Origin of the sequence: Micromonospora sp. WMMD1082 (genome assembly GCF_029626175.1) — a bacterium.
In the GTDB taxonomy this organism is placed as follows: domain Bacteria; phylum Actinomycetota; class Actinomycetes; order Mycobacteriales; family Micromonosporaceae; genus Micromonospora.
This window is the reverse complement of record NZ_JARUBM010000002.1, coordinates 5076460-5134130: the sequence shown is the minus strand read 5'-3', so window position 1 is coordinate 5134130 and position 57671 is coordinate 5076460. Positions and strand designations below refer to the sequence as shown.

Here is a 57671-nt window from a genome sequence, read left to right as displayed (position 1 = left end):
GCCGGTCCGGGTGCCGGTGACGTCACCGTCACCGCCGGACGGGACGGCACCGGCGGTGAACCGGCGCTGGCGGCGTACCGCGCGGTCGACGAGGTGGCCCGGCTGGTGAACCAGGTCGGATTCGCCCCCGGCGGTGTCACCGACGCCCAGGCCGACACCGCCGCCGACGCGGCCACCGTCTACACCGGCGCGCTGCGCGCCGCCCGGTCACGGTGGCGGCGGATCCTGTGGTCGGTGCACCCCGGCCCGCTGCGCTGGCCACGTTGAGGGTGGCCGATGCCGCCGGCCGCCCCGGCTGTCCGTGCTCGGCCACCGGTACGACCTCCCTCGATTGGGTGCGTTTCTTGTCGCCCGGGCGACAAGAAACGCACCCAAACACGTCCCGCACCGCCGAAGGGCACTGGATCCGCTACGCCCACGTCGACCTGCAGCCGGTCGGCGCTGCCGTACCAGACTTCGACGCCGGGCGCGGTCACCGCCAGGCGCGCGAGATGCCGCGCTTGCCTGACCGCACCGCGATAGCCCAGACGGTTCAGCTCGACAGGGCACTCGCCACACGTCATCCATCGGGGCGTCCCGGCAGCGGCACGCACCGGCCGGTCGGTCACCGGCCGAAGGAGAGCAGCCGGATGCCGGCGGCGTCCAGGGCGACCTGCTCGGCGGGGCTGCGGGCAGCGCGGCCGGTGGCCTTGGCGATCAGGGTCAACCGGTCCCAGCCCAGTTCCGGGGGCAGCGCCCGGCCGCCGGTGAGCAGCGCGGCGATCACCCGGCCGGCGGCGGTGGTCAGCCACGGCGGCCGGTCCAGCGCCGCGGCCAGGTCCAGGCCGTGCACGCCCACCTCGACCACGCGGGTACGCAGGAACTCCGTCGCCGTCATCGCGTCGCCGTGTCGGGTGCGTACCACCCGGTCGGGCGGGTGCGCGTCAACCGCGGCGAGGGTGGCTCGCCAGACCCGGTCGAAGTCCACCGCCAGCACCGAGCCGGGCCGGCTCAGCGACGCTCCAGCGCGGCCGGTCCCGACCTGCACCGCCCGACTGCGGCCGGGCTCGACCTGCGCTGCCTCGATCCGGGCGGCGTCGACCTCCGGGGTGAACTTCGCCGCACCGAAGTAGCCGGTGGCATCGACGCGTGCCGGGGTGAGTGCCGGGGCGGCCAGCATGTCCGCCAGCCGTGCGGCGCCGGTGTGCACGTGGGCCAGCAGCTCGGCCACCGTCCACGGCGCGCAGCGGGTCGGGCGGTCGAGGTCCGCCCGGTCGAGGGTGCGAAGCACGTCGCCGAGCCGGCCGCACTCGGCCCGGAACGCCGCTCGCACCGTGTGCACCGCTCAGCCCTGATAGCGGGGCACGAGCCGGTGCACGGCGGTGAGCACGAGCGCCATCACCACCCCCATGGAGCCGGCGATGCCGGCGGCGCTGCCCGCGTAGCCGACGAACAGCGGCCGGCGGGTCAGCTCCGCCGGTGGGGTGGCTCGCAGCTCCACCAGCCAGGACAGCGCCAGCACGCAGCCGGCGATCGCCAGCAGGCCGCCCACGCCCAGCAGCAGCACCGTGCGGCGGTGCGCGTCCCCCGGTGCGACCTTCGCCCGTTCGCGCTGGGCGACCAGCAGCAGCAGGCCGGCCAGCGCCGCCCAGATCCCCACCACGAGGAAGGCGGCCACCGCGTCGCTGGGCCGGTGCCAGCCCGCGGACAGGGTGGCCACGCCAGCGGTCGCGGCGTAGCCGGCACCGATCACGGCGGCCACGGGCCGCGCCTTCGGCGGCAGCACGAGCACCAGGGCCACGGCCACCGACGCGGCGACGGTGGTGTGCCCGCTGGGCAGGCTGTTGCCGACGTACGCCCGCTCCAGGTCGATGCCGAGGTCGGGACGGGTCAGGCCGTACTTGAGCAGTTGGGTGGTGACGTTGGCGCCGGCGATCAGCAGCGTGGCGGCGATGGCCAGGGCGATCCGGCCCCGGATCAGCGCGATGAACCCGATCAGCCCGGTGACCGCCAGCAGCGACACCACGGACATGGCGTTGAGGATCCGGTCGACCGGATCCTCGATGTGGTCGCGGCCGATCCGGTTGCCGGTGAGCGCCACCGTGTCGATCCACTGCCCGGTCTCGACGTGTAGGGCAAATCGCCAGACGACGATGAAGGCCGCCGTCTGGACCAGGGCCAGCACGACCAACCAGACCGCAGTCCCACCCCTGGGCGTCACGCGCACCCGCACAACTTAGCGGCACGCGCCCGTCGGCCGGCCGGTGGCCCGCCGGTCGCGTGGGGATAGGTTGGGCCGCAGGCAAAGGAGGTGCCGTGACCGGTACGTCGGAACGGGACGCCGCGACGGTCGGGCGGCCCGAGTCACTGGCCGATCTGCTCGGCGGGCGCCGGGGAGCCGTCGACGCCACCCTGCCGCCCGTCGCGTTCACGGCGGGCTGGCTGCTGGCCGGCCAGTCGGTCGCCGTCGGGGTGGTCGCGGCCCTGGCCACCGGGGCGGTGGTGGCCGGGTGGCGGTTGCGCCGGGGTGACCGGCCCCGGTCGGTGCTGCTCGGGTTGCTCGCGGTCTGCGTGGCCGCGCTCGTCGTGGCGCGTACGGGACGCGCCGCGGACTTCTTCCTCGTGCAGTTGCTGGCCAACACCGCCAGCGCCCTGGCGTGGGCGGTCAGCATCGTGGTGCGTTGGCCGCTGCTCGGGGTGGTCGTCGGCACGGCGCTCGGGCAACGCGGGCGCTGGCGACGCGATCCGGCGCTGCTGCGGGCGTACGGGCGGGGCAGCTGGGTGTGGACGGCGACCTACGTGCTGCGGGTGGCGGTGTTCCTGCCGTTGTATCTCGGCGGGCAGGTGCTCGCGTTGACCGCGGCCCGGGTGGGGCTGACCTGGCCGCTGGTGGCGGCGGCGTTGGCGGTCAGCTGGGCGGTGGTGCGCCGGTCGTTGCCGGCCGATCATCCGGGGCTGCGGCACCCGGTCACGCCGGGCGGCGATCCGGCGGCGACGGCGGTGGACGACGCCGCGCCGGCGCGGGAGCCGGAGCGCCAGGAACGGGAAAAATAAGGGAGAGGCCGCCACGGGGGGAGCGGCCTCTCCGGTGATGTACGTTACTCCGTCCCGGGCCGGGTTGTGATCCCAGGGCGGCCACTTTTTTTCGCGATGTGCGCGCCGTGCCCTAAGGGGGCGGTGGGGTGGGCCGACCGCTCCGCTGCGTCGGCCAGAGGGCCGACCCACCCCGGCCTGACCGTGGGTGTCAGGCCGTCCGGCCGGTCCTGCCTCTACCCCCGAGGCCCGGCCGGAGCCTCCGGGTGGGTCACCGCCCACCCGGAGGAGTTCGTTCAGCCGTCGGGGAACAACGTCCCGTAGTCGGCGTAGGCCATGGCGACGTCCGCCTGGGCCCAGAAGCGGTGGTAACGGAACTCGGGCGCCGGCCCACCGTCGAGGTACGCCTGGACCTTCGGCCACGCCGGGTCGGACTTGTAGAACGACCGGATGTCGACGAAGCTCTTGCCGGGGGCGATCTGGTCGCCGTTGGGCATCCGGCCGCTCCAACCCGGCGGGATGTACAGGCCCTGCCCGGTGGTGGCGTTGTAGACGTCGTCGAAGCGCTCGTAGTCGCCCCGCGTCTCCACCGTCGACACGCCCTGGGCGTCACTGGCCGCGTGCAGCGCGTCCAGCAGCCCCTTGGCGGTGTTCTTCGCCGCGGTGTCGCCCGAGCGCGCCGCGTACGCGATGAGGGTGCGGGCGTAGGCGGCGGCGACGCCGACGTCCTGGCCGGTACCCGTCACCTCGACGTGCAGGTTGGTGTTCGGCTGCGGGTTGTTCGCGTTCCAGTTGTTGGGCTGCCCGCTCCAGCTCAGCTCGGACGGGATGGCCCAGTCCGCGCCCAGCGTGGTGTGGGCGATCGCCCACGGCACCCACCGGTCCAGCAGCGCCTTGGCCTGGGCGTTGCCGGAGACCAGGTACAGCTCGGCGATGCGCTGCATCGACCAGGCCTGCATGCCGAACCACTGGTTCGACGGCGGGTCGTTGTAGACCGGGTCCTCGTCGTAGAACATGCCGTAGAAGGTGGCCGTACCGGCCGGCGGCTGGCCGTAGTGCCCGCCCCAGCTGTTGGTCGCGCCACCGGCGATGCCGCCCTCGGCCGACTGGAGCCAGGTGTAGAACTCCAGCTGCCGGTTGAAGCTGTTGGTCCAGTCCGCCGCCGCGCTCGACGACCGCGGCCGCAGTTCGGCGACGTTGGTCAACGCCCAGGCCGCGAACGGGTTCTGGTAGCCGAAATGGCTGTGGCTGGAACCGATCCGCCACGACCAGTTCTGGCTGGTCTCGTACGCGCCACCCCAGGCGTAGTACCAGGAGAGCAGGTAGTGCGCCGACTCCCGGCCGCTGCCCGCCGGGCAGGCGCTGGCCCCGACGCAGTTGCCGATCCGCTTGAAGTACTTGTCGAACAGGGCGTAGCGCAGGTAGTCGCCCATCCTGGCGGCCTTGGTCACGGTGGCCGCCACGTCGGCCGCCTTGTTCTGCTCCTTGGCCCAGGTCAGGGCCCAGTACGCGGCCTGCACGGCCCGGGCGTCGGCGTCCGGGGCGTTGGTGTACTTCCACTGCCGTGCCGGCGCGTCCGACTCGCGGATGAACAGGTCCAGGTAGCCGTTCGGGCCGCCGTGGCGGAAGGTGTCGCAGGAGGGCTGCGGCACGGTCTCCCACACCGACTCCTGGGTGCCCCGCTGGAAGGTGTTGATGTATGCCGGGCGGGTGGTGCCGTCGCCGCAGCGGCCGTAGCCGTAGACGTTGTCCACGTCCAGCAGCCAGTGCATGCCGTAGATGGAACCGGTGCCGTAGGTGGACTGCAGCTCGTTGCGCAGCGGGTCCTGCCCGACCGGGACCGACGGTTCCAGCTGTGACGGGTACTGGCTGGGCAGGTCGTGCTCGGCGGCGTACTGCGCGTCGCCCGAGGCACCGGCGGTGGGCTGGTCGGCCGTGGAGGGGATGATGTACCTCTCCATCACCGTCCAGGCGTTGTTGAACGGCGTCCAGTTCTGGGTCACCCGGCCGTAGTAGGCCTCCAGCCACAGCCAGAAGCTGAACGCCTCGGAGGTGGTCTCGTGGCCGTGGTCGGGCGCCTCGACGATGAGCGTCTCGATGGAGTGGTACGGCACGCCCTCGGGGCTGAAGTAGCCCGAGTTCTTGATCTTTCCGTACTGGGTGAGGAACCGCTCCACGTACTCGCCGTCGCCACCACCGGGCACGTCGTTGTCGATCTCGGTGACGGTGACGGTCGCCGGCGTGTGGCCGGTCGCCGAGGCGGTGATGGTGGCGGTGCCGCCCACCGTGTCGGCGTCCTCGGCCGCCCGGACGGTCACGGTGGCCCCGGTGTTCCAGGTGGACGGGGTCAACGTCAGCGAGGTCGGCGTGACGCTGATGTCGGTGTCACCGGTGCGGGCGACGGTCACCGCGACGTTCGAGGTGGGTGCCCGGTTCAGCGTGAGGGTGAAGGTGGAGCTGCCGCCCTCGGGCACGCTCAGCGCGGTGGGGGTGGCCACCAGGGCCGGCGAGGTGGCGGCGGTGACGGTGAACGACTTCTCGTCGACCGCGCTGAGTTCGGCGTCGTCGTACGCCCGGGCCTGCACGGTGTAGTCACCGGCCGGCAGGTTCTCCAGGGTGTACGCGTACGGTGCCGTGGTGTCGGTGTTGACCAGCAGGCCGTTGCGGTAGAACTCGACCCGGGAGATGGTGCCGTCCGCGTCGCTGGCGGTGGCGGTCAGCGGCACGGTGGCCGGTGCCACGAACGGGCCGGCGGGCACCGACAGGCTCACCGTCGGCGGCTGCTGTGCCGCACCGCCACAGGTGACCCCGTTGACCGAGAACGACGTCGGCTGCGGGTTGCTGCCGGTGTAGGAGCCGTTGAAGCCGATGGAGGTGCTGGCTCCGGTGGCGAGGTTGCCGTTGTACGACTCGTTGACGGCGGTCACCTCGTTGCCGCTCTGGCTCCACCGGGCGGACCAGCCCTGGCTTACCCGCTGATTGCCGGGGAAGGCGAACCGTAACGTCCAGCCGTTGATCGGGTCGCCGAGGTTTCTGATGGTGATGTTGGCGGTGAAGCCGGTGCTCCAGTCGTTGGTCTGATAGACCACGTCGCAGGCCGGAGCGGCCTGCGCGGCGGCAGCGGGTACGGTCACCCCGCCGATCGCCAGCGCCGCGGCGGCGAGCCACGCCAGGCGCCGACGTCTAGCCAGATTTCTCATCTGCGCGTGTCTCCTCGGAGCAGGCCGGTGGCGGTGCCGCCCCGGCGATGCCGCCTCGAACGACAGGTCCGCCGAGGCGCCAGTGGATGGTGGTCTCTGCGGCCCGCACAGCGGGCCGGCGCGGCGGGGCACGGTGTGGACGACTGCTGCTCCGCTGCTGGCAGGACGCCGTACCGGACGCGCCGGAAGCCCTCGGCGACCCGCGGCTCACGCAAACCTTGGCTCCGCGCGGTCGATCGACAGTGTGCCATGGAAGCGCTCCCAGCACCAGAGACGGGACTTCCGGAAACACTGGGTTGTTTCGATCTCGTTTTGGGGCTTTCACAAAGCCGTGACGGGCGTTACAGTCGCAGCAACGTTGATGGGAGCGCTTCCATCGACAGAGTTCCACCCAGAAGATCACCCGGAGTCGTGCCCACGGCACCGGGGTTCACAGACCGCAGGCCGACGGCGGGCCAGCCCGGACACCGCCGTCAGCCGTCGCCCCACCTAAGTGGAGGGAGGTGGATCCTCAAGCCACTCGCGTGGCCCGGCTCCCGCGCGACACGCACTACTGGGACGCCAATCCGCATGTGCGTGTACCGCAACATGGTGGGGACGGGGGTTGCCCTCCCCCGTCCCCACACTAAACCCCCGTTCACGATGGGAAAAGAGGCCGACGGGTCAGACGCGCATCACCCGCGCGCCCCGCACGGCAGTCGACCCGCCCGCCGACCGCCATCCGCGACGCCCCGCCGACCGCCCGGGCGCGCACCGCCGGTCCGCCCGCGGAACTCGGCGCACCCGGTCCCGCCGCACCCCCGACGCCCGACCGGTCAGCGCACGTCCCCCCTTCACGTCACCGCCGCCGCGGCCGTCCGCCCACCCCCGCGACAACCCGGGCCCGGCGGGGACCGCCGACCCTCTACTCTATGTTGGGAGCGCTCCCGGGCTCAGGCGGTCATACCCATCCACGAGGAGAACCCATGTCGATACTCACCAGGCGGCACCTGCTGCGCCACGCCGCCCTCTCGGCCACCGCCGCCACCCCGGCCGGCGCCGTCCTCGGCACCGCCGCCACCGGCCTCGGCGGCTGCGAGCCCGGCGACGCCGAGGATCACACCGCCACGGCACCGAGCGCGGCCACGCGGCTGCACTTCCCGCCCGACTTCGGCTGGGGCGCGGCGACCTCCGCGTACCAGATCGAAGGTGCCGCCAAGGAGGACGGCCGCGGCGAGTCGATCTGGGACACCTTCAGCCACACGCCGGGGCGCATTCGCAACGGCGACACCGGCGACGTCGCCGCGGACCACTACCATCGCTACGCCGACGACCTCGATCTGATGCGCGACCTGGGGCTGCGCAGCTACCGGTTCTCCATCTCCTGGCCGCGCATCCAGCCCGACGGCACCGGCGCCGCCAACCAGCGCGGCCTCGACTTCTACCGCCGCCTCGTCGACGGCCTGCACGAGCGGGGCATCGCACCGATGGCGACGCTGTTCCACTGGGATCTTCCGCAGGCCCTCCAGGACGCCGGCGGCTGGGAGTCCCGCGACGTCGCCTACCGTTTCGCCGACTACGCCGACATCGTCTTCGCCGCCCTGGGCGAACGGGTACCGGTCTGGCTGACCATCAACGAACCCAAGACCGTGGTGCAGAACGGCTACCTCTTCGGCCACCACGCCCCCGGCCATCGGGATCCGGACGCCGCCTACCTGGTCGCCCACCACCTGCAGCTCGCGCACGGCCTCGCCGTACGCGCCCTGCGCGCCACCGGCGGCACCGGTCGTATCGGCCCGGCCTTCAACCTGCACCCCTGCTACCCCGCCGACGACTCCCCCGTCGACGGCTCCTCCCCCGCCGCCGAGGCCGCCCGCCTCTACGACGGCTACGAGAACCGCCTCTACCTCGACTCCGCGCTCAAGGGCAGCTACCCGGCCGACGTGCTGGCCGACCTCGGGCCGGACAGCCGGATGGTGCGCGGCATCCGCGACGGCGACCTGGAGATCATTTCTTCCCCCGTCGACCTGCTCGCGGTGCAGTACTACACTCCGATCTACGTCACCAGTGCCGGCGGCACCGAACGCCGCTGGCCCACCTCCGAGGCGGAGTGGCAGCAGATCTACCCGGACGGGATGTACGACATCCTGACCCGGGTCACCCGCGACTACGGGCCCATCCCGCTCACCGTCACCGAGAACGGCCTGCCCACCCCCGACGTCCTCGCCGCCGACGGCACCGTCGACGACGCCGGCCGGGTCAGCTTCCTGCGCGACCACCTCGCCGCCGCCCACCGCGCCGTCACCGACGGGGTGCCGCTGGAGAGCTTCCACGTCTGGTCCCTGCTCGACAACTTCGAGTGGGCCGAGGGCTACGACCAGCGCTGGGGCCTGATCTACGTCGACTACCCCACCCAACGCCGGGTGTTCAAGCGCAGCGCCCACTGGTACCGCCAGGTCATCGCCGACAACGCCCTCTGAGGTGTGCGGAAGGGCCCCCTGCTGCAAGCCAAGACGCCAGGCGTCAGCAGGGGGTTCTCCCACGGACGCGGCCAGCCGGTGGGCGGACACCGACACCCACCATGGCATCTAGAGTCTCCGGCATGAGTCGTCGCGATGCATCATTGGGCCGGCCGTTCTGGACCTTCTGGAGCGCCGCCGCACTGGCCAACCTGGGTGACGGGATCCGGGTGGCCGCGTTCCCGCTGCTCGCCGCCACGCTCACCGACGACCCGCTGGCGGTCGCCGCCGTCGCCGCCGCCCAGTTCCTGCCCTGGCTCGTCTCCGGTCTGCTCGCCGGCGCCCTCGCCGACCGCCAGGGCGCGCGTACGCTGCTGACCGCCGCCGACACCGGCCGGGTCGTCGTGCTGGGCATCCTCGCCACCGCCGTCGTCCTGGGCTGGGCGAGCATCGCCCTGGTCGTCGCCGCCGCGTTCCTGCTCGGCGTCGGCGAGACCATCCGTGACACGGCCGCGCAGACCGCCGTACCCCGGCTCGTCCCCGACGCCCAGTTGGAGAAGGCCAACGGCCGGCTCGTCGCCGGTGAGATCGTCGGCAACGAGTTCGCCGGCCCGCCGGTGGGCGCCCTGCTGTTCGTGCTCGGCGCCGCCATCCCGTTCGCCGTCAACGGCGCCGCCCTGGCGCTGGCCGTGATGCTCGTGCTCTCCCTGCCGCTGACCCTGGCCCACCGGGCCACCGCCGCCACCGGCGGCGGCGACCCGTCGACCGCCGGACGCGACGGCATCCTGGCCGGCCTGCGCTGGCTGCTGCGCCAGCCGATGCTGCGCACGCTGGTGCTGGTCACCGCCGCCGTGGCCGCCGCCGACACCGCCTGGTTCGCGATCTTCGTGCTCTACGCCCGCGACGCCCTCGGCCTCGGCGCGGTCGGCTTCGGTCTGCTCCTGGCCACCGGCGCGGCCGGCGGCCTGGTCGGCTCGTTCACCGCCGACCGGCTGATCGCCCGGTTCCGGCACCGCACCGTGCTCACCTGGTCGATGGCGGTCACCGCCGGCGTGCCCCTGCTGTTGGCCGTCGCCGCCGACCGCGCCGCCGCGGTGGTCGTGGTGGTCACCACCAGCGCGGCGTTCGCCGTGCTCAACGTCGCCGCGCTCTCCGTACGGCAGCGGCTCGTGCCGGGTGGACTGCTCGGCCGGGTCGTCGCCGCCTCCCGCCTGGTCACCTACGGCTGCACCGCGCTGGGCGCGCTGGCCGGCGGTGCGCTGGCCGCCCGGGCCGGCATCGAGGCACCGTTCGTGTTCAGCGGGGTCGTCGCCGTCGCCGCCACCATCGCCTGGTGGCTCGCCTCCCGGCCCGCCGCACCCGGCGCCCTCGGCCTGCGCTGACCGGTTACGCCGCCGGTTGGCGGGCGGCGGCGCACCGGGCCGCCCGCCGCCGGACAGGCGGCCGGCGGCACGGCGGAGCCGGGTCAGCGGGGCAGGGCCTGCTGCAACTCGGCACGCAGCGCCGGGGTCAGCATCTCGCCCGCCTGCTTGGCGAGCCGGGCCATCTCGTAGCCGACCACGCCGATGTCGGCATCCGCCGCGGCGAGGGTGGCCAGGATCGAACCGTCGCGCACCTGCATCACCAGGAAGTAGCCGCGGCCCATCTCGACCACGGTCTGCTTGACCACGTCCCCGTCGAACATCTGGGCGGCACCGGCGGTGATGCTCATCAGTCCGGACGTCACCGCGGCGAGCTTGTCGGCATGGTCACGTGGCAGGTTGTCGGATATCGCGACCAGCAGCCCGTCGGAGGAGACCACCACCGCGTGCGCCACACCCGGCACCCGATCCGCGAACGCGCTGACCAGCCAGCTCAGATCCCGAGCCTCCTGCGACAACGTGGTCACCTTCGTCCTCCTTCGCTCCATACCCCGGGCGGTGGCATGGGTATCTCGGTGGTCTCCTCAGCCTCGGCCTGCCGTACACCGCTGTACAACCTGGACAACATGCCGCCGACCGCCTCCGGATCCGGGTCGGGCCGGGGCACCGGCTGCTGTTCCGGGCGAGCCGGCTGGGTGACGGCGCTCAGCTGCGCCATGGGCACCCGGACCGGCAGGCCACGCTCGTTCGTTCCGGCGGTCACCGGCACCGCCGGCGGCGCCGGCGTCCCGGCACCGACCGCCGGCACCACCGGCGACGGTCCCTCCCGGGACCACCAACCGCCACCGCCGGCCGCCGGCGCCACGGCCGGCGCGAGCACGTCCTCCGCGCGTACCGGCACCGGGCGTGCCTGGCGGGGCACCGTGGTCGGTCGCCGGCCGGCCACCGGCAGATCCGCCGGTCCGGGGTTCCTCGGCGCGCCCGGTCGCGGCGTCGCGCCGGGCAGCCCTCGCGGTGACGGCGCCGGGTCGAGGCTCGGCGGTGGCGCCGCGGCGAGCAGCACACCCGGTAGCCGCACCCGGACGACCAGCCCGCCGGCCCCACCGTGCAGCCGCACCTCGATCCCGTGCCGGGCGGCGAGGTGGCTGACCACGAAGAGACCCATCCGCTCGACGGTCGCCACGTCCGCGGTCGGTGGTGCGGCCAGGACGGCGTTCGCCTCGGCCAGCGCCGTCGGACTCATGCCCAGGCCCTGGTCGGCGATCTCGATCACCGCTCCGGGCCCCTCCGCCCGGGCCATCACCTGCACGATGGTGTCCGGCCGGGAGAACGCGGTCGCGTTCTCCAGCAGCTCGGCGAGCAGGTGCACCAGCTCACCCACGGCGTGCCCGACGACGTGCAGGTCCGCCACCGCCTCGTGCCGCACCCGCTGGTACTGCTCGATCTCGGCGCTGGCCGCCAGCAGCACCGCGCTCAGCCCGACCGGCCGGTTCCACCGGCGGGTCGACTCGGTGCCGGCCAGCACGAGCAGGCTCTCGTCGTTACGGCGCATGCGCGCGGCGAGGTGGTCCAGCTTGAACAGGTTCTCCAGCTGCTCCGGGTCGCCCTCCTCGCGCTCCAGGTCGTCGAGCAGCTCCAGCTGCCGCTCCACCAGCACCTGGCTGCGTCGGGCGAGGTTGACGAACATCGCGTTGACGTTGCGCCGCATGGTCGCCTGCTCGACGGCCACCCCGACCGCGCTGCGGTGCACCGCGACGAACGCCTCGGCCAGCTCACCGATCTCGTCGAGCGAGCGCACGACCGCCGGCGAGACCTCGATCGGCGGCACGCCACCGGAGACCGACCGCAGCCGGGACAGCGCCTCGGGCAGCTCGATCTGCGCGATCCGCAGCGCCTGCGACCGCAGCAGCCGGATCGACCGGGCCAGCGACCGGCCGATCAGCACCGAGATCACCAACGCCACCATCAGTACCGTGATGATCACGCCGACCACCAGCAGCGTCTCGCGCAGCTGGGTCTCGCTCGCGTCGTCGGCCTGGCGCGCCGACGCGGCCAACACCTCCGACTCGTACCGCTGCAACAGCTCGTGGCGCTCCTCGCTGGCGTTCCACCACTGCTCCGCGTTCAGCACCGACGACCCGGCGGTGCCCTGGGACAGCGCCTGCTCCTCCATCCGCGCGGCGGCGACGAAGGCCGGATCCAGGCTGATCTGGTCGTAGCGGTTCACCTGCGCGCCCGTCGCCGCGATCCGGAACGCGCCGAGCGCGGTCAGCTGACGCGCCCGGAGGTCGGGCAGCTGGGCCGCGTCCTGGGAGTCGTAGCTGCCGGCGCGGGCCGCCGCGTACAGCTCCGCCCGCACCCGCGAGGAGAGTTCCTTCGCCCGAGCGAACTGTACGTACCGCAGCACCGCGTCGGACAGCTCCGGCCGGTCCGCGCCGGGCGTCGGCTGTGCGAGCAGGGCCAGCAGCGCGTCGACCGCCCGGTGGTAGTTGCCGAGGATGGTGTCGTCGCTGAGCAGCACGGTGGTCATCGTGTTGCGGATGTACCCGATCTGCTGGTACGCCTGCGAGGCCACCACGTAGACGTCGCGCCAGGAGGCGTCCGCCTCGGCCAGCGGCACGGCGGCCTCCCGCAGATCCGCCGCCGCCTGGTCGGAGGCGTCCCGATACGGCTGCAGCGTGGCCAGCAGTTCCTCGTTCTCCTCCTCGCCGGAGGCACGCAGGGCGGGCAGCTCGCCGGCGGTACGGTCACGCTCCTGTTGCAGCCGGTGCGTCAACGCGGTGATCTCCCGCCCGATGCCGACCTGCGCGGCGAAGTCGCCCAGCGTGCTGGCCCGGCTGACCAGGCTCTGGGTCTGCACACCCGCCAGCACCAGGAAGGCGACCGAGGGGATGACCAGCACCGTCGCCAGCTTGGTGCGCATCCGCCAGTCCTGCAGGCGCAGGGGGGAGCGACGCCGGTGGGGTACCACCCGGACGTCGAACCGGCGCCGGCGGTGTTGCGACACGCCGTGCGCCTGCTCCGGTCCTACACCCACACGTTCCTCCTCCCCCCACGCGTCCGCCGCGGCCCGGGGAGCGCCGTCCATCCAACCAGGCCCCCGAGCAGTGTCAACGCCCTGCCCTTACGAAGGGTTCAGGAAGGGCACCGCCGGCGCCACCCTATGCCGAGGTCGCCGAGGCTTGATCACCCGTCCGGCCGATGTCGGCCACCGTCACGGCATCGGCGATCCGGCCGGTGGCCACCAGCGCCGCGCCGGTCGCCCCGATCTCCGGGTGCCGCCCGAACCGGACCCGCCGGGGTGCCAGCACCGCCGCGAAGGCCTGTCGCCACCACACCGACGCGGCCATCGCACCACCCCCGAGGACCACCTCCACCGGCCGGCCCACCGTGGACTCCAGCACCGCCAGGTCGTCGACGACCTGCTCACACACCCCGTACATGAGCCCGGCCAGCATCTCCACGGCCGTGGTGCCGAAGCCCAGCCCGCGCAGCTCACCCAGGCCGGCGGGCTGGCCGCCCGGTGGGCGGTCGCCGCCGAAGTGGATGTCCGCCGGCCGGCCCCCGTCGGGCGGCAACGACGCCAGCGCCGCGTCCAGCGCCGTGCCGGTGGGCAACCGCAGTTCCCGCTCGGCCCAGGCGAACAGGTTCCCGCCGGAGGAGTACGCCGCCCCGGTGACCACGTGGTCGTGGTCGACGCGGTAGCGCCACAGCCGGTGCGGCAGGGCCGTCAAGTCGGTGTGTGCGGGCATCCGCTGCAACAGCCGCACCGCCGAGGATGTGCCGACGGTCACCGCGGCCCGGGTGGGCTCGACGCAGCCGGAGCCGACGTTGGAGGCGGCACCGTCACCGAGCGGCGGGGCCCACCGCGCCCGCGCCAGCGCGGGCCACCGCCGGGCGTACTCGGCGCGCAGCCGGCCGTGCCAGTCCCGGGGGGCCAGCTCGGGAAGGTCCGCACCGTGGCTGCCGGCCAGCGCGCGGGCCTCGGCGTCCCAGTCCAGGGTGCGCAGATCCAGCAGGCCGGTGCCCGAGGCCTGGGACATCGACATCGGCGCGTCGGTGAGCAGCTGGGCCAGCACGTACTCCACCAGGCCGGTGAAGCGGGCCACCCGGGCGCCCGTGTGCGCCCGCAGCCAGGGCATCCGCACCGACCAGTAGCAGCGGTGCCACCAGGTGCCGGTGCGCTGGTGGAAGGCGTCCGGGTCGGCCGGGCCGGTGGCCGCCGCCGACGGCACGGGTCGCGTGTCCAGCCAGGTCAGCACCGGGCCGAGGGGCTCACCGGCCGCGTCCAGCGGCAACACCGAGTGCCACTGGCCGCTGATCGCCACCAGCTCCACGCCGTCCAGCCGGCCCTGCCCGCTCAGCTCGTCCAGGCACTCGACCAGACAGGCCAGGTAGCCCCGGGCGTCGAGGGTTCCGCCGCCCTCGTCGTCGACCGTGAGCACCACGCCGCGACGCGCCAGTGCCCCCGGCTGCGGCCGGGCATCGCCGTCCAGCACGAGCCCTCGCACCGACGAGGTGCCCAGGTCCAGCGCGAGAATCTTCATCGCCGGTCAACGTACCCGGTGATCCCGACGCGACAACGTCACCGGGCACCCGGGTACGCCGATCGGCTTCCGCGCCGTCCGTGCGACGCGTAGGATGACCACATGCCCGCGCGATTGTCTTGCTGGTGGCCCGCCGACCCGGCGGCCCACCCCCGCGCGTAGCTCTTCCCACGCGGCCGCCCGACGAGGCGGCCGCCGGTCAGTCCCGGCCCGTGGGCCGCCTCCGACGGCGGCGGCCCGGCCCGAGGAGACCGACCGATGGACCCCCTGACCGACCTGCTCGCCGCGCTCGCCGCCGGCACCGATCCCGGCCCGTTCGCGCTGGTACGCCGCGACGGCGCCGACCACCTCGACCTGTTCACCGGCACCGTGCGGACCGTGGACCGGCTCGCCGACATCCCGCTGCCCGACGCGACTGCCGGCCCGGCGACGCTGGCCCTGGTGCCCTACCGGCAGATCGCCGAGCGGGGCTTCGCCTGCGTCGACGACGGTGTACCGCTGGAGTGCCTGCGGATCGAACGCCATCACCGGGTACCGCTGGCCACCGCTTGCCGGGCGCTGCCCGACACGCCAGTACGCACCACCGGCGCCGCCTTCGACATCACCGACGACGCATACGCGGCCGCCGTGTCCCGGGTGCTCACCGAGGAGATCGGCCGCGGTGAGGGCGCCAACTTCGTCATCCACCGCACCCTGCGTGCCCGGGTGCAGGGTGCGCCGCTGACCGCCGCGCTGGCCGCGCTGCGATCGCTGCTGCTGCGGGAGCGGGGCGCCTACTGGACGTTCGTGGTGCACACCGGCGCGCGCACCCTGGTCGGTGCCAGCCCCGAGCGTCACGTCAGCGTCGACGACGGGCTGGTGATGATGAATCCGATCAGCGGCACCTTCCGGCACACCGGGGCCGCCGCCGACCGGGCCGCCCTGCTGCGCTTCCTCGCCGACACCAAGGAGACCGAGGAGCTGTACATGGTCCTCGACGAGGAGCTGAAGATGATGGCCACCGTGGCCGAGCGGGGCGGGCAGGTGGTCGGGCCGTACCTGAAGGAGATGTCGCACCTGGCGCACACCGAGTACCTGCTCGCCGGCCACGGCGCGAAGGACGTCCGGGACGTGCTGCGGGAGACGATGTTCGCGCCGACCGTGACCGGCAGTCCGATGGAGAACGCCTGCCGCGTGATCGCCCGGCACGAAGGCACCGGCCGTCGCTACTACTCCGGCGTGCTGGCCCTGCTCGGCCACGACGACACGGGCCGGCAGACCCTCGACGCGCCCATCCTCATCCGCACGGCCGAGCTGTCCCCCACCGGTGAGCTGCGGGTGCCGGTCGGCGCGACGCTGGTGCGACACTCCACCCCCGCCGCGGAGGTCGCCGAGACCCATGCCAAGGCCGCCGGGGTGCTGGCCGCTCTCGGCCTGGGACCGCAGGCACCGGCCGGGCCGCAACCGGCGGTCCGGCTCGCCGACGATCCGCAGGTCCGCGCGGCGCTGGCCGCCCGCAACGCCCCGCTGGCCCGGTTCTGGCTGGACCAGCGTCCGCCGGGCACCCTCGCCCTGCCCGCCCTGGCCGGCCGCCGGGCCCTCATCGTCGACGGCGAGGACACCTTCACCGGCATGCTGGCTCATCAGCTGGGCGCGCTGGGGCTGTCGGTAACCGTCCGGCCGTGGCACGCCGAGGAGCGGGTGCGGGCGTACGACCTGGTGGTGGTCGGGCCGGGGCCGGGCGACCCGACCGGTGATACGGAGAAGATGACGAGGCTGCGTACCCTGCTGGCCGAGCTGCTGGATGCCGGGCATCCGACGCTGGCCGTCTGCCTCGGGCACCAGCTCCTCGCCGGGCTGCTCGGGTTGGCCGTGCACCGCCGGGACGCGCCGTATCAGGGGTTGCAGCGCACGGTCCCGCTCTTCGGCGCACCCCGCCGGGTCGGCTTCTACGCCACCTTCACCGCCCGCGCCGCCGACGACCGCCGCGACAGCCCGTACGGCCCGGTCGAGCTGGCCCGCGACGAGACCGACGGTGCGGTGCACGCGCTGCGTGGGCGGGGCTTCGCCGGGGTGCAGTTCCATCCCGAGTCGGTGCTCAGCCCGGACGGCGTGGCGGTCCTGACCGACCTGCTGCGGGACCTGCTGCCGGCGCCGGCCGGCGAGCTGTCCACGGCGAGCCAGGCATAGCCGGGCCGATCCGGGGTAGCGGTGTGGGCGGCCGGCGGTCCGGGCGGGTCTGAGAGCCCTCGCCCGGGCCGCTGGTCCCGCGCTGTGCGGTGGCCCCGATCCGCGCTGGCCGCGCCGTGGCCCCTGTGTTGTCCGCCGCCCGACCCGTTTCCGTGGCTCAGCCGGCCAGCCCCTGCTTGAGCGCGCCGCCGATCCGCACCGCCCGCTTGGCGGTCAGCGCCGTCGCCGCCAGGGCGACGTGGCCCGGGGCGGTCTCCCCGTTGTTGCTCGTGTGCGACGCGCCGTACGGGTTGCCGGCGGTGAACTGGCTCGGCTCGGTGTACCCGGGGGCGACCACGATCCCGCCCCAGTGGTAGAAGACGTGGAACAGCGACAGCAGGGTCGACTCCTGCCCACCGTGTTCCGTGGCGGTGGACGTGAAGGCCGAGTACACCTTGTCCGCCAGCACCCCGTTCTCCCAGAGCGGGCCGGTGGTGTCGATGAACTGCTTGAGCTGGGCGGTGACCAGGCCGAACCGGGTCGGCGAGCCGAAGATCACCACGTCGGCCCAGGCCAGGTCGTCGGGCTCGGCCTCGTCGACGTTCTGCGTCTCCAGCCGGTGCGCCTGCCACCCGGAGTTGGAGCGGATCGCCTCGTCCGGTGCCAGCTCGCGTACCTTGCGCAGCCGCACCTCCGCGCCCGCGTCGCCGGCCGCCTCACACGCCGCCTGGGCCATCTGGTACGTGATGCCGGTCGCGCTGTAGTAGATCACCGCCACCTTGACCTGTGCCGCCATCGGATGTCCTTCCTGGTTCGGGGTCAACTCCGGCGACTACCCGATGCTTGCGCCGACAAACACCGCGCCGGCCTGCTGTGAGCAGCCGCATCTCCACTGGCCCCGACCGGCCGCGTGCTGGCAGGCTCGCGGCCATGGAGATCAGGATCGCGACCGCCGGGGACTGGCCCCGCATCTGGCCCTTCCTGCGCGAGATCGTCTCGGCCGGGCAGACCTACACCTGGCCCCGGGACGTCGACGAGACGCGCGCCCGGGCCATGTGGCTGGTGCCGGCGCCGGGGCGCACCGTGGTCGCGGTCGACCCGGACGGCACGGTGCTCGGATCGGCGAAGCTGACTCCCAACCAGCTCGGCCCCGGCGACCACGTCGCCAACGCCAGCTTCATGGTCGCCCCCGGGCGTCCGGGCGCGGGATCGGGCGGGCCCTGGGCGAGTATGTGCTCGACCAGGCGCGTGCCGACGGCTACCGGGCGATGCAGTTCAACGCGGTGGTGGCCGTCAACACCCGCGCGGTGGCGCTGTGGCGGTCGCTGGGCTTCGAGGTGGTCGGCCGGATCCCGGAGGGCTTCCACCACGCCACCGAGGGATACGTCGACCTGCTCGTCATGTACCGCCGGCTCTGAGCCCGGACGGCGCGCCCTCGTCACTGGCTAACCTGGTCCGGTGACGCTACCCCTGCCCGCCGGTGACTTCCAGGCTTACCTCTTCGACTGCGACGGCACCATCGTCGACTCGATGCCTCAGCACTACACGGCCTGGCGGCAGGCCCTCGACGGGTGGGGCTGTGCCTTCCCCGAGGAGCTCTTCTACGCCTGGGCCGGGCGGCCGACCGCCGACATCGTCGCCGCCCTCAACGAGCAGCAGCAGCTGAACATGCCGCTGGAGGCCGTCGTCGCCCGCCGGGAGGCGCTCTTCGCGCAGCTGCTGCCCACGGCGGTCGGCATTCCCGGGGTGCTGCACCACATCGACGACGCGCACGGGCGGATCCCGTTCGCGGTGGTCTCCGGCAGCACCCGCGAGGCGGTCACCGCCTCCCTCGACGCGCTGAGCATCCTGGACCGCTTCGACGTGCTGGTCTGTGCCGGGGACTACACCCGTCCCAAGCCCGATCCGGAGCCGTTCCTGCGCGCCGCCGAGCTGCTCGGCGTACCGCCGCGCTCCTGTCTGGTGTTCGAGGACGCGGACCTGGGCATCGAGGCCGCCACCGCCGCCGGCATGGCCGCGGTCCGGGTGCCGCAACCCCGCCAGGGCTGACCGGGTCGCATCCACCGGCGCCGAACTTGCTCAAGATATCCGCAAGTTGCCTCCGTCACAGTTCTCCGACGGGTCGGAAAACGCCATCCTGATGACAACCGGTGCCGGCGACCTGTCGCCGCCCCGCGCCGGCGTACCTGAACGGGGGATCGCGCTCCGCCATCAACGGCGCTGGCGCAGCGCGATCAGGGGCGCCGGCCGATGATCGTCGCAGACTGGCGTCACCTGCGCCGGGATGTCGGTGCTCGGGCCTATGCTGCGGTCGACCACCGACGGAAAGGCCGATCTCGTGGCACCCACCGGCTCGACGGCGCTGACCGGCGCCGAGGCGCTCGCGTTGCGGATGACCAGCCTCCGGCTGCGCCCCCACCCCACCGCCGCCCCGCCCGCCGGGGTCGCCGAGGTGGTGCAGTGGTTCGGCGCCATGCAGGCACAGGACCTGGCCAGCGGCATGTGGTCGCTGGGCGTCCGGCTGCCCGGGTCCACCCACGCCGACGTGCACGCCGCGCTGGAGCGCCGCGAGGCGTTGCGGACCTGGCCGATGCGCGGCACCATCCACCTGGTGCCGGCCCAGGATGCCCGCTGGATGCTGGAGTTGACCGGCGTACGCGCCCTCGCCGGCGCGGCCCGCCGGCGGGAGTTCCTCGGGCTGTCCGAGGCCGAGGCGGATCGCGCGGCCGACGTGCTGGGCGCCACCCTGGCCGGAGGCGTCCGGCTGACCCGTGCCGAGTGCGTCGCCGCGCTGGTGCGGGCCGGCATCGACGGCGCCGGCCAACGCGGCTACCACCTGCTGTGGTATGCGGCCCAGCGGGGCGTCACCTGCATCGCCCCCAGCATCGGCACCGAGCAGACGTTCGCGCTGCTCGACGAGTGGGCGCCCGGGCAGCACCAGCCGGAACGGGACGAGGCGCTGGCCACCCTGGCGCTGCGCTACTTCCGTGGTCACGGCCCCACCACCCGGCAGGACTTCGCCGGCTGGACGGGCCTGACGGCGGCCGACGCCAAGCGGGCCATCGCCGCCACCGGAGACGAGCTGACCACGGCACGCGTCGACGGCGCCGAGGCGGTGCTGCACACCCCGCTGCTCGACGCGCCCCGCACCACGGTGGACGACATGGTCGCCCTGCCCGGCTTCGACGAATACCTGCTCGGCTACAAGGACCGCACGCTCATGCTCGACCCGGAGCACAGGCAGGCGATCATTCCGGGTGGCAACGGCGTCTTCCAGGCGACCGTCGTGCGGGGCGGCCGGGTGGTCGGCACCTGGCGACGCAGCCTCGGCAAAACCCGCGTGACGATCGCCGTACGCCCTCTGGTCGATCTCGCCGCCGACGCCCGGGCGCAGGTCGAAAAGGCGCTGGGGAGGTACGGCGATTTCCTCGGACTGCCGCTGGCCGTCACCTGGCGGCGCCGGGAGCTGGGCCGCGTTCCATAAGGGCTCCGCCGAGCGAGCCAGGACCTGGGCGACGGTCCGGCAAGGCTGCTGCCCTAGAGCGCACGCTCGAAGAAGGAAAACCATAATCGGCGCGGCACAATGAGCGAATTCTCGTACGGCGATCGGCCGGCCGACATGTCGCTCTGCGGAGGTCCATGTGTACCGCCCGATCCTGGATCCCCTCGCCGACTCGCTGGCCCTGAGCGCCCTCGTCGCCGGGCTGCCGATCGTGACGCTCTTCCTGCTGCTCGGCGTGGCCCGGGTACGAGCGTGGCTGGCCGCCTTCGGCGCGCTCACCGTCGCCCTGGTGGTGTCCATCCTGGTGTACTCGATGCCGGCCGGGCAGGCACTGCTCACCGCGAGCCAAGGCGCGACGTTCGCACTGTTCCCGCTCGTGTGGACATTCGGCACTGCCATCTGGATCTACCGGATGACCGTGACGAGCGGGCACTTCGATGTGCTCCGGCGCTCGTTCGCCCGGGTCAGCGACGACCAGCACGTGCAGGCGCTGGTGATCGCGTTCTGCTTCGGTTCACTGTTGGAGGGGCTGGCCGGCCAGGGCACGCCGGTGGCCATCACCACGGTGATGCTGCTGGCGTTGGGCTTCGGTCCGATGAAGGCAGCCACCGTGGCGCTGGTGGCCAACACCGTGCCGGCCGCATTCGGGCCACTCGGCCTGCCGATCACCACACTGGCACGAGTCACCGACCTGCCAACGGACGAACTGGGCGCGATGGCCGGGCGCCAGGTGCCGGTGATCGCGCTGTTCATCCCGCTGCTCCTCGTCGGCATGGTCGGCGGTCGCCGAGGGCTGCGCCGGACCTGGCACGTGGCGGTCTCCTGCGGCCTGTCGTTCGCGCTGGCGCAGTTCCTCACCTCGAACTACTTCGCGATGGCCCTGGCCGACATCGTCGCCGGGCTGGTCAGCGCCGTGGTGGTGACGGTGATCGCGCGGGTGTGGCCGCCGCAGCGCCGCGACGACCCGCTGATCGACACCGCCGCCACGGACGGACCGGCGGCACCCGCGCCGGTCGGGCCGGTCACGCCAGACGGGCCAGACGGGCCGGTCACGCCAGACGGTCCAGGCACGCCAGGCGGGCCGGACCGTGGGGTGGCCGTAGCCAGCCGCAGGGTGGTGGCTCCGCACCCGCCGGACGCCCCGGCCGAGGTCTGGCGGGCGTACGCCCCGTACCTGGTGATCGTGGCGATCTTCGGCCTGTCTCAGGTGCCCGCGATCGCGGACGCGCTCAACGCGGTCACCGTGACCTTCGACTGGCCCGGGCTGCACCTGCTGACCGTGTCCGGCGCACCGTCGACGCTGCCGGTCTTCCGGTTCAACTGGCTCTCCTCGACCGGCACGCTGCTGGTCCTGGCCGGCCTGGTCACGATGGCGATCCTGCGGGTCACCCCGCGCACCGCGCTCGTCGCGTACGGGCAGACGTTGGCCTCGCTGCGCTGGGCGATCCTCACCGTCTGCGGACTGCTGGCGCTGGCGTTCGTGATGAACGGCAGCGGGCAGACCGCGACGCTGGGCACCTGGATGGCCGGCGCCGGTGGCCTGTTCGCGTTGCTCTCGCCGATCCTCGGCTGGCTGGGTGTGGCGCTCACCGGCTCGGACACGTCCTCCAACTCGCTGTTCGGTGCGCTCCAGGTCACCGCCGCGCAGCGCGCCGGCCTGGACCCGGTGCTGCTCGCCGCCGCCAACGCGTCCGGCGGCGTGGTCGGCAAAATGATCTCGTTGCAGAACCTGACGATCGCGGCGAGCGCGGTGGGGCTGAACGGCCGCGAGGGCGACCTGTTCCGCCGCATGTTCGGCTGGAGCGTGGTGTTGATCTGCGCGATGGCGTTGCTCGTCGGCTTGCAGGCGACCCCGCTGCTGAGCTGGATGGTGCCGTAGTGGCTCCGCCGGGATGCCCCCGGTTGAGGTCGGCCGGCGTCAGCTCACCGGGCTTGGGCGAGCAGGGCCGCGTGGTCGTCCCGTTCCGTGTCGCGGGCGCGCCGCACCATCCGGCACACCTCGCGCAGCCCGACCGCCGCCAACTCGGCCGCGACCTGGTCGGCGAGGTAGAGGTGGCGGTCAAGCTGGATCTCGTGGCCGAACCGGCGGTACGCCGGGGCCACGTCGCGGATCCCTTCGCCGGACTGGAACCCGACGAGCAGGTGCCCACCCGGACGGAGCACCCGGGCGGCCTCCGCGAAGATCCGCGACTGGCCGGCAGGCGGCGTGTGGATGATCGAATACCACAGCAGTACGCCAGCGAAGCGGTCGTCCGGGTACGGCAGCTCGGTCAACGAGCCCACGGCGAACGCCAGATCCGGATTGTCCCTGCGGGCCATGGCGACCATGCCCGGCGACAGATCGACCCCCTGCATCCGGCAGCCCCGGTCGGCCAGGTACCGGCTCATCCGGCCGGTGCCGCACCCGGCGTCGAGCACCCGCGCGTCATCGTCGGAGGGCACCGCCTCGGCGAACGCGTCGACCATGGCGAGGTCGAGTGACGTCTCCGCCCGGGTGTCCGGGAAGTAGGCGGCGTAGTCCTTTGCCACCGTGTCGTAGGCACGCCGTACGCCATGGAAATCACCGGGGGTGAAAACCGCGAAAGACGCCACAGAATCATCGCACCACCCCCGCCACTCGGCGCGACACGCCTTGCGGGGGCCAGGTTTTTCCGGCAGGGTCACCCGGGTACGCGATCGGACTGCGGCTGCGGGGATCACGGCGTGACGGTCAGGGTTCGCGCTTCGCTATCCGGGTCCACCCGGTCCAACCACGCTCGGCGATCATCTCGCGCAGCCGCGCGACGGCGGGGTGGGCGGCATCGGCGAACGCGTCCATCAGGTGGATGAACGCCTCGTCGGGCATGACCTCGTCCTGCCGGTCCAGCTCCCCGCTAGCCGACGCCTGCTCGAACAGTTCGCTCATCAGGTCGGCCGTTTCGCGCAACAGTTCGTCGTCTTCGCCGTTGTCGGCGATCCGCCCGAAGAGCTGGTAGAGCCGGACGACCTTCGGGTTGGCCAGCTCGGCCACCTTCGCCGCCATGACCGCCGGGATCGTGTCCGGCCAGCGGGCCGCCATCAGGATCCACGCGTCGCGCTCACCCTCGATCAGCATGCGCGGTGCACCGGCGGCGCGAAGACGGTCCAGGTAGTCGACCACCTCCTCCGGGACAGCCAGGGAATCGCCGCTGCCCAGCCGCGCGATTCGCCGCCGGTGCTCCTGTAGCGTGCGGATCTGCGCGCGTAGCCGCCGGTCGATCTCGGTGGTCGCAGCGGCGAACGTCTCGGGGTCCGCGTCGAGCAACTCGCGGACCCGGGCCAGCGGGACCCCGGCCTCCGCCAGGGTCCGGATCCGGATGAGTCGCACGACCGCCACCGCGTCGTACGTCCGGTAGCCGGAGGCGTCGCGCTCCGGCTCCTGGAGCAGCCCGATCTGGTGATAGTGCCGCACCGCGCGGATGGTCACCCCGGCATAGGACGCCAGCCGTCCGATCGTCAGCATGGTGTCAGCCTGCACGAGAAGGAGACATGGGCACCTGTTCTGGCGATAGCAGGGTCAACTGATCTTGCGGCGGTAGACAACCATGGCGACGCCGTACGCGACGACAAACAGGCCGGCACACCAGGCGAGGGCGATCCAGATGTCGCCACCGACGTGCTGCTCGGCGAGCAGGCCGCGGATCGTGTTGACGATCGAGGTCACCGGCTGATTCTCGGCGAAGGTGCGCACCGGGCCGGGCATGCTCTCCGTGGGTACGAAGGCCGAGCTGACAAACGGCAGGAAGATGAGCGGATAGGAGAAGGCGCTCGCCCCGTCCACGGACGTGGCGGTCAGGCCCGGGATGACGGCAAGCCACGTCAGGGCCAGCGTGAACAGCATCATGAGGCCGGTGACCGCCAACCAGTCCAACACGCTGGCACCCGAGCGGAAGCCCATCACGAGGGCTACCAGCACCACCACCACGAGCGAGAACAGGTTGGCGACCAGCGAGGTCAGCACGTGCGCCCACAGCACCGACGGACGCGCGATCGGCATGGACTGGAACCGCTCGAAGATGCCACCCTTCATGTCCAGGAAGAGCCGGTACGCGGTGTAGGAGATGCCCGAGGCGACGGTGATCAGCAGGATGCCGGGCAGCAGGTAGTTCACGTAGCTGTCCGACCCGGTCTGGATCGCGCCGCCGAACACGTAGACGAACAGCAGCATGAATGCGATCGGCATGATCGCGGTCGTGATGATGGTGTCCGGGCTGCGGCTGATGTGCCGCAGGGACCGCCCCAGCAGGACGATGGTGTCGCCGAAGAAGTGCTTGGTCATCGATGGTCCTCAGCTGTTCGTGCCGGTGGGACTGGCGACGCCTTCGCTGGAGTCGGTGCTGTCGGTGCCGACGATGGCGAGGAAGACGTCTTCGAGGGTCGGCTGCTTCTCGACGTACTCGACCTTGGCGGGCGGCAGCAGTTGCTTCAGTTCGGGGAGGGTGCCGTTGGCGATGATGCGGCCCCGGTGCAGGACGGCGATCCGGTCGGCGAGCTGTTCGGCCTCGTCCAGGTACTGCGTGGTGAGCAGCACCGTCGTACCCTGCCTGGCGAGTTCCCTGACGGCCTGCCACACCTCAAGTCGCGCCTGCGGATCGAGCCCGGTCGTCGGTTCGTCGAGGAAGATCACCGGCGGGCTCCCGATGAGGCTCATCGCGATGTCGAGGCGGCGGCGCATGCCCCCGGAGTACGTCGATACCCTCCGCCTGGCCGCATCGGTCAGCGCGAAGCGGGCCAGCAACTCGTCCGCGATCCGGCCCGGATTCCTCAGATGCCGCAACCGGGCGACCAGCACCAGGTTCTCTCGCCCGCTGAGGATCTCGTCGACGGCCGCGAACTGGCCCGTCAGGCTGATGGACTCCCGCACCTTGGCCGCCTGGGTGGCGACGTCGAACCCATTCACGCTGGCCGTACCCGCATCCGACCGGAGCAGCGTGGACAGGATCCGGACGACCGTCGTCTTACCGGCCCCGTTGGAGCCGAGCAGGGCGAAGATGCTGCCCCGCGCCACATCGAAGTCGACGCCGCGCAGCACGTGCAGTTTCTGGTACGACTTCACCAGGCCCCGCACCTGGATCGCGGGCAGGCTGGCCCGCACGGTGAGCTGAGATTCCTCGGACATGGCGCCAGCATGCAGGGTTGACGCTGCGTCAGGGTCAAGCCCGAAAGCAGCCTGCTCGCGACGACTGGGCGGCACAGGCCGGGGTACCGATGTCGGTAGCCGCCCTGCATGCGTCGTTGCGCCTCAACCAGAGTGAGTGCTACCGCAAGCTCGCCGACCTCGACCGTGCCCGCGAGTTCCTCCAGCGGACGGGATCGGCGCGCTCGACGCTGACGAGTGCGGGCAACCGATCAAGAACGACCTGAACGGCTGACGCAGCAGTTGCCCGCCGCCGCGAACGTGACCGGGTAAGTGGCCGATTGGTAGCGCACATACCGTCCCGCCCGACGTGGCGCTGCGCGGCGTGCGGAATTCCGTGGCCGTGTTCCCGGCGAAGCTGCGGCTGCTGGCCGAGTACAAGGACAACAAGCCGGCACTCATGATCTACCTGGTGACGCTGCGCGAGGAGGCCACTGCACAACTTGCCGCGCTGGATTCCGGTGCGTCCCCGGCAGAGGTAAACACACGCTTCACGGACTGGGTGCCCGTCCGTCCGGCGACGTGAAGACGCCCGCCCCGCTCCCGCGACATCCCCCCGTCGCAGGCGCAGGGCGGGTCCCCTCTTCGCGCACCCCCTCAATACCCCAATCCCGCGCGGCGTCAGGCAGCCAGGGCGCCCGCCGAGCGGCCCTCGTGCAGGGTGAGGTTCCGGCCGTTCGACGGGTCGAAGAGATGGATCTTCTCCAGGTTGAACCAGACCCGGCGGTTCTCTCCCTCGGTCACGGTCGACTCCGCCGACAGCCGGGTGATCAGGTTCGAGCCGGCGCCGGTGAAGTCGGCGGCGCCCGCGTCGGCGGCCAGTTCCTCCAGATCGGCGGCGGTGGCCCGCTCCCCCTCGACGGCGAGGTAGACGTACTTGTCCGAGCCCATCGACTCCACGATGTCGACCGGCGCCTCGAACTCCATGCCCCGGCGGCGGGTCTCCTCGTCGACCAGTTCGGCATCCTCGAAGTGCTCGGGCCGGATGCCGAGGATCAGTTCCCGGGGCGCGTCGGCGTCCGCCAGCTCGCGGCCGATCCGGTCGCCGACCGGCACGTCGCCCAGGGCGGTACGCAGCGTGCCCTCCTCGACCGTGGCGGGCAGGAAGTTCATCGACGGCGAGCCGATGAACCCGGCCACGAAGAGGTTGTTCGGATGGTCGTACAGCTCCTGCGGCGGGCCGACCTGCTGCACCGCACCGCCCCGCATGATCACCACACGGTCGCCGAGGGTCATCGCCTCGGTCTGGTCGTGGGTGACGTAGACGGTGGTGGTGCCGAGCTGCTTCTGCAACCGGGACACCACGGTACGCATCTGGACCCGCAGCTTCGCGTCCAGGTTGGACAGCGGCTCGTCCATCAGGAACGCCTTGGGCTGGCGGACGATCGCCCGGCCCATCGCCACCCGCTGCCGCTGCCCGCCGGAGAGGTTGGCCGGCCTGCGGTCCAGCAGTGGCGTCAGCTCCAGGACCTTCGCCGCCTCCTCGACCTTCCGCGTGATCGTCGCCTTGTCCAGCTTCGCCAGCCGCAGCGGGAACGCCATGTTCTCCCGGACGGTCATGTTCGGGTAGAGCGCGTACGACTGGAAGACCATGGCGATGTCGCGGTCGCGCGGCGCCTTGTCGTTCACCCGTTCCCCGCCGATGCGCAGCTCACCGGCGCTGATGTCCTCCAGCCCGGCGATCATGTTCAGGGTGGTGGACTTGCCGCAGCCGGAGGGACCGACCAGGATGACGAACTCGCCGTCGGCGATCTCCAGGTCGACGTCCCGCACCGCCGTGGTGCCGTCGGGGAACTTCTTGCTCACCTTGTCGAGCACGATGTCAGCCACCGTTACCACCTGATCCCTTGGCTTCGCATTTTGACTCACCTATCCCTTGACGGCGCCGGAGGTCAGGCCGGAGACGATGCGGCGCTGGAAGAAGAGGACGAACAGGATGATCGGTACGGTGATCACCACGGCGGCGGCGCAGATCGCCCCGGTCGGGTCCTCGAACTGCGAGGCGCCGGTGAAGAACGACAGCGCGACCGGCACCGTGCGCGAGCGCTCGGTGGAGGTCAGCGAGATGGCGAACAGGAAGTCGTTCCAGCAGAAGATGAAGACCAGGATCGCCGTGGTGAACAGCCCCGGCGCGGCCAGCGGGGCGATCACCCGGCGGAACGCCTGTGCCTGGGTGGCGCCGTCCATCTTGGCCGCCTTCTCCAGATCCCACGGGATCTGCTTGAAGAACGCCGACAGCGTGTAGATCGCCAGCGGCAGCGCGAAGGTGATGTACGGCAGGATCAGGCCCGGCCAGGTGTCGAAGAGGCCCAACTGCCGCTCGATCTCGAACAGCGGAGAGACCAGCGACACCTGCGGGAACATCGCGATCAGCAGGGAGACGCCGATCAGCACCCGCTTGCCCGGGAAGTCCAGCCGGGAGATCGCGTACGCGGCCATCGCGCCGAGCACCACGGCGATCACGGTGGCGATCAGCGCGATGCCGATGGAGTTGATCAACGCTCGGACGAACTGGTCGGTGGCGAAGATCGTCCGGTAGTTCTCCAGCGTCCACTCCCGAGGGACGAACTTCCCGTCGGTCAGCGTGGCCGGCGTCTTGAACGACAGCGACATGATCCAGAGCACCGGGGTCAGCGCGAAGACGACCACGGCGACGTCCAGCAGGCCCCAGCGCACGCGTGCCCGGGTGGTGGTGTCAGCCATGTCAACGCCTCTCCCCGTCGTCGCTGCCGGGGGCAGCGGTACCGAACAGCTTCACGAAGACGAACGCGATGATCGCCACGGCGATGAAGATCAGCACCGACATGGTCGAGCCGATGCCGAGGTTCAGGCCCCGGATCAGGTTGTTGTAGGCGATCATCGACACCGACGAGGTCTCGTTCGCCCCGCCGGTGAGCACGTAGATGTTGTCGAAGACCCGGAACGCGTCCAGGGTGCGGAACAACAGCGCCACCAGGATCGCCGGCTTCATCACCGGCAGCATCACCTTGGTGAACCGCTGCCACGCGGTGGCGCCGTCGGTGGAGGCGGCCTTGAGCAGGTCCTCCGGCACCAGCGCCAGGCCCGCCATCAGCAGCAGCGCCATGAACGGCGTGGTCTTCCAGATCTCCGCCAGCATGATGATCGCCAGCGAGCTGGCCCGCTCGGTCAGCGGCGCACCGTCGGAGAAGAGGTTGGCCAGGTAGCCGGTGCCGGGCGTCCACGCGTACCGCCAGGAGAACGCGGCGACGACCGTGACGATGCCGTACGGGATCAGCGCCGAGGTCCGTACGATGCCCCGCCCGACCAGCGTCCGGTGCATGATCAGCGCCAGGCCCATGCCGAGCACCAGCTCCACGGCCACGGTGACCACGGTGATCAGCATGGTCACCCCGAACGCCGTCCACCAGAACTCGTTGCTGAGCACCGTGACGTAGTTCTGTAGCCCGACGAACTCCCGCTCGGCGGGGAAGCGCAGGTCGTAGCGCTGTAGCGACAGCCACACCGAGTACAGGATCGGATAGGCGGTCACCGCGAGCATGACCAGCGCCGCCGGGGCACACAGCAACAGGCCCAGCTTGCGCTCGGCCCGCTTGTTCTCGCTCAGCGGCACCCGGCCGCGCCGGTTGGCGGCACGCTGGGCCGGCACCGTCGCCGGCCGGCCGTCGCGGGTCTCGGTCCCGTCCGCCGCGACGTCCGGGCTGGCCGCGCCGGCCGGGCTGGCATTCGCGCTGCGCTCGCTCACGGCAGGACTCCCCTCGACTCCAGGGCGGCGGCGACGGCGTCGCGCAACTCGTCCGCGGTCGCCTGCGGGTCGATCGCCGACGGCGGCGACAGGATCGCCGAGGTCACGGTGGAGATGCTCTGGTACGCGGGGGTCAGCGGCCGCACCGCCGGATCCCGCAGCTGTTCCAGGATGGTCTCCTTCATCGGGTACGCCTCGTCCATCTCCGGGTCGTCGTAGACGCTCTCGATCGTGGGCGGCACCCCGTCGTTGATCGCGGAGAACTTCTGGTTCTCCGCGTTGCGCAGGCACCTGGCCGCCTCGAAGGACTCCGCCGGGTGCTCGGAGTAGCGGCTGACCGCGAGGTTGATCCCGCCGATGGTCACCCGGCTCGGCGTCCCCTCGTCGATACCGGGCACCCGCGCCCAGGCGACCCGCTCGGCCAGCTCCGGATTGGCCTCCTGCATCGCCGGATAGACGAACGGCCAGTTCACCTGGAACGCGCCGCTGCCGGCCTGAAACTCCAGCCGTACCGGGTCCTCCATGGCGTTGCTGAACGACGGTGAGGTCACCCCGGAGGTGGCGAAGTTCCGCAGCACCTCCAGGGCCCGCACGGCACCGTCGTCCACCACGGACTCGGTGCCGTCGTCGTTGAGGATGGCGCCGCCGGCGCTGGCGACGAGGGTGTTGTAGAGCACGACCAGCCCCTCGTACTGGGCGCCCATGGTGAGCACCTGGTGCGGTTGGCCCTGCTCCCGCAGCCGCTGCGCCATCGAGATCATCTCGTCCCAGGTGGACGGCGGCTCGGGCACCAGGTCCTTGCGGTACCACAGCAGCTGGGTGTTGGTGTTCTTCGGCGCCCCGTAGAGCTTGTCCTCGTGCCGGGCGGTCTCCAGCGGGCCATCGAGGGTGCCCTCCTCCACCTCGGCGCGGTCCTGCCCGGTCCACTCCAGAATCCAGTTCGCGCTGGCGAACTCCTGCGTCCAGGTGACGTCGAGACCCAGCACGTCCATGCCGTTGTCCTCGGCCGCGAGCCGCCGCACCATCTGCACCCGCTGCTCGTCGGCCTCCCGCGGCAGCACCCGGTTGACGATGCGGTACCGCCCGTCGGCCTCGGTGTTGCACCGGTCGACCACCTGCTGCAGGTTCTCCTCCGGCGGGTAGTACAGGTTGATCGTCGGCGTACCGCCGTCCCCGCCCGAGGCACAGGCCGCCATCGGCGCCACCAGCGTCAGCGCCGCGGCCGTCGCCGCCACGCGTACGCGGGGTCGACGCCGCCCGCCGGCCGCCTCGCTCCGCCAGCTCATGGACCCCTCCCCTCGTCTGTCGGCAAACCGCCGGAGAGGTCTCCGTGCCCCGGCGCACGGCAAGCCGGCCAGGGCATGTGACCTGCTGGTTCACGGTCCCCTACGGCTCGTGGCTGCAACACTGCCCGACCTGCGAAGTCACGAAACCTGACCCAGCTGAGGCCGCTTCAAACATCCGGCGCTGTGGTCCACGTCACGCCGTCCGCCGGCGCCGCCGGCGGGCGCTACTGTCGGGCGGTGGACGCTACCTTCTTCTTCGACCCGATCTGCCCCTGGACCTGGCGTACGTCCCGCTGGCTGGTGAGCGTCGCCGAGGCCCGTGACCTGCGCATCGAGTGGCGGGCGTTCAGCCTGGGCATCCTCAACGACGGGAAGGTCCCGCCCGAGTACGCCGAGGCGATGACCGCCTCGACCCGCGCCCTACGGCTGGTGGAGGCGCTGCGGGCCGGGGGCCGCCACGACGACGTCGGCCGGTTCTACGCCGAACTGGGCGCCCGCACGCACGACGCCGGCAATCCGCCGAGCGGCAAACTGGTGGCGGCAGCCGTCGAGGCGGCCGGGCTCGACGACGCGGCAGCCGCCCTCGACGACGCACGCTGGGACGCCGAGGTGCACGCCTCGCACTCCCTGGCGTACGCCTCGGCCGGGCCGGACATCGGCTCCCCGGTGCTGATGGTTGCCGGCGCCGACCGGGGCCTGCACGGCCCGATCCTCACCGAGGTACCCGGCGCCGAGGACGCCCTGGTCCTGTGGGACAGCATCCTGCCGCTGATGCGCATGCCGGCCTTCCACGAACTCAAGCGCGCCCGCCACTGAGCCTCCGGGGTGCAGACGCCGGCCCGCACGCCGACGGCCTGCGGATGTCGGTGGCAGGGGGCATGATCTGGGTATGCTCGCCCGCTTCAAGGATCTCTGTCTCGACGCCGCCGACGCGCACGCCCTCGGCGGGTTCTGGGCTCGCATCCTCGACGCCAACGTGGTCGACACCGGCGACGGCGACACCCGGATCGATCCGCGCCCGGCCCGGTCCAGCGCCGAGTCGATCTGGGTGAACCGGGTGCCCGAGCCGCGTACCGTCAAGACCCGCGTACACCTGGATCTGCGGCTGGCGGAGGCGAGCCCGGCGGCGTTGCTGGCGGCCGGCGCGCGGCTGGTCCGCGAGCCGGACTCGGAGACCGACTGGTGGGTGCTGGCCGACCCGGAGGGCAACCGGTTCTGCGGCATCCCGCCCGGCGAGGGCGCCACCGGCACCGGGCCGTTCGAGATGATCGTGGACTCCACCGACCCGGCCGCCCAGGCCGCCTGGTGGGCCGGCGTCGTCGGCGGTGAGGTCCGCGACGGCGACAAGGGGTACGCCACGCTCGTCGGGGCGGCCGGTTTCCCCTGGGACTACTGGATCTTCAACGCGGTTCCCGAACGCAAGTCCGTCAAGAACCGGATGCACTGGGATGTCGACCTGACCGACCCCGAGCCGACCGCGCTGATCGGTGCCGGCGCCCGCCTGCTGCGGGAGCCGGACGACGCGGTGAGCTGGTGGATACTGGCCGACCCGGAGGGCAACGAGTTCTGCGCCTTCCCGCCGAGTCCCACCGATTGACCGGTGGCGCTACCGGGTAACCGTCGGGTGGACTAGCGTTTAACACGTTTCGCCGTCAGCGCGTACGCCGTCGCCGTCGATACGCCACCGGCCGACCCCGACCCGCCCGATCGGTTGGTTCTCCCGGGAACAGCCCCTCACCGGCATGCCGGTTGGGCAGGATCGTCCCAACGAGGAGGTGCCGCCGTGGTGCAGGACACCCGCGCTCTCACCCTGACGTTCGAGGTGAGCGGCCTGCCACCGGTCAAGACCGAGGCGCTGTCCATCTTCGCCGCCGGGCACCGGCAGGCGACGAGGGTACGCGCGCTGCTGCACGCCGCCTGCGCGGCCGCGCAGCAGACCGGCTGGACGCCACTGTCCGGCCCGATCGAGATCGACCTGACCCTACGCTGCCCGCCCGGGCACCGCACCGCCGATGCCAGCACGCTGCTCGGTGGGGTGTGCGCGGTGCTCCAGGACAAGAAGCGGGTCTCCAGCATCGGTCTGGCCCACCTCGGCGTGCTGGTCGACGTCGCGCTCTACGACGACGACAAGCAGATCCGCCGGCTGTCGTACGTCGAGGAGCCGGCCGAGGAGTTCTCGTACCAGATTCGCGTCGCCGCCGTACCGGACAGGGTTTGACCGGCGGCCGAGGTGGGGTACCGCAGCCGCCGAGGAAGGGAGCACCGATGTCGGAGCCACATGTCTCGCTGGATCCCCGTGACCCCGTGCAGGAGAAGCTGCGCGGGCCGCTGGAGGAGCAGCTGACCTCTGCCCTGCAGGTGGCCGCCGACCGGGTCCGCGACAGCTACGCCGGTGAGCCGGTGGAGCAGGTCTGCCAGCGGCTGCTCGACGAGACCCGCGCCGGCCTGCACCCCGACATCGCGGCCGGCTTCGAGCCCGACATGGACGAGTTGTGCCGGGTCGCGGTCGCCATCGTCCGGGGCGAGGTCACCTGAGGCTGGCCGGGGCCGGGCCGGAGGCGAACCGTTTCATCAGCACCTCGACGGTCAGCGTCAGCAACAGGATCACGTCGACCGCGATCATGATCGTCAACGCGGGCAACGGATGCACCACGGGCGTCACGGCCAACGCGGCGAGCGCACCGACCACCCGGACCCAGGGCAGCCGGCCGGTCACCGACCAGTCGAACAGGCAGGACCCGAGGAGGAACAGGGCGGGTCCGGCCAGCACGATGAGGGTCCGGGTGACCGACACCTCGGCGACGGGCTCGTCGGCGATGGTACGCGCGCCCGCGGAGATGCAGACGACTCCCGCGACCATCATCAGGTGCCAGTAGGAGGCGAAGGTGCCGAGCCGGATGAGTTCCACCCGCGCCGCCGCCTCCGGCTCCAGCAAGCTGTGTATCTGCTCGAAGTACAACTGGAACAGCAGGATCACGCTACCGATGCTCAGCGCGAACACGACGATCTGCGACGCGCTGAAGTCACTGGCGGCGAACCCCATGCTGGCGGCCAGGATGAGTTCGCCGAACGCGATGATGACGATCTGCCGATGCCGTTCCGCCAGGTGGGGGGCGGTGAAGATCCGGCTGGCCAGGTCGGTACGGCCGAGTCGTGGGGTGGGCCAGCCGATCCGCGCCGAGCCGTAGTCGATCACGACCGCGACGGTCCAGAGCACGAGTTGGGCCCGGCCGCCGATGAGCGCCCCGGCCAGCCACGGCACCGCGCTGACCCCTAGCCAGAAGAAGACTCGTATGCTGCGCGCCTGGATGTCGGGGTTGACCCGGGTTCCCGGAATGAGCACGAAGTCGCGCGCCAGATGAATGGCGAAGTACGCCGACACGAAGACGATGCCGTGCCCGTGGAACGCCTCCGGCATGGCGGTCGCCATCACGATCGCACCGACCGCGACCGCCATGACGAGGTTCCGGATGACCGGTACCCGGGGATCGAACAGGTCGGTGAGCCAGGCGGTGAGCACCCAGACCCACCACCCCGCGAGCAGCATCACCGCGGTCTGCGCCAGTGCCCACGGACTCTCGTCCGCCATCAGGCTCTCGGCGAGGCGGAGGAATATGAAGAGGTAGGCCAGGTCGAAGAAGAGCTCGACGAACGTCGGATACTCGGCGTCGCCCCGCTTACGGAGTATCCGCGGTAGCTGCTCCCCCGACACCTCACCTCCTGCCATCGGCCCTATCCTGCGCGATCGCACCTCCGGGTTGGCGGACTTGGTGGAATTCCGCCCACTGAGGACCCGGCCGACGCGGCCCGTCCGACATGGCCGACCCGGCCGGGCGACGTGACCGGCGCGGGCGGGCAGCGTGACCGACCCGGCCCGCCGACGTGGCCGACGCGGGCGGGCGGCGTCACTGTCAGAAGTGGCGCAGCAGGTCCGGGAAGGCGGTCAGGTGCAGCACGCCGGCGTCCGCCGGATCCAGCTCGTCGTGCTCCAGCACCCAGGTGTTGGCGTTCGGGATCAACACCGCCTGCCAACCGGCCGCCCGGGCGGGCAGGATGTCCGAGCGGGGCGAGTTGCCGATCATCCACGCCCGGGAGGCGTCGACGGCGTGCTCCCGGACCAGCCACCGGTAGGTTTCGACGTTCTTCTCCGGCACGATGTGCGCGGCCGTGAAGTGGTGCAGCAGCCCGCAGGCGTCCAGCTTGCGCTGCTGTTCCTCGCGCTCGCCCTTGGTCAGCAGCAGCAACTCGTGCCGGCCGGCCAACTCGTCCAACGCGTCGGCCACCCCGGGCATCAGCTCGACCTGGTGATTCACCAGCGCCACCGCCAACTCGTCGATCTCGCGGCGCTCCGCCTCGGTCGCCGGCCGCTGGCGCAGCCGTTCCAGGCACTCCCGCAGGCTGCGCAGGAAGACCTTGCTGCCGTACCCGTGGGTGAGGGCGTTGGCCCGCTCGATGTCGTCGAGGACGGCCCGGATCTGTCGCCGGTCCAGGGTCGGATGCGCCAGCCACGCCAGGAAGTCGTCGATCACCCGCTCGAAGACGACGTTGTTCTCCCAGAGCGTGTCGTCGGCGTCGAAGACGAGCACCCGGCCCGGCTCGATCAGCACCCGGTCGTCCACCACCCGCCGGACTCTAGGCGACACCCCCGCGACCGGCGACCGATAATCCGGGGCCGGCTCGGCCGGCTCAGGCCGGCGCGAAGGCCACCCGGGAGCGGAGCCGCCGGAAGCCGGTCCGCTCCAGTTCCGCCACCACCGCCACCCGGTGCGCGTCCACGTCGGCGACCACCTCGTACGCCCCCTCGGCGGCCAGCGTCGCGACCGCGTCGGCCAGCAGTTCGCCCCGGGCCGCCTCGTCCAGCAGCCCCAGGTAGGCGATCATCGGGTAGCAGGCGTCCGCCGTCGGCCCTGCCAAGCCCACCGGCTCGTCACCGGCCAGCGCCACGCGCCAGTTCCCGAGCGGCGTGCCGGCCAGCCAGGCCAGCGGATCACGGGCCAGATCCACCCCGGCGACCACCCGCGCCGTCTCGGCACCGGTCAGCACGACGGGCTCGGCGATGCGGGCCACCAGGTCGTTGATCTCCGCCGCACCGGCGGCCGGGCGGAAGGAGAACCGGCCGGCGGAGGCCGGCAGCGGCCCGCCCGTCCAGCTGCACCTCAACCGCTCCCCCTGCTCGACCAGGCCCGCGCGCCGGGCCGCCGCCATCGACACCTCGGCCACCGCCCGCACCTGCGGTTGCCGACGCCAGTACGCCGGCAGGGACGCGTAGTACACCTTCGGACCGCCGAGCGCCTCGTGGGCGGCGCGCAGCAACGCGGCACCGACCTCCGCGGCGGCACCAGCCCTCGGCGCGGCATCGACGTTCCAGCCGGGGCCCAGGTCGTCCACGGCGAGGTCCAGGTCGAAGCGCTCCAACCATGGGTCGCCGACGGACCCGGGCGGCAGCAGCCACGCGGCCCGGCCGACCACCCGGCCGGCGCGCAGTGCGATCCAGGTGTGCTCGGGCCGGTAGCCGCCGCCGGCGATCCCGTCGGCGTAGCTGGTCTGTCGCAGTTGCGGCAGCGGGTCGGGCATCGAGTCGAACAGTTCCTCCTCGCCCGCGACGAGCGGGCGGATGACCAGATCGGTCATGTGTGATCCTCCGGGAAGCGCGACGCCCCGGTCAGATCCGCGTGAACGCCGGTCCGCGGAGGGGGCGCAGAACATCGAACATTGTTCTGACCTCCCTCCAGTCACGACGGCGTACCCAGAACCTACGCCACACCCCCGCCCCGCAACACCCGCCGCCAGCACCCGCCCCGTCGATCTTGCACTTCTTGCCCCGGCAAAGGGAACGAAAGGGGCGAAGTGCCGACCGAGAGTGCAAGATCGACGAGGTGGGGATGGGGGCGGGAAGGGTGGGGTGGTTAGAGGAGGTTTAGGGGGTGGCGGGCTAGCAGGTGCTCGCGTTGTTCCTGGGCTTCGGGGCGTAGGCGGCCGCCTCGGGTGAGCATCACCATGCCGTGCAGCAGGCTCCAGCCCAGCTCGGCGAGGGTGTCGGCGTCCCGCCCGGCGGCCAGCGCGCTCAGCGCCGCGCGCAGTTCACCGAAGGCCGCCGCGACCGTCTCGGGCACCTGCTCGGCGCCGAGGATCAGCTCCGGGGTGTGGGCGAACATCGCGTCGTACACCTCGGGGTTGGCGTACGCGAAGTCCAGATAGGCCGCCATCACCGCCGGCCAGACCTCGGGCGGGCGGTCGACCGCCGTACGCGCGGCGCCCAGCGTGGCCGCCAGGTCGGCGAAGCCGCGCACCGCGACCGCGGCGATCACCGCGTCCCGGTCGGCGAAGCACTCGTAGAAGGTGCCGAGGTCGATGTCGGCGCGTTCGGCCAGCCGGCGGGTGGTCACCGCCGCCCAGCCCTCGGCCTCGGCCAACTGCCCGGCGGTGGCGACGATCGCGTCCCGCCCGGTGCCTGGTTCGTCTGCTCCGGACACGCCGCCGATGCTAGCCCCGCGACCAGCGGCGTCAGCCCATCGCGACGGATTGGCGACTGAATCCACAGCTCAGCGTGCCAGGCGGTCGGTAACGAAACGCCCAGCCGCTCGACGGGTGGCAGAACGACCGGCAGAAGTCGGGGCGGAAAGCGCGCCCGCTGCCATGGTGAAGCTCACAGCACCACTCCGCGAGCAACGCGCTGAGCTGCCGCGATGTCGCCCGGCGCCGCGATCGCCCCCGCCGGTGAAACGACGGCGGCACCGTGCCGCCGCCACCACGAAACGTATGGGTGACCTCATTCCGGTGCCCCTGTAGACCGATCGGCCACCGCCGATCGACCCGGAGTGGAGACGACCCCCATGCGACAACGCCGCCTTCTGACGTACGGCGCGCTCGGCGCCGTCCTGGCGACTCTGCTGGTCGGAGTCCCGCCCGCCGCCGCCCAACCCACCGCCGCACCAGCGCCGTCGGCACCGCCGGCCGCGGCGGCGCCCGGGACCGGCGACGCCGGCCCGGCCCGGACGCTGACCCTGATCACCGGCGACCAGGTCACCGTGCGCGGCACGGAGGTGACCGTCGCTCCCCGCGAGGGCGTCCACTTCGTACGCCTGCAACGGGACCGCTCCGACTACGTCATTCCGTCCGACGCCATCGCGTTGTTGAAGGCCGACCGGTTGGACGAGCGCCTGTTCAACGTCACCACCCTGCTGGAGTTCGGCTTCGACGAGCTGTCCTACCTGCCCCTGGTGGTCTCCGACGCGACGGCCGTACGCGGCATCGCCACCGGACGCACACTCGCGGCGGTCGACGGCTTCGCCACGAAGGTGCCCGTCACCGACCTCGCCGCCAGCTGGCAGACCACCCGCACGTCGTTGACGCGGGGCAAGATCTGGGCCGACGGTGTCCGCCGGTCGACGCTGGACGTCAGCGTGCCGATGATCGGCGCGCCGACCGCCTGGTCGGCCGGGTACGACGGCACCGGTGTGAAGGTCGCGGTGCTCGACACCGGCATCGACGACAGCCACCCCGACCTGGCCGGCCGGGTGGCGGCCCGGCGCAACTTCGTACCCGAGTACGAGACCGCGCTGGACCTCAACGGCCACGGCACCCACGTGTCGTCGACGATCGCCGGCAGCGGCGCCGCCTCGGACGGCAGGCACGTCGGCGTGGCGCCCGGCGCGACCCTGCTCGACGGCAAGGTCTGCTGGAACGTGCAGGGGCGGGGTCTCTGCTCCGACTCGGCCATCATCGCCGCCATGCAGTGGGCCGCCGAGTCGGGGGCGGCGGTGGTCAACATGAGCCTCGGTGGGCCGGACGAGCCCGGTGTCGACCCGCTGGAGCAGGCCGTCAACGACCTGACCGCCGAGTACGGCACGCTGTTCGTCATCGCCGCCGGCAACTACGACGGCTGGCAGGCCCGGGTCAGTTCACCGTCGACCGCCGACGCGGCGCTGTCGGTGGCGAACGTGGACAAGGCCGGTGAGCTGAACTGGTCGTCGCTGCGCGGCCCACGGGTCGGCGACTACGGCCTCAAGCCGGACATCGGCGCGCCCGGCACCGAGATCACCGCGGCGCGGTCACCGAGCGCGCTCGACCACCTGCCGGCCGGGCCGTACTTCCCCGCCACCGGCACCTCGATGGCGACGCCGCACGTGGCCGGCGCTGCCGCCCTGCTGACCCAGGCCAATCCGGGGTGGAAGGCCAACCGGATCAAGGAGACGCTGATGGCCGCGGCGGCGCCCAACCCGGCGTACGACGTGTTCGCCCAGGGCGCCGGCTTCGTCGACGTGGCCGGCGCGATGAGCCAGCCGGTGACCGTCGCGCCGGCGTCGCTCAGCATCGGGGTGCTCGACTGGCCGCACGTCGAGGAACCGAGCACCCGGACCATGACCTACCACAACCGGGGCGATCGCCCGGTGACGCTGGACCTCGCCCTGGACGGCGACGCCCCGCCGGGGCTGCTGACCCTCGGCGCCAGCACCCTGACCGTCCCGGCGGGCGGTGACGCGACCGTCCAGGTCACCGTGGACGAGCGGGCCAGCACCTCGTACGGCCTCTACCGGGGGCGGCTGGTGGCCACCGGCGACGGCGTGACGCTGCAGACGCCGTTCAGCGTCTACCACGAGGAGCCGGCGGCGAGCCTGACCATCTCCACCCTGGACCGCGACGGCCGGGCCCCCGACACCGTGCTGATCGAGCTGGTGGACCCGCGCAGCTACACCAGCCACACGTTCTACACCGCCAACGCGTCGGTACGGGTGCCGCTGCACAGCTCCTGGCAGCTCTCCGCGTACGTCGAGAACCCCGACGGCACCGTCGCGCTCCTGACCAACAACCGGATCGTCGCCGACACCAACCGGGAGGTGGTGCTCGACGCGCGTAAGGCCCGACCGCTGGACATCACCGTCCCCGACCCCGCCGCGCGGCCCTACGACGCGTCGGTCATGGTGCAGCGCGTCACCGACCAGGTCTGGACGTACGCGAGTGTCTCGGGCACGCCGTCGAAGATCCTCACTGCGGACCTCGGTCCGACCGGCCTGCCGGGCGTGACCACCCAGGTGCACGCGGTCTTCCAGGGCCCCACCCGACGGGACCGGGCAGCGGACGTCTACCAGCTCGCCTGGCGGGTCAAGGGCTCCTTCATCACCGGCTTGGTCCGGCACGTCCCGAAGCGCACCCTCGCCACCGTGCACGCCGAGTACGCGCGGAACGCGACCGGCGTGGCGGCGTGGCGGATCAACAGCACCCCCGATCCGGACGTCGTGTACGCGTTGAGCAGCCAACTGCCGGCGGTGCCGACGCCGGGACGGCGTACCGAGTACTACACCGGCGACGTGCGCTGGCGATCCGGCATCTGGGAGCGGACCGTCGCCGACGACCTGTTGACGCTCGCCCTGGCGAAGCCGACGGAGGTCGCCTACCGGGCCGGTGACCGCTTCGACGAGCGGTGGAACCCGGCGGTGCTCAACGCCACCCTGACCCCGGAGTACCCCGGCTCACCGGCCGTGGTGCGGGACGGCAACACCATCCGGGCCGCCCTGACCAACTACACCGACGGGGCCGGCCACCTGGGCCTGCCGTACGCGATGAACCATCACGAACTCACCCTGCACCGGGGCGGCACGCTGCTGGGCGAGTACGACTACCTCTACGGCTCGTGGGAGGTGGCCCCGGAGCCGGCGAGCTACCGGATGCGGTACGTGTTCGACCTGCCCGAGCCGTACCGGCTGTCCCGACGGGTGGAGACGGAGTGGACCTTCACCACCTCCGCCGACCGGCCGGGGGCGCTGCCGCTCACCTCGATCGGTCTCCGGCCCACGCTGGCGCTGGACAACACCGCCCGGGCGGGCGGCCCGCTGAGCATCCCGCTGACCTTCGCCCAGCAGGAGACCGCCGGCCGGGTGCGCTCGGCAACGGTGTCGGTGTCGTACGACGACGGTCGTACCTGGGCGCCGGCACCGGTTACCACGCGGGCCGGGGCGTACACCGCCTCGGTGCGACACCCGAAGGGTCGGTCGGGCTTCGTGTCGCTGCGGGCCACCGCCGTCGACACGGCGGGCAACCGGGTCACCACCACGGTCTACCGGGCCTACGAGGTCAGGTAGACCGGTGACGGACGCGCGGCGGCCGGGCACGACCTGCCCGGCCGCCGCCGTTCCGAAGGCCCGCCGTTCAGAGTGCCCGTCGACTCGCCGGCGGCCCGGGTTCGGCGAGCCGGCGCAGCGCCAGCTCCACCAGGTCCACCAGATCCGTCGGCCCGACACGGCGGGCGATCCGGGCCGCTCGTCGCAGCTCGCCCCGGGCCTCGTCGGCCCGTCCCAGCCGGGCCGAGGCGGTACCCAGCCCGTACCGGCATCGCGCCTCGCTCTGCCGTATCCCGGCCCGCTGGAGCAGGGGCAGCGCCGCCCGGAAGCTGGTCGCGGCGGCCGCCCACCGTCGCAGCGCCAGCTGGCTCAGGCCGACGTTCAGGTGCAGATGACCGGCGGTGACGTCCCCGATCAGCGGGGACGGTGCCCGGCCCGGGTCGGCCAGCAGGTCCGCCAATCGACGGTACTGCGCGATGGCCTCCCGGTGCCGGCCCGCCCCGGCCAGGCTGCCGGCCAGCAGCGACAGTCCCTGCGCGTAGCCGTCCCAGTCGGCGCCGGCCTCGAACAACGGCAGGGCCTGCGCGGCGGCCTCCTGCGCCTGGGCGGCGTCGCCCCGGCGGCGGGCCGCCGCCCCGAGGTAGGTCCACGCCCAGCCCTGCTGGCTGGGGTCGCCCGCGGCGGCGGCCAGGCGCAGCGCCTCCCGGGCCGGCTCCTCGGCACGGTCCGGGCGCATCGCGCAGGCCGTGAACGCCCACGAGACGTAGTTCAGGTGAACGGCCCGGCCGCGAAGGTCACCGAGCGCCTCGGCCGAGGCCGCCGAGAGCTGGTACACCTCCAGCCAGTGCTCCCAGTGCGTCCACCGGTCGGAGAACCAGTGCATGGAGTCGGCGACCGTCATCACCTCGGCGTGCCGGCCGGCGGCGGCGGCCTCCCGCAGCGCGCCGAGCCAGTTGCGGCTCTCCCGCTCGATCCAGCGACCGGCGTCCTCCGCCGTCGTCCACGGTGGACCGGCCGGCCCGGACCCACCCGCCGGCCCGGACCCCTCAGCCGGCCCGGACCGCTGAGCCGGTGCGGGGGCCGGGACGGAGGCGGGGGCGCCGTCGGCGTACCCCGGTTCGAACCATCGTCCGGCGGCGACCGCGGTGTCGAGCAGCCAGGTGACCACGCGGTCGGAGATGTCGCGCCGCGCGGCCGCGCTCTCCTCGGCCGCCAGCCGGGCCCGGGCGAACAGCCGCAGCAGGTCGTGGAACCGGTAGCGGCCGTCGGTGGCCGGCTGAAGCAGGCCGAGTTCGGCCAACTCCTCCAGGGCCGCCTCGGTCTCGCGGCGGCCGAGGCCGGCCGCCCGGGCGGCCAGTTCCGGGCCCGCGTCCGGGCCGGGGATCACCGACAGCCGCCGGAAGGTCCGCGCGGCGGCGGCGGACAGCTGCCGGTACGAGAGCATGAACGGCGCCGCGATCTGGAGGTCCCCGGCGACCAGCAGATCCAGTCGATCGTCCTGGTCGGACAGTCGGGACAGCAGGTACCCGATGCTCCAGTCCGGGCGGCTGAGCAGGCGGTTGCCGGCGATCCGCAGCGCCAGCGGCAGCTGCCCACAGGCCCGCGCGAGGCCGAGCAGCAGGGCGTCCGGCTCGGCGGCGGCGCGTCCCGTACCGACGATCCGTTGCAGCAGGCTGACGGCCTCACCCCCGGTGAGGGCCGGCAGGGTGAGCCGGTCGACCGCCTCCAACCCGGCCAGCGCCCGCCGGCTGGTGATGATCGTCATCGTGCTCCCGGTGCCCGGCAGCAGGGGGCGCACCTGCGCCTCGTCGGCGGCGTTGTCGAGCAGCAGCAGGCAGCGCCGCTCGCGCAGCAGTGCCCGGTACTGCGCGCCCCGCGCGTGCTCGTCGCCCGCGACCCGGGTCTCCTCCACGCCCAGCGCGGTCAGCAGGCGGAGCAGCAGTTCGCCGGGGTGCGGCGGGTCGGCGTCGAGGCCGCGCAGGTCGACGAAGAGCACCCCGTCGGGGAACGATCCGGCGTACCGGGCCGCGGCCTGCACGATCAGCGCGGTCTTGCCCAGGCCGGGCGGCCCGGAGACGACCGCGACCACCGGGGCGTCCGGCCGGTCCCCGGGCGCGGTACCGCGCGCGACCCGTTCGCCCAACCAGGTCAACTCCGCCTGCCGGCCGGTGAAGTCGGCGACCGCCCGGGGTGGCGCCAGCGCCGGCGCCGGCCGGTCGACGCGACGGCCGGCACGGGCGCTGTCCCGCAGGGCGGTGGCGGCGCCCTCCGAGAGCCTCAGCGCCCGGACCAGCGCCTCGACGGTACGCCGTTGCGGTACCCGGCTGCGCCCGCGCTCCATGTCGCCGATCGCCCGGATGCTGACCCGCGACGCCTCGGCCAACTCCTCGATCGTCAGCCCCGCGCCGGTACGGTGCCGGCGCAGCAGCAGACCGAAGCGGTTCGGCTCGGTCACCGGGGGCGCGGATCGGGTACCGGCGGCATGTGGCCGATCATCCCACGCCGCCCGGGCGAGCGGCACCGGGCGAGCGACCGGGCCCGCTCAGCGGCGCAGGGTGAGGATGAGGTCGGCGACCAGGGCCGTCCAGCCTGTCTGGTGCCAGGCACCGAGACCGGCGCCGTTGTCCCCGTGGAAGTACTCCGGGAACGCGATCAGGTCCCGCCAGTCCGGGTGGGTCTGGAACAGTTGCGCCGCACCGTAGATCGGCCGGCGGCCCCACCCGTCGCGGGTGAACAGCGCGATCAGCCGGGCGGAGAGGTCGTCGGCGATCTCGTCGAGGGTCTTCTTCACCCCGGAGCGGGTCGGGTACTCCACCTGGAGGTCGTCGCCGAAGAACGCCGCGTAGTCGCGCAACGCGCTGATCAGCAGGAAGTTCGTCGGCATCCAGATCGGGCCGCGCCAGTTGGAGTTGCCGCCGAACAGCCCGCTGGTCGACTCGGCCGGCTCGTAGCCGACGCAGAACTCCTGCCCGCCCAGGGTCACCGCGAACGGCTTGTCCAGGTGCGCGCGGGAGAGCGTCCGCAGGCCGTACTCGGAGAGGAACTCCTCGGTGTCCAGCATCCGGGCGAGCAGCCGGACCACCTGCTCCGGGCCGCACATGGACAGCAGCCGCTGCTGGCGCCCGTCCGGCCCGAGCCGCCGGGCGCCGATGACCGAGGCGTACTCGGGCCGGTTGGTCAGGAACCAGCGCAGCCGTGCGCCCAGCTCCGGCAGCCGGTGCAGGGTACGCGCGGTCAGCCGGGTCACCGCGGCCAGCGGCAGCAGCCCCACCACCGAACGCACCTTCAGCGGCACCTTGGTGCCGTCGGCCAGCCGCAGCACGTCGTAGAAGAACGCGTCCTCGTCGTCCCAGAGCCCCTGCGAGTACGCCGCCGCGGCGATGTAGGCGAAGTGCTCGAAGAACTTCGTCGCGGTGTCCACCCAGGTGCGGTCGTGCTCGGCCAGCACGACGGCGATGTCGAGCAGGTTGAGCGCGTACATCGCCATCCAGCCGGTGCCGTCGGACTGCTCCAGCACCCCGGCCACCGGCAGCGCCGCCGACCGGTCGAACGGGCCGACGTTGTCCAGCCCGAGGAAGCCGCCCTCGAACACGTTGTTGCCGCCGGTGTCCTTGCGGTTGACCCACCAGGTGAAGTTCATCAGCAGCTTGTGCATCATCCGGGCCAGGAAGTCGTGGTCCCGGCTGCCGTCGATCTCGAACACCTTCAACGCGGCCCAGGCGTGCACCGGCGGGTTGACATCGCCGAACGCCCATTCGTACGCGGGGATCTGGCCGTTGGGGTGCAGGTACCACTCGCGCAGCAGGAGCAGCAGCTGTTCCTTGGCGAAGCCGGGGTCGACCCGGGCGATGCTCACGCAGTGGAAGGCCAGGTCCCACGCCGCGTACCACGGGTACTCCCACGGGTCCGGCATGGAGATCACGTCGAAGCTGGTCATGTGCCACCAGGCGCTGTTGCGGCCGTGCCGGCGCCCGGCCGGCGGCGTCGAGGCCGGATCGCCCGCCAGCCACCGCTTGACGTCGAAGTGGTAGAACTGCTTGCCCCACATCAGCCCGGCGATGGCCTGCCGGGCGATCAACGCCTCGTCGGCGCTGGCCGTGGCCGGGATCACCCCGTCGAAGAAGCGGTTCGCCTCGGCGCGCCGCGCCCACACCACCGCGTCGAAGCCGTCGCCCAGATCGGCCGGCGGTGGGTCGCCGTCACCCGGAGGCGGTGCGGTACGGGTCAGCCGCAGCCGGATCCGCCGTTCGCCGCCGGCCGGCACGTCCAGCACGTAGTGCAGGGCGCCCCTGGTGCCCTCCCGCGCGGGGTTGACCGTGTCGGCGCCGGAGACCACGTGGTCGTTGATGCCGTCCTTCGGGTACGGGGTACGGCCGGGCAGCCCCCAGAGGCGCTCGGTGTTGGTGTCGTTGTCGCAGAGCAGCGGCGTCGGGTCGCCGTCGCCGTCGAGCGTGATCTGCCCCAGCACCCAGTGCTCGCCGACCAGCCGCCGCCCCGCGCCGGCGATCCGGGGCACCCGGTCACCGCCGGGCAGCCCCCACGACCAGGTGTTGCGGAACCACAGGTGCGGCAGCACGTGCAGCCGCTCGGCCTCGTCGCCCCGGTTGGCCACGGTCACCACGATGCACAGGTCGGTCGGGCCGGCCTTGGCGTAGTCGACGGTCACCGCCCAGTACCGGTCGTCGTCGAAGATGCCGGTGTCGACCAGCTCGTACTCGGTGTCGTCGCGGCCGCGCAGGCCGTTGACCGCGACCAGTTCGTCGTATGGGAAGGTGGCCTGCGGGTAGTGGTAGCGCCACCGCATCCACGAGTGGGTGGGCGTGGAGTCCTCGTACCACCAGTATTCCTTGGCGTCCTCGCCGTGGTTGCCGCCGTCGCCGCCGAGGCCGAACATCCGCTCCTTGATGATCGGGTCGCGGCCGTTCCACAGCGCGAGGGCGAAACAGAACGTCTGCCGGTCGTCACACACGCCCGCCATGCCGTCCTCGGACCACCGGTAGGCTCGGGACCGCGCGTGGTCGTGGGGGAAGTAGTCCCACGCCGTGCCGTGCTCGCTGTAGTCCTCCCGTACCGTCCCCCACGCCCGCTCGGACAGATAGGGCCCCCATGCGCGCCAGTCCTGCTCCCCGGCATCGGCCTGGGCGAGCCGGATCCGCTCGGCGTCGGGGGCGGAGGGCGAACCGTCAATGATCACCTGAACATCTTCGACGCCGCCGGGGTACTTCACCACAGCGGCCATTGTCGTCGTGTCGTGTTACACCCCGCCGCCGGTGGAGGAAAGTTGATCGAGATTCACTTCGGTTCGCAGGTCTGCGGCGAGCTGACCAGCGCCGCCAGCCGCGAATGGCTGGTGCCCGACGGCCTCGGCGGATACGCCATGGGCACCGTCGGTGGGTTGCGCACCCGCCGCTACCACGGGCTGCTGGTGGTGCCGGGGGACACTCCGGCCTCCCGCAAGGTCGGACTGACCAGCCTGGATCCGGCGGTGCTGCTGCCCTCCGGCGCCCGGGTCCGGCTCGGCGCGCACGAGTGGGCCTCCGGCGACCTCGACCCGCGCGGCTTCGAGCTGCTGGAACGCTTCGACCTGACCGACGGGCTGCCGCGCTGGCGGTGGCGCATCGGCGACGTGGTGATCGAGCGGGAACTGGCCACCCTGCACGGCCGCTCCTGCGTGGCGGTGGTGCACCGGCTGGTCAGCGGCGGCCCGGTCGAGCTGGAGTTGGCCGCCGCCGGCACCTGGCGGGACGCGCACGGCGAGCGCCGCGGCGACGGGCCGCCGCTGCGGATGGACCCGGTCGACGGCGGCGCGGTGATCGAGGAGGCGTACCGGCTGTCCGGGCCCGGTTGGACGCCGCAGGGCCACTGGTGGCGGGGCGTCCACCACCGCGAGGAGGCGGCCCGGGGCCTGCACCCGGAGGAGGACCTGTGGTACGCGGGCCAGTTCCACGACACCCTGCGCCGCCCCGGGGACACGGTGTCGGTGCTGGCCTGGGCGGGCCAGCTGGACCAGCAACCGCCCCCGGCGCCCGAGGTGGTGGCGGCGGCGCGGCGGCGTAACCGGGCGGTGGTGGCGGCGGCGAAACCCGCCGACGACGTCGGGGCCACCCTGGCGCTGGCCGCCGACGCGTTCGTGGTCCGCACCGACGACACCGCCGTGGAGGTGGTCGCCGGGTATCCGTGGTTCGGCGCCTGGTCGCGGGACACGATGATCTCCTACGAGGGGTTGTTCCTGCACACCGGCCGGGCCGAACTCGGCCGGGAGCTGCTGCGCGGGTACGCGGCGCGGCTGTCGGAGGGGATGCTGGCCAACACCGCCGACACCGGCCGGGTCGAGTACAACACCGTCGACGGCACGCTGTGGTTCCTGCACGCGGTCAGCCGGCACGTCACCGTCACCGGCGACACCGACCTCGGCGACGAGCTGGTGCCCGCGCTGCGCACGGTGGTCGACGCCCACCTGGCCGGCACCCGCTACGGCATCGTCGTCGACCCGGCCGACGGGCTGCTCACCCAGGGCGCCCCGGGCGCCGCACTGACCTGGATGGACGCCCGCGTGTACGGGGTGCCGGTCACCCCCCGCCATGGCAAACCGGTCGAGGTCAACGCACTGTGGATCAACGGTCTGGCCGGGGTCATCGAGCTGACCGAGCTGGCCGGGCGGGACGCCGACGGGCTGCACCGGTGGCACCGGCGGGCGGTCACGGCGTTCCGGGACCGCTTCCCCACCCCGGCCGGCTGGCTGCACGACGTGGTCGACGCGCCCGCACCGGCGTACCCGCTGGGTGGCGCGGCGCACCACGACGACGACCTGCTGCGCCCCAACCAGTTGCTGGCCTGGTCGCTGCCGTTCGCACCGCTGGAGCCGGACCCCGAGGCGCTGGGCCGCGTCGGCGCCGGGCTGCTCACCCCGCTCGGCCCCCGCAGCCTCTCCCCCGACTGTCCCGGCTTCCACGACCGGCACCGGGGCGGGCCGGCCGAGCGGGACACCGCGTACCACCAGGGCACCGTCTGGCCGTGGCTGATCGGCCCGTACGCCGACGCCACCCGCCGGGCGGGCCTGCCGGTCGACGCGCTCTTCACCGGTCTGGAGGCGCACCTGACCGAGTACGGTCTCGGCTCGGTCAGCGAGACCGCCGACGGCACGGCACCACACACCGCCACCGGATGCCCCTTCCAGGCGTGGTCGGTCGCGGAGCTGCTGCGCGCCCGCCGTTAGCGCTTTACACCCCTGCAACGGGTACGTCTCGGCTGGTTATCCAGCCCCGACCAGGATTGGTCCCGATCCGGCCGTGACCTGGACACCGCCCACCGGGGGGCGGCGGGCCGCCGCGCGGAGACAACTCAAAGGGGGCGCGTATGTCACCGAACGCCGACGTGATCGACATCAACCCCGCACGCTCGCAGCGGGTGCTGATGCTGTCCTGGGAGTACCCACCCGTCCTCGTCGGCGGTCTCGGCCGACACGTGCACGCCCTCTCCGTGGCCCTGGCCGCCGCCGGGCACGAGGTCACCGTCGTCACCCGCCACGCCGACGGCGCGCCGCTGGAGGAACACATCGACGGCGTACGCGTGCTGCGCGCCGCCGAGGACCCGGTCACCTTCCCGCTGGCCACCGGCTCGCTGCTGGCCTGGACGATGGCGTTCAACCACACCCTGACCCGGGCCGCCCTGCGCGCCGCCGACACCGGCGACTACGACGTCGTCCACGCGCACGACTGGCTCGTCGCGCACACCGCCATCACCCTCGCCGAGCACCTGCGCCTGCCGCTGGTGACCACCATGCACGCCACCGAGGCCGGCCGGCACCAGGGCTGGCTGCCCGAGGAGATGAACCGCACCATCCACGGCGTCGAGCACTGGCTCAGCAACGCCTCGACCCGCGTCATCGCCTGCTCCGGCTACATGCGCGAGCAGGTCGCCACGCTGTTCGAGACGCCGGAGGACCAGATCGACGTGGTGCCCAACGGCGTCGACGACCGGGCCTGGCGCGCCCGCCCCCGCGCCGTCGCCTCGGCCCGCGCCCGCTTCGCCGGGACCGGCCCGCTGATCGGCTACGCGGGCCGGCTGGTCTACGAGAAGGGCGTGCAGCACCTGGTCGACGCCGTGCCACAGCTGCGCGTGCGGCACCCCGGGCTGCGGGTGCTGATCGCCGGGGACGGCCCCTACCGGGGCGAGTTGGAGGACCGGACCCGCCAGCTCGGGCTCGGCGGGGCCGTACGCTTCGCGGGTTTCCTCGACAACACCCAGCTGCCGGCGGTGCTCGGCGCCACCGACGCGACCGTCGTACCGAGCCTCTACGAGCCCTTCGGCATGGTGGCCCTGGAGGCCGCGGCGGCCGGGGCACCGCTGGCCGTGGCCCGCACCGGCGGGCTGGCGGAGATCGTCGAACCGGGCGTCACCGGCGTCACCTTCCCGCACAGCGACCCGCCGGCCCTGGCCGGCGCCGTCGGGCAACTCCTCGGCGACGAGGTCTTCGCCCGACGGGTGGCTCGGCGGGCCCGCAGCATGGTCGGCCAGCGGTACGGCTGGGCCACCATCGCCACGCGCACCGCCCAGACGTACGCCGCCGCCCGCCGCGACCACGTCCCGCCGCACGCCCGCCGCGCGGACCCCGACGGGCCGCCCCGACGGGCCATCACCATCCCCGACGGCAACCTCCTCGCCATCCACGTCGCCGCCTCCTAGCCCCACCCCAATCCCCTCCCTCCCCCGCGAGGGAGGGGCGGTTCGCGGGGCGCCGTTAGTCTCGGGCGGTGGAACGCGACAGGAACGACGACAACGACCGGCTGCGAGTCTCCGACCGGGAACGGGAGGAGGTCGTGGAGCTGCTCGGCAAGGCGGCCGCCGAGGGCCGACTCACCCTCGACGAGTACACCGAGCGGGCCGGCGCCGCCCACGCCGCGCTCACCCGGGGCGAGCTGGCCAAGCTGACCAGCGACCTGCCGGACGCGCCCGGCCGACCGGCCACCGGTGCGCTCGTCCCGGCATCGGAGCGGCTCCTGGCCGTCTTCGGCAACGACGTGCGCAAGGGCGCCTGGCCGGTGCCGGAGCGCATCGATGCCCGGGCCGTCTTCGGCGACTGCCGGATCGAGCTGCACGAGGCCCGGCTGCCCGGGAGGGTGACCCGGATCGATGCGGAGGCGATCTTCGGCAACGTCACGATCGTGGTCGCGGAGGGCACGGACGTCCGGCTCACCGGTAGTGCGGTCTTCGGCAGTAAGCAGTCCAAGCTGAGCGGGCCGGTCGCCGCGGGCGCCCCGGTGATCGAGGTGCACTGCCGCGCGATCTTCGGGGACGTGACCGTCCGCCCGCCGCGCAAGCGCTGGTGGTGACGTCAGGCATCGCGCGTGGCCCGCTGCGCCGCCGCCCGGGTCATCCGGTTCGCGCGATCCGGTTCGTACCCGATCGACCGGATGAGGTCGCTCACCGCGGTGAACAACCGGGTCACCACGCCGTCGGCGTATCGCTCCAGGGGGTGTACGCGCGCCCGGCCCGCCGCTTCCGCGGTGGCCAGGGCCAGGCGCAGCGCCTTCGTGGGTGGCCTGCCGGTCCGGGATTCCTGCCGCAGCAGCCGGAGCGCTTCCGCGAGCCGCCGCACGGCGACGGGCAGCTCCGCCGGAAGTCGCTCCCCGTTCTGGAGGCTGGTGGCCGTCCAGCGGGCCAGCCCACGACACTCGATCATCACCCGGTCGAAGTGCTGGACTCCGCGCAGGTAGCGCTCGACGTCGTGGCGGCGGCGCCAGTGCCGCGGCGCGATGAGAGCCACCTCCTCGGCGCCCTGGAGGGATTCGTGCAGCCGGTCGACGTCGGCGTCCACCGCACGGAGTCGGTCCAGTGCCCGCACCGCGCGGCCGGCATCCCGCTCGGTCATCGCGTGTGCGATCTCCTGTAGCTGCTCGTGCAGGGTCGTGATGATCGGTGTGGCGGCGCGGTCGATGACGCGCATCGGGTTGACCGGCAGCAGCAACCCGACCACGACCAGTCCGACGACGCCGCCGACCGCGGCGTCGAGCAGGCGGGACCATTCGAGGTCCGGCTCGCCCGGTGACAGGGTGGCTATCAGGACGGCGGCGCTGCCGGCCTGCGCCACGAGCGCGCCGCTACGCCCGGTCAGCAGCAGCGCGACGGTGATGGCGAGCGCGACGACCACGCCGAGTTGCCAGGCACCGAACCCGAGGACGAGCAGCAGGAGGTTGCCCACGACGAGCCCCAGCGCGACGCCGAGCATCAGTTCGACGGTACGCCGAGCCCGCTGACCGAGGGCGGCCACGATGATGCCCACCGCCGCGCTCGGGGCGAAGATCGGGAACGGCCGGTCGAGCAGGTTATGGGCGACCGCCCAGGACAGTGCCGCGGCGACACCCGCCTGACCCGCGATGACCAGGATGATCTCCAGCTGGCGCAGCCGCAGGCGGCCCATCTCGCCGCCGTGCCGCCGGACCCGCATGGTGATCTCCCTGGCCGCCGCCTCGGCCGAGGAACAGGGGCACACGGCGTCGCTCCGGTCAGCCATGGCCGGGCTTACCCCCGATCGGTCGCCGGGAACGCCACCGCGCGCTCAGGCTCGCCCGGTGAGCGGGGAGCCGACGCGGTGCAGGGTCCCGTCCGGGTCGACGAAGGCGAACTCACGCAGGCCGTACGGGGTGTCGCGCGGCTCGCCCAGCCGGCCCTCGACACCTGACGCGGCCCAGTCGGCGTGCAGCGCGTCGGCGTCGGAGACGTAGAGGTAGACCGCCGACGCCGTGCGGGTCGGGTCGTGCTCGGCCCATTCGGTGAGGTGCAGCGACACCTGGCCGCGCGCCACGAAGCCGTACCGCTCGGCGCCGGTGTGCGCGCGCACGGTGAAGCCGAGCCGCTCGTAGCGGTCGAGCGCGGCATCCAGGTCACGCACCGGTACGACCGGGGCGATCCCGTCGAACGTGACGTCCTCGGTCATCGGATCCTCCCCGCCGTCCACCGGTGGCGGGTGCCTGCACCCCGGCCACACCGGGAGCGGCACCGTCCGAGGACGTTACCGCGCCGCACCGACGGCGCCGCGTCCCATGGCCGACACAGCGCCCGGTGATCGGCGCGCGGACTGCGATACTCCCTGGTGGTCGGCCCGGTCCACCGACCGTGTCCCGGCATCGTCCCCTGTGGACCGGTTGGGTGCTCCCCCTGCGGCGCCGCAGCGAATTACAGTGGCGTAGTTTTGGCGCTCAAGATCCCTGGGGAGGGCGAGCCGAGATGATGGGACCGTCGCACGCGCTGTCCGGCGCGGCGGTATGGCTGAGCGGGGCCTGGGCGCTGCAGCAGTTCTACGACTACGAGCAGTCGACGTTGGCGCTGGCCGTCGGCACGGCGGTCTGCGCCGGCGGGGCGCTGCTGCCCGACCTCGACCTGTCCGGCAAGGTGACCCGTAACAGGGGTGGCGCGACGGTGGCCCGCACCTTCGGCGTCTTCTCGCTGTTCGTCGCCGAGGTGGTGGAGAAGGTCTCGCTGGGCGTCTACTACGCCACGAAGCTCAGCCGCGACCCGAAGCGCAACAACGGCCACCGTACGCTGACCCACACCATCCCCTTCACCGTACTGGTGGGCTGGGGCACCACCACGTTGTGCGCCCGGTACGGCAAGTGGGCGGTCATCGGCATCCTGTTCTTCATGATCGGCCTGGCCCTGCGCGGGCTGTTCGACAAGTGGGCCGAACGCGCCGGCTGGCTCGTCGTCACCCTGATCTCGGCCGGCGCCGCCGTCTTCACCGCCGCCAACCTGCCCGGCGACCGGGGCTATCCGATGATCGGCCTGGCGGTCGGTGTGGGCTGCTTCGTGCACATCATCGGCGACATGATCACCCGGGCGGGCGTGCCGATCCTCTGGCCGATCCCGCTCAAACGGCGGATGTGGACGCCGATCAGCCTGCCCGACAGGATCGCGCTGCGGGCCGGCGGTCGGACCGAGATCGTCTTCGTCCGCACCGCGCTGACCATCGTCTCGGTGCTGGCCGCCATCGGGCTGGTCGCCCCCTCGGTGCTACAGAACCTCGACCTCAAGATATGAGCGTCGACGCCGTCGACCCGGGGATCGTCGCGGCCGACGCGGCCGTACCGCGATTCTGGCAGGGGCTCGGCCTGCCCGGCCTGGCCGACGTCCACGTGCACTTCCTGCCGCCCCGGCTGCGCCGGCGGGTGTGGGAGTACTTCGCGGCGGCCGGGCCGCTGGTGGGCGTCGAGTGGCCGATCCGGTACCGGTGGAGCGACGAGGACCGGGTGGTCCACCTGCGCCGGCTCGGCGTCCGGGCGTTCAGCGCGCTCGCGTACGCCCACCGACCCGGCATGGCCGAGCAGCTGAACCGCTGGACGCTCGACTTCGCCCGCGCCACCGACGGTTGCCTGCCCTCGGCGACGTTCTTCCCCGAGCCGGAGGCCCCCCGCTACGTCGCCGAGGCGATCGACGAGGGCGCCCGGGTGTTCAAGGTGCACCTCCAGGTGGGTGCCTTCGCACCGACCGACCCCGCGCTGGACCAGGTGTGGGGCCTGCTCGCCGAGGCGGACGTGCCGGTGGTGGTGCACGCCGGGCACGCACCGGTGGGCACCGCCCACACCGGCCCGGAGCCGTTCGCCGCGCTGCTGGCCCGGCACCCACGGCTGCCCGCGATCGTCGCGCACATGGGTGCGCCGGACTATCCGGCCTTCCTCGACCTCACCGAGCGGTACGCGCGGGTGCGGCTGGACACCACGATGGCCTTCACCGCGTTCTTCGACCAGTTCGTGCCCTTCCCCGGCGACGAGTTGCCCCGGCTGCGCGAGCTGGGGCTGGCCGGCAAGGTGCTGCTGGGCAGCGACTTCCCGAACATCCCCTACCCGTACGCGGAGCAGCTGGCCGGCCTGGCCCGGCTCGACCTGGGCGACGACTGGCTACGCGCCGTCTGCTGGCAATCCGCCGCCACCCTCTTCACCCTCACCCCCACCTAACCCACCCCCGCCCCCGCCCCCACCCCGGAACGCGTCGATCATGCAGTTGTGGTCGTCACATATCGGGTCAGGAGTCACGAAACGGCGACCGAAACTGCAAGATCGACGGGCCGGGTGGGCGGGTCAGGCGCCGACGCGTTGTTCGGGTACGGAGAGGCCGTAGAGGGCCATCAGCTCGGGGGTGTCCACCCGGCTGCCGTCGGCCACCGCGTCGCAGGCAATGTCGACGATCTGGTCCTTGTGCGCCAGCAGGTAGGGCCGGGCGCCGACGTCGGCGCTGGCCAGGGTCGCGATGCCCGGCCAGTGCCGGCGGCCGAACAGCATCGGGTAGCCGCGCAGCCCGTTGTAGGTGGCGCAGACCAGTACGTCGGGGAAGGGCAGCGCGGTCACCCGGCGGATCGCCGCGGCGGTGAGCCCCGGCATGTCGACCGGCACGACCACCGCCGCCTCGACCCGGTCGTCGTCGATCCCGGCCAGGCCGGCCCGGATGGACGAGCCGACGCCGGTGCCCCAGGCACGGTTGACCACCACCGTGGCGCGGCTCAGGTCGGCGGTCTCGCGGACCTGGTCGGCCGCAGCACCCAGCACGACCACGATCTGCCCGCAGCCCGCCTCCGTCAGCGTGTCGATCATCTGATCGACCAGGGGCTTGCCGCCCTGGTGCAGCAGGGCCTCCGGGCCGCCGATCCGGCGGCCACCCCCCGCAGCGATGATCATTCCTGCGATCCGGTTCAGAGCTGCGCTCCCTCCAGTGTGGGACCGGCGGAGCCACATGACCCAGGCCGTCCCGTCCGACGCACACCGTTTGCAACGACCAGCGTCGGAGGAGAGTGGCGGGGCAAATCGTATAAATTGGATATCTATCTCATCCTTCGCCACACGCGCCGCGCCCGATCATCGGACGCCGGACGGCACAGCGGGCGGTTGGTGCGGGTCACGGGGATCTCCTCGGTCAGGCGGGTTGGTGGATGGTGGCGGGGGCGCGCAGCGGTCCGGTGTCGCTGTCGGCGCCGAGGCCGACGAACTCGCGCAGCGTGGCGGTGAGGATCCCGCCGAGCGCGAGGGTGGCCCCAACCGGAAGCCTCGCCGGTGAACGTGCAGGCCGTCCTCGTCCTGCACGATGTCGAAACGAGCCGCGTCCAGGATGCCGAGCGTGTCATGGATAGTGGGCGCGGTCCCGTGCGTCTGTGGTGGTGGATGTGGCGTACGGAACGGAGCTGAGCGGTTGGACGACGAGGCGAGAGCCAGGTTCGGTGAGTTCGCGCAGAGCCGGACCGCCGCCCTGATCAGGGCGGCCTACCTGCTCACCGGCGACCAGCATGCCGCCGAGGATCTGGTGCAGTCGGCGTTGGCCAGACGTACGTCAAATGGCCGACGATCCGGCACGAGGACCCCGAGGGGTACGTGCGCGCGGTGATGTACCGCGAGCGGGTCAGTTGGTGGCGGCGCCGGGGACGGCTACGGGAGACGCTGGTCGGTTCGCCGGTCGAGCGGGAACACCCGGACGACAGCGGCCATGCCGACCTGCGGCTGGCCATGCGGGCAGCCCTGCTGCGCCTTCCCGTGGCGCAGCGCGCGGTGCTGGTCCTGCGGTACTACGAGGACCTGCCCGAGCAACAGGTGGCCGAGGTGCTCGGCTGCTCGGTCGGGACGGTCCGCAGCCGAACCCACCGGGCGGTCAGTCGGCTGCGTGAGGTGCTGCCCGGTGCCGAACTCGCGCTGGAGCTGAAGCGATGAACACCCCGCTCGACGACCTCATCCGAGCCACCCTTACCGATCTTGCCGAGGAGGCAGTCCCGATGAATCTGGCAGATTCCGCCGTCGCCCGGGCGCGCAAGCGTCGTACCCTCACCATCTCGGTGGGGGCCGCGGGCGTCGTCGTCGCCCTCATGGTCGGCACACCACTGGCGTTCGCGGCCGTGAACCGGGACGCCCCGCCACCGTCCGCCCCCGCCGACCCGCCACCCGCGGACTTCCCCAGCCCTGCCCCGATCAGCCCCGTCCCGCCCCCGGTGGGCTCGGCTAGCCCTGTCCCCATCGGCCCCGACCTGCCCCCGCCGGGAAACCTACCCAGCCCTGTTCCGATCAGCCCCGTCCCGCCCCCGGTGGGCTCGGCCAGCCCTGTCCCCATCGGCCCCGACCTGCCCCCGCCGGGAAACCTACCCAGCCCCGTCCCGATCAGCCCCGTCCCGTCTCCGGTGGGCTCGGCTGGGGACGTTCCATGATGCTTGCGCATCAGCACTGTCCAGCCGTAGTCACGCAGGGTTCAGGTTGCAGGCTGTGGTTCCCTGAATGAATGGAGTCATCTGCATGATCGACCCGAAGTCGGTTCTCCGCATCGCCCGTCCCACCCGTGACCTTGCCGCAGTCGAGCGCTTCTATGTGCAGGGGCTCGGACTGGAGGTGTTGTACCGGGCTGCGGGTGGTACGGGAGAGCACGACCTACTGATGCTGGGCTGGCGTGAGGCGTCGTGGCATCTGGAACTGGTTGGTGGTTCGAATCTCACCGTGCAGCCGACGCCGACGGACGAGGATCTCCTTGTGCTCTATCTGTCTGGGGCGGTCGACGACGCGCTCGTAGCTCGCCTTGAACAGGCCGGCGGCAAGCGCGTATCGCAGGGCGCGTACTGGGACCGGTGGGGGGGTCACAGTCGAAGATCCGGACGGGTATCGCCTCGTGTTGTCCCGTCGCTCGTGGTCCAATCGTGAGTAGTCAGGACGGCCGCTCGGATCGCTCCCCGCGCGTCGCATAGCCGGCCGCCGGTCCGCCGGTTGCCGACCGCCACCACCTCGGCGAGCATCGACAGCGCGGTCTGGGCCAGGGAGGCCGCGCCGAGGTCCAGCCCGGCCGGGCCGGCGAGGCGGTCGAGGCCCGGCGCGCCGGCCAACCGGGCCAGCCGCCGGGCGTGCGTCTCCCGGCTGCCCAGGGCGCCGATGTACCCGGCCGACCCGATCAGGGCGGCGCGGATCGCCCGGTCGTCGATCCGCGGGTCGTGGGTCAGCGCCAGCACCGCGTCACGCGGGCCGAGCGAGGCGGCGGCCAGCCACTCGTCCGGCCAGACGCAGATCACGTCGTCGGCCGCCGGCACCCGCTCGCGCCGGGCGTACGTGGGACGCGGGTCGACCACGACCACCCGGTGACCCGTCGGCACCGCCAGGGTCGCCAGCGCGGCGGCCAGGTCCGTGGCGCCGACCAGCAGCAGCACCGGCCCGGGGTCCAGTTCCTCCACGAAGTGGTCGTCGCCGCTCGGCAACGCGTCCCGGCTGGCGGCCGTCGACCACCGGAACGGCTCCCGGAGTTCGACGCCCAGCGCGAGCGGACGGCGGGTGGCCAGCGCCGCGCCGATGGCCGCGTACACCGGGCCGGTCGGCACGGGGCAGATCAGCACGCCCAACTCCCCGGCGCAGGCCGGGGCGGGCTCCCAGGGCATCAGGTCGACGCCGGGGCTGATCGAGACGAGGCGGGGACGGGCCCCGTCGAGCACCGAGCGGGCCTCGTCGAGCAGGGTTCCCTCCACGCAGCCGCCGGAGACCGACCCGCTCCAGGCGCCGTCCGAGGCCACCGCCATGGTGGCACCCAGCGGGCGGGATCCCGGGCCGGCACGGCGCACCAGCCGGGCCAGCACCACCCGCTGGCCGGCGCCCTGCCGCTGCGCGACGAACGGCCACACCTCCGCCAACACCTGTCGAACCCCTTCGGTCGCACGCCCTTTGCGTAACTTTTATAGCTTTTGCCAGATCTATCCGCTGTCGATCCGTTTAATGGGGTTGGACTTCGTCGGCAACTCCCGAGGCGGGACACCATGGATACCGAGATCGCGCTCCGCGTGGACGGCGCCGACCACCGACTCACCGTCGACACCCGGACCACCCTGCTCGACGCGCTGCGCGAACGGCTCGGCAACACCAGCCCCAAGAAGGGCTGCGACCACGGCCAGTGCGGCGCCTGCACGGTGCTGCTCGACGGGCGGCGCGCCAACAGCTGCCTCGCGCTGGCGGTGGCCCACGACGGCGCCGAGATCGTCACCGCCGCCGGGCTCGCGGACGGCGACGGCCTGCACCCCGTGCAGCGCAGCTTCATCGCGCACGACGCCTTCCAGTGCGGCTACTGCACACCCGGCCAGATCGTCTCCGCCGTCGCCATGCTGGAGGAGGCGGCGACGGGCTGGCCGAGCGCGGTCACGTTCGCGCCGCCCGACGGTGGGCCGCGGACGGGACCGGTCGACCTGGCCGCCGACCCCGACGAGATCCGGGAACGGATGAGCGGCAACCTGTGCCGCTGCGCCGCGT

General features: G+C 72.5%; 46 protein-coding genes and 3 pseudogenes (2 of these 49 only partly in view). 24 read left to right on the top strand and 25 right to left on the bottom strand.

The window, feature by feature from the left end; all coding sequences use genetic code 11:
* On the top strand, positions 1-267 hold the 3' portion of the coding sequence (locus tag O7615_RS23640) for a transglutaminaseTgpA domain-containing protein (RefSeq protein ID WP_278182210.1). Its footprint begins 2235 nt before the window's first position; 267 of the gene's 2502 nt are visible here — the last part of the coding sequence; the start codon falls outside the window, past its left edge; the stop codon is at positions 265-267.
* Positions 268-604: 337 nt separating this feature from the next.
* Here O7615_RS23640 and O7615_RS23635 read toward each other — a convergent pair whose 3' ends face one another.
* Positions 605-1321 (bottom strand): maleylpyruvate isomerase N-terminal domain-containing protein, encoded by a 717-nt coding sequence (locus O7615_RS23635; RefSeq protein WP_278179977.1) that lies wholly within the window; start codon positions 1319-1321, stop codon positions 605-607.
* A 3-nt stretch (positions 1322-1324) separates the two neighbouring features.
* Positions 1325-2212, bottom strand: coding sequence for a phosphatase PAP2 family protein (locus O7615_RS23630; RefSeq protein ID WP_278179976.1), 888 nt, complete (start codon positions 2210-2212; stop codon positions 1325-1327).
* An 83-nt stretch (positions 2213-2295) separates the two neighbouring features.
* Between O7615_RS23630 and O7615_RS23625 the strand changes: the two genes are divergently transcribed.
* Complete coding sequence (locus O7615_RS23625) at positions 2296-3033, top strand: DUF3159 domain-containing protein (RefSeq protein ID WP_278179975.1); 738 nt, start codon at positions 2296-2298, stop codon at positions 3031-3033.
* A 275-nt stretch (positions 3034-3308) separates the two neighbouring features.
* Here O7615_RS23625 and O7615_RS23620 read toward each other — a convergent pair whose 3' ends face one another.
* Complete coding sequence (locus O7615_RS23620) at positions 3309-6212, bottom strand: glycoside hydrolase family 48 protein (protein WP_278179974.1); 2904 nt, start codon at positions 6210-6212, stop codon at positions 3309-3311.
* A gap of 965 nt (positions 6213-7177) precedes the next feature.
* On the opposite strand from O7615_RS23620, the gene O7615_RS23615 reads away from it, so the two are divergent.
* Both O7615_RS23615 and O7615_RS23610 read left to right on the top strand, forming a co-directional pair.
* Positions 7178-8671: a GH1 family beta-glucosidase gene (locus tag O7615_RS23615; protein ID WP_278179973.1), complete on the top strand. Its 1494-nt coding sequence runs from the start codon at positions 7178-7180 to the stop codon at positions 8669-8671.
* Positions 8672-8793: 122 nt separating this feature from the next.
* Positions 8794-10032, top strand: a complete 1239-nt coding sequence (locus O7615_RS23610) for an MFS transporter (RefSeq protein WP_278179972.1) — start codon at positions 8794-8796, stop codon at positions 10030-10032.
* Between the two features lie 83 nt (positions 10033-10115).
* Here O7615_RS23610 and O7615_RS23605 read toward each other — a convergent pair whose 3' ends face one another.
* The 3 genes from O7615_RS23605 to O7615_RS23595 form a co-directional block, all read right to left on the bottom strand.
* Positions 10116-10529, bottom strand: coding sequence for a roadblock/LC7 domain-containing protein (locus O7615_RS23605; RefSeq protein ID WP_347405130.1), 414 nt, complete (start codon positions 10527-10529; stop codon positions 10116-10118).
* A gap of 5 nt (positions 10530-10534) precedes the next feature.
* Entirely contained in the window at positions 10535-13048 is a 2514-nt protein-coding gene (locus O7615_RS23600) for a nitrate- and nitrite sensing domain-containing protein (protein WP_278179970.1), read from the bottom strand.
* A gap of 124 nt (positions 13049-13172) precedes the next feature.
* A complete protein-coding gene (locus O7615_RS23595) occupies positions 13173-14558 on the bottom strand; it encodes an FGGY family carbohydrate kinase (RefSeq protein ID WP_278179969.1) in 1386 nt (461 codons plus the stop codon).
* Positions 14559-14816: 258 nt separating this feature from the next.
* Between O7615_RS23595 and O7615_RS23590 the strand changes: the two genes are divergently transcribed.
* Positions 14817-16727, top strand: a complete 1911-nt coding sequence (locus tag O7615_RS23590; RefSeq protein WP_278179968.1) for an anthranilate synthase family protein — start codon at positions 14817-14819, stop codon at positions 16725-16727.
* A gap of 157 nt (positions 16728-16884) precedes the next feature.
* On the opposite strand, the gene wrbA is transcribed toward O7615_RS23590, so the two are convergent.
* Complete coding sequence (gene wrbA, locus O7615_RS23585) at positions 16885-17502, bottom strand: NAD(P)H:quinone oxidoreductase (protein ID WP_278179967.1); 618 nt, start codon at positions 17500-17502, stop codon at positions 16885-16887.
* Positions 17503-17636: 134 nt separating this feature from the next.
* On the opposite strand from wrbA, the pseudogene O7615_RS23580 reads away from it, so the two are divergent.
* The 4 genes and pseudogenes from O7615_RS23580 (at position 17637) to O7615_RS23565 (ending at position 22087) form a co-directional block, all read left to right on the top strand.
* Positions 17637-18124 (top strand): annotated as a pseudogene (locus O7615_RS23580) (GNAT family N-acetyltransferase).
* Positions 18125-18164: 40 nt separating this feature from the next.
* Entirely contained in the window at positions 18165-18755 is a 591-nt protein-coding gene (locus O7615_RS23575) for an HAD-IA family hydrolase (RefSeq protein ID WP_278179966.1), read from the top strand.
* Positions 18756-19098: 343 nt separating this feature from the next.
* Positions 19099-20190 carry a winged helix DNA-binding domain-containing protein gene (locus tag O7615_RS23570; protein ID WP_278182209.1) on the top strand — a complete coding sequence of 364 codons (1092 nt, stop codon included), beginning with the start codon at positions 19099-19101 and terminating at the stop codon, positions 20188-20190.
* A 157-nt stretch (positions 20191-20347) separates the two neighbouring features.
* Complete coding sequence (locus O7615_RS23565; protein WP_278179965.1) at positions 20348-22087, top strand: L-lactate permease; 1740 nt, start codon at positions 20348-20350, stop codon at positions 22085-22087.
* A gap of 44 nt (positions 22088-22131) precedes the next feature.
* Here the strand turns inward: O7615_RS23565 and O7615_RS23560 are convergent, their stop codons facing one another.
* From O7615_RS23560 to O7615_RS23545, 4 genes are all read right to left on the bottom strand, one after another.
* A complete protein-coding gene (locus O7615_RS23560; RefSeq protein ID WP_278179964.1) occupies positions 22132-22800 on the bottom strand; it encodes a class I SAM-dependent methyltransferase in 669 nt (222 codons plus the stop codon).
* 118 nt (positions 22801-22918) lie between these two features.
* A complete protein-coding gene (locus O7615_RS23555; protein ID WP_278179963.1) occupies positions 22919-23689 on the bottom strand; it encodes a MerR family transcriptional regulator in 771 nt (256 codons plus the stop codon).
* 54 nt (positions 23690-23743) lie between these two features.
* Positions 23744-24505 carry an ABC transporter permease gene (locus tag O7615_RS23550; RefSeq protein ID WP_278179962.1) on the bottom strand — a complete coding sequence of 254 codons (762 nt, stop codon included), beginning with the start codon at positions 24503-24505 and terminating at the stop codon, positions 23744-23746.
* A 9-nt stretch (positions 24506-24514) separates the two neighbouring features.
* Positions 24515-25345 (bottom strand): ATP-binding cassette domain-containing protein, encoded by an 831-nt coding sequence (locus O7615_RS23545; RefSeq protein WP_278179961.1) that lies wholly within the window; start codon positions 25343-25345, stop codon positions 24515-24517.
* 17 nt (positions 25346-25362) lie between these two features.
* Between O7615_RS23545 and O7615_RS23540 the strand changes: the two genes are divergently transcribed.
* Both O7615_RS23540 and O7615_RS23535 read left to right on the top strand, forming a co-directional pair.
* On the top strand, positions 25363-25590 hold the full coding sequence (locus tag O7615_RS23540; RefSeq protein ID WP_278179960.1) for a hypothetical protein: 228 nt from the start codon (positions 25363-25365) through the stop codon (positions 25588-25590).
* An 83-nt stretch (positions 25591-25673) separates the two neighbouring features.
* Positions 25674-25889 carry a hypothetical protein gene (locus tag O7615_RS23535; RefSeq protein WP_347405098.1) on the top strand — a complete coding sequence of 72 codons (216 nt, stop codon included), beginning with the start codon at positions 25674-25676 and terminating at the stop codon, positions 25887-25889.
* 95 nt (positions 25890-25984) lie between these two features.
* Here O7615_RS23535 and ugpC read toward each other — a convergent pair whose 3' ends face one another.
* The 4 genes from ugpC to O7615_RS23515 are packed head-to-tail and all read right to left on the bottom strand — an operon-like array spanning position 25985 to position 30373.
* A complete protein-coding gene (gene ugpC / locus O7615_RS23530) occupies positions 25985-27193 on the bottom strand; it encodes a sn-glycerol-3-phosphate ABC transporter ATP-binding protein UgpC (protein WP_278179959.1) in 1209 nt (402 codons plus the stop codon).
* Between the two features lie 39 nt (positions 27194-27232).
* Positions 27233-28066, bottom strand: a complete 834-nt coding sequence (locus O7615_RS23525; RefSeq protein ID WP_278179958.1) for a carbohydrate ABC transporter permease — start codon at positions 28064-28066, stop codon at positions 27233-27235.
* A gap of 1 nt (position 28067) precedes the next feature.
* Positions 28068-29087, bottom strand: coding sequence for a sugar ABC transporter permease (locus tag O7615_RS23520; protein ID WP_278179957.1), 1020 nt, complete (start codon positions 29085-29087; stop codon positions 28068-28070).
* Positions 29084-30373 (bottom strand): ABC transporter substrate-binding protein, encoded by a 1290-nt coding sequence (locus O7615_RS23515; protein WP_278179956.1) that lies wholly within the window; start codon positions 30371-30373, stop codon positions 29084-29086. The genes O7615_RS23520 and O7615_RS23515 overlap by 4 nt, the downstream gene beginning before the upstream one ends.
* A gap of 237 nt (positions 30374-30610) precedes the next feature.
* Here O7615_RS23515 and O7615_RS23510 point away from each other — a divergent pair, with 237 nt between their 5' ends.
* From O7615_RS23510 to O7615_RS23495, 4 genes are all read left to right on the top strand, one after another.
* The gene (locus O7615_RS23510) at positions 30611-31189 is read left to right on the top strand and encodes a DsbA family protein (RefSeq protein WP_278179955.1); all 579 of its coding nucleotides are present in this window, start codon (positions 30611-30613) and stop codon (positions 31187-31189) included.
* Between the two features lie 73 nt (positions 31190-31262).
* The gene (locus O7615_RS23505; protein WP_278179954.1) at positions 31263-31970 is read left to right on the top strand and encodes a VOC family protein; all 708 of its coding nucleotides are present in this window, start codon (positions 31263-31265) and stop codon (positions 31968-31970) included.
* Between the two features lie 189 nt (positions 31971-32159).
* A complete protein-coding gene (locus O7615_RS23500; protein WP_278182208.1) occupies positions 32160-32591 on the top strand; it encodes a hypothetical protein in 432 nt (143 codons plus the stop codon).
* 47 nt (positions 32592-32638) lie between these two features.
* Positions 32639-32908 (top strand): hypothetical protein, encoded by a 270-nt coding sequence (locus tag O7615_RS23495; RefSeq protein ID WP_278179953.1) that lies wholly within the window; start codon positions 32639-32641, stop codon positions 32906-32908.
* On the opposite strand, the gene O7615_RS23490 is transcribed toward O7615_RS23495, so the two are convergent.
* The 4 genes from O7615_RS23490 to O7615_RS23475 all read right to left on the bottom strand — a co-directional run bounded on the left by O7615_RS23490 (position 32901) and on the right by O7615_RS23475 (position 36846).
* A complete protein-coding gene (locus O7615_RS23490; protein WP_278179952.1) occupies positions 32901-34100 on the bottom strand; it encodes a low temperature requirement protein A in 1200 nt (399 codons plus the stop codon). The two genes, O7615_RS23495 and O7615_RS23490, sit on opposite strands and share 8 nt — an antisense overlap.
* A 184-nt stretch (positions 34101-34284) precedes the next feature.
* Positions 34285-34959 carry an HAD family hydrolase gene (locus tag O7615_RS23485; protein ID WP_278182207.1) on the bottom strand — a complete coding sequence of 225 codons (675 nt, stop codon included), beginning with the start codon at positions 34957-34959 and terminating at the stop codon, positions 34285-34287.
* A gap of 100 nt (positions 34960-35059) precedes the next feature.
* The gene (locus O7615_RS23480; protein WP_278179951.1) at positions 35060-36004 is read right to left on the bottom strand and encodes an acetyltransferase; all 945 of its coding nucleotides are present in this window, start codon (positions 36002-36004) and stop codon (positions 35060-35062) included.
* 275 nt (positions 36005-36279) lie between these two features.
* Positions 36280-36846, bottom strand: coding sequence for a TetR/AcrR family transcriptional regulator (locus O7615_RS23475; protein WP_278179950.1), 567 nt, complete (start codon positions 36844-36846; stop codon positions 36280-36282).
* 360 nt (positions 36847-37206) lie between these two features.
* Here O7615_RS23475 and O7615_RS23470 point away from each other — a divergent pair, with 360 nt between their 5' ends.
* Positions 37207-40452 (top strand): S8 family serine peptidase, encoded by a 3246-nt coding sequence (locus O7615_RS23470; RefSeq protein ID WP_278179949.1) that lies wholly within the window; start codon positions 37207-37209, stop codon positions 40450-40452.
* A 67-nt stretch (positions 40453-40519) separates the two neighbouring features.
* Here the strand turns inward: O7615_RS23470 and O7615_RS23465 are convergent, their stop codons facing one another.
* Both O7615_RS23465 and O7615_RS23460 read right to left on the bottom strand, forming a co-directional pair.
* Positions 40520-42886, bottom strand: coding sequence for a helix-turn-helix transcriptional regulator (locus O7615_RS23465; protein WP_278179948.1), 2367 nt, complete (start codon positions 42884-42886; stop codon positions 40520-40522).
* A gap of 87 nt (positions 42887-42973) precedes the next feature.
* On the bottom strand, positions 42974-45670 hold the full coding sequence (locus O7615_RS23460) for a glucosidase (RefSeq protein ID WP_278179947.1): 2697 nt from the start codon (positions 45668-45670) through the stop codon (positions 42974-42976).
* 42 nt (positions 45671-45712) lie between these two features.
* Here O7615_RS23460 and O7615_RS23455 point away from each other — a divergent pair, with 42 nt between their 5' ends.
* From O7615_RS23455 to O7615_RS23445, 3 genes are all read left to right on the top strand, one after another.
* Positions 45713-47647, top strand: coding sequence for an amylo-alpha-1,6-glucosidase (locus O7615_RS23455; RefSeq protein WP_278179946.1), 1935 nt, complete (start codon positions 45713-45715; stop codon positions 47645-47647).
* 140 nt (positions 47648-47787) lie between these two features.
* A complete protein-coding gene (locus tag O7615_RS23450) occupies positions 47788-49116 on the top strand; it encodes a glycosyltransferase family 4 protein (RefSeq protein WP_278179945.1) in 1329 nt (442 codons plus the stop codon).
* 68 nt (positions 49117-49184) lie between these two features.
* The gene (locus tag O7615_RS23445) at positions 49185-49763 is read left to right on the top strand and encodes a DUF1707 domain-containing protein (protein WP_278179944.1); all 579 of its coding nucleotides are present in this window, start codon (positions 49185-49187) and stop codon (positions 49761-49763) included.
* Positions 49764-49765: 2 nt separating this feature from the next.
* Here O7615_RS23445 and O7615_RS23440 read toward each other — a convergent pair whose 3' ends face one another.
* Together O7615_RS23440 and O7615_RS23435 are read right to left on the bottom strand one after the other, a co-directional pair.
* Complete coding sequence (locus O7615_RS23440; RefSeq protein ID WP_278179943.1) at positions 49766-50944, bottom strand: FUSC family protein; 1179 nt, start codon at positions 50942-50944, stop codon at positions 49766-49768.
* Positions 50945-50989: 45 nt separating this feature from the next.
* Positions 50990-51367, bottom strand: a complete 378-nt coding sequence (locus tag O7615_RS23435; protein ID WP_278179942.1) for a VOC family protein — start codon at positions 51365-51367, stop codon at positions 50990-50992.
* A 290-nt stretch (positions 51368-51657) separates the two neighbouring features.
* Between O7615_RS23435 and O7615_RS23430 the strand changes: the two genes are divergently transcribed.
* Together O7615_RS23430 and O7615_RS23425 are read left to right on the top strand one after the other, a co-directional pair.
* Positions 51658-52467, top strand: coding sequence for a metal-dependent hydrolase (locus tag O7615_RS23430; protein ID WP_278179941.1), 810 nt, complete (start codon positions 51658-51660; stop codon positions 52465-52467).
* A complete protein-coding gene (locus tag O7615_RS23425) occupies positions 52464-53381 on the top strand; it encodes an amidohydrolase family protein (protein ID WP_278179940.1) in 918 nt (305 codons plus the stop codon). Before O7615_RS23430 ends, O7615_RS23425 begins: the two co-directional genes overlap by 4 nt.
* A 123-nt stretch (positions 53382-53504) precedes the next feature.
* Here the strand turns inward: O7615_RS23425 and O7615_RS23420 are convergent, their stop codons facing one another.
* Entirely contained in the window at positions 53505-54098 is a 594-nt protein-coding gene (locus O7615_RS23420) for a nucleotidyltransferase family protein (RefSeq protein WP_278179939.1), read from the bottom strand.
* Positions 54099-54606: 508 nt separating this feature from the next.
* Here O7615_RS23420 and O7615_RS23415 point away from each other — a divergent pair.
* Together O7615_RS23415 and O7615_RS23410 are read left to right on the top strand one after the other, a co-directional pair.
* Positions 54607-55118: pseudogene (locus tag O7615_RS23415) on the top strand (SigE family RNA polymerase sigma factor).
* A 573-nt stretch (positions 55119-55691) separates the two neighbouring features.
* Positions 55692-56094, top strand: a pseudogene (locus O7615_RS23410) (VOC family protein).
* Here O7615_RS23410 and O7615_RS23405 read toward each other — a convergent pair.
* Positions 56027-57064 (bottom strand): XdhC/CoxI family protein, encoded by a 1038-nt coding sequence (locus O7615_RS23405; protein WP_278179938.1) that lies wholly within the window; start codon positions 57062-57064, stop codon positions 56027-56029. The pseudogene O7615_RS23410 and the gene O7615_RS23405 overlap by 68 nt on opposite strands.
* A gap of 120 nt (positions 57065-57184) precedes the next feature.
* On the opposite strand from O7615_RS23405, the gene O7615_RS23400 reads away from it, so the two are divergent.
* Positions 57185-57671, top strand: the 5' portion of a protein-coding gene (locus tag O7615_RS23400; protein WP_278179937.1) for a 2Fe-2S iron-sulfur cluster-binding protein. Its footprint extends 44 nt past the window's final position; only the first 487 of its 531 coding nucleotides appear in the window; the start codon lies at positions 57185-57187; the stop codon falls past the right edge of the window.

Coding starts and splice junctions, on each gene's coding strand:
- O7615_RS23620 (WP_278179974.1), bottom strand. CDS start 6,212: ATGAGAAATCTGGCTAGACGTCGGCGCCTGGCGTGGCTCGCCGCCGCG.
- O7615_RS23615 (WP_278179973.1), top strand. CDS start 7,178: ATGTCGATACTCACCAGGCGGCACCTGCTGCGCCACGCCGCCCTCTCG.
- O7615_RS23610 (WP_278179972.1), top strand. CDS start 8,794: ATGAGTCGTCGCGATGCATCATTGGGCCGGCCGTTCTGGACCTTCTGG.
- O7615_RS23595 (WP_278179969.1), bottom strand. CDS start 14,558: ATGAAGATTCTCGCGCTGGACCTGGGCACCTCGTCGGTGCGAGGGCTC.
- O7615_RS23590 (WP_278179968.1), top strand. CDS start 14,817: ATGGACCCCCTGACCGACCTGCTCGCCGCGCTCGCCGCCGGCACCGAT.
- wrbA (WP_278179967.1), bottom strand. CDS start 17,502: ATGGCGGCACAGGTCAAGGTGGCGGTGATCTACTACAGCGCGACCGGC.
- O7615_RS23570 (WP_278182209.1), top strand. CDS start 19,099: ATGACCAGCCTCCGGCTGCGCCCCCACCCCACCGCCGCCCCGCCCGCC.
- O7615_RS23555 (WP_278179963.1), bottom strand. CDS start 23,689: ATGCTGACGATCGGACGGCTGGCGTCCTATGCCGGGGTGACCATCCGC.
- O7615_RS23550 (WP_278179962.1), bottom strand. CDS start 24,505: ATGACCAAGCACTTCTTCGGCGACACCATCGTCCTGCTGGGGCGGTCC.
- O7615_RS23545 (WP_278179961.1), bottom strand. CDS start 25,345: ATGTCCGAGGAATCTCAGCTCACCGTGCGGGCCAGCCTGCCCGCGATC.
- O7615_RS23525 (WP_278179958.1), bottom strand. CDS start 28,066: ATGGCTGACACCACCACCCGGGCACGCGTGCGCTGGGGCCTGCTGGAC.
- O7615_RS23515 (WP_278179956.1), bottom strand. CDS start 30,373: ATGAGCTGGCGGAGCGAGGCGGCCGGCGGGCGGCGTCGACCCCGCGTA.
- O7615_RS23505 (WP_278179954.1), top strand. CDS start 31,263: ATGCTCGCCCGCTTCAAGGATCTCTGTCTCGACGCCGCCGACGCGCAC.
- O7615_RS23495 (WP_278179953.1), top strand. CDS start 32,639: ATGTCGGAGCCACATGTCTCGCTGGATCCCCGTGACCCCGTGCAGGAG.
- O7615_RS23490 (WP_278179952.1), bottom strand. CDS start 34,100: ATGGCAGGAGGTGAGGTGTCGGGGGAGCAGCTACCGCGGATACTCCGT.
- O7615_RS23480 (WP_278179951.1), bottom strand. CDS start 36,004: ATGACCGATCTGGTCATCCGCCCGCTCGTCGCGGGCGAGGAGGAACTG.
- O7615_RS23470 (WP_278179949.1), top strand. CDS start 37,207: ATGCGACAACGCCGCCTTCTGACGTACGGCGCGCTCGGCGCCGTCCTG.
- O7615_RS23460 (WP_278179947.1), bottom strand. CDS start 45,670: ATGGCCGCTGTGGTGAAGTACCCCGGCGGCGTCGAAGATGTTCAGGTG.
- O7615_RS23450 (WP_278179945.1), top strand. CDS start 47,788: ATGTCACCGAACGCCGACGTGATCGACATCAACCCCGCACGCTCGCAG.
- O7615_RS23440 (WP_278179943.1), bottom strand. CDS start 50,944: ATGGCTGACCGGAGCGACGCCGTGTGCCCCTGTTCCTCGGCCGAGGCG.
- O7615_RS23435 (WP_278179942.1), bottom strand. CDS start 51,367: ATGACCGAGGACGTCACGTTCGACGGGATCGCCCCGGTCGTACCGGTG.
- O7615_RS23430 (WP_278179941.1), top strand. CDS start 51,658: ATGATGGGACCGTCGCACGCGCTGTCCGGCGCGGCGGTATGGCTGAGC.
- O7615_RS23425 (WP_278179940.1), top strand. CDS start 52,464: ATGAGCGTCGACGCCGTCGACCCGGGGATCGTCGCGGCCGACGCGGCC.
- O7615_RS23420 (WP_278179939.1), bottom strand. CDS start 54,098: ATGATCATCGCTGCGGGGGGTGGCCGCCGGATCGGCGGCCCGGAGGCC.